Annotated in this window: 62 protein-coding genes and 2 pseudogenes (1 of these 64 cut by a window edge); 61 read left to right on the forward strand and 3 right to left on the reverse strand. The window is 49.8% G+C overall.

Features of this window, described 5'->3' with window-relative positions:
• The 6 genes and pseudogenes from DW817_RS10745 to tnpA form a co-directional block, all read left to right on the forward strand.
• Positions 1 to 1,391, forward strand: partial view of an autotransporter outer membrane beta-barrel domain-containing protein gene (locus DW817_RS10745; protein ID WP_243634029.1) — the 3' portion only. The gene continues 2,086 nt to the left of window position 1, outside the view; the window shows 1,391 of its 3,477 coding nt (coding positions 2,087-3,477); its start codon lies off the left edge, out of view; its stop codon occupies positions 1,389 to 1,391.
• A gap of 165 nt (positions 1,392 to 1,556) precedes the next feature.
• A complete protein-coding gene (locus DW817_RS01140; protein WP_009015528.1) occupies positions 1,557 to 2,069 on the forward strand; it encodes a nitroreductase family protein in 513 nt (170 codons plus the stop codon).
• A 17-nt stretch (positions 2,070 to 2,086) separates the two neighbouring features.
• The gene (locus DW817_RS01145) at positions 2,087 to 2,566 is read left to right on the forward strand and encodes a flavodoxin (protein WP_016459678.1); all 480 of its coding nucleotides are present in this window, start codon (positions 2,087 to 2,089) and stop codon (positions 2,564 to 2,566) included.
• Positions 2,567 to 2,582: 16 nt separating this feature from the next.
• The gene (locus tag DW817_RS01150; protein WP_120110456.1) at positions 2,583 to 3,212 is read left to right on the forward strand and encodes a flavodoxin; all 630 of its coding nucleotides are present in this window, start codon (positions 2,583 to 2,585) and stop codon (positions 3,210 to 3,212) included.
• 133 nt (positions 3,213 to 3,345) lie between these two features.
• Entirely contained in the window at positions 3,346 to 4,032 is a 687-nt protein-coding gene (locus tag DW817_RS01155; RefSeq protein ID WP_021736765.1) for an aspartate/glutamate racemase family protein, read from the forward strand.
• A gap of 311 nt (positions 4,033 to 4,343) precedes the next feature.
• A pseudogene (gene tnpA / locus DW817_RS10750) lies at positions 4,344 to 4,658 on the forward strand (IS200/IS605 family transposase); the annotation flags it as partial.
• A 78-nt stretch (positions 4,659 to 4,736) separates the two neighbouring features.
• Here tnpA and DW817_RS10755 read toward each other — a convergent pair.
• Together DW817_RS10755 and DW817_RS10575 are read right to left on the reverse strand one after the other, a co-directional pair.
• Positions 4,737 to 5,036, reverse strand: a pseudogene (locus DW817_RS10755) (DUF2800 domain-containing protein); the annotation flags it as partial.
• A gap of 90 nt (positions 5,037 to 5,126) precedes the next feature.
• Entirely contained in the window at positions 5,127 to 5,273 is a 147-nt protein-coding gene (locus tag DW817_RS10575) for a hypothetical protein (protein WP_165851861.1), read from the reverse strand.
• Between the two features lie 473 nt (positions 5,274 to 5,746).
• Here DW817_RS10575 and DW817_RS10920 point away from each other — a divergent pair, with 473 nt between their 5' ends.
• From DW817_RS10920 to DW817_RS01285, 24 genes are all read left to right on the forward strand, one after another.
• Complete coding sequence (locus DW817_RS10920) at positions 5,747 to 5,869, forward strand: hypothetical protein (protein WP_256371452.1); 123 nt, start codon at positions 5,747 to 5,749, stop codon at positions 5,867 to 5,869.
• 109 nt (positions 5,870 to 5,978) lie between these two features.
• A complete protein-coding gene (locus DW817_RS01165; RefSeq protein ID WP_243634030.1) occupies positions 5,979 to 6,917 on the forward strand; it encodes a DUF2326 domain-containing protein in 939 nt (312 codons plus the stop codon).
• Positions 6,895 to 7,146, forward strand: coding sequence for a helix-turn-helix transcriptional regulator (locus DW817_RS01170; protein WP_009015521.1), 252 nt, complete (start codon positions 6,895 to 6,897; stop codon positions 7,144 to 7,146). The genes DW817_RS01165 and DW817_RS01170 overlap by 23 nt, the downstream gene beginning before the upstream one ends.
• A gap of 60 nt (positions 7,147 to 7,206) precedes the next feature.
• On the forward strand, positions 7,207 to 10,437 hold the full coding sequence (locus tag DW817_RS01175; RefSeq protein WP_120110460.1) for a helicase-related protein: 3,231 nt from the start codon (positions 7,207 to 7,209) through the stop codon (positions 10,435 to 10,437).
• A gap of 1 nt (position 10,438) precedes the next feature.
• A complete protein-coding gene (locus tag DW817_RS01180; protein WP_120110463.1) occupies positions 10,439 to 11,089 on the forward strand; it encodes a DUF4391 domain-containing protein in 651 nt (216 codons plus the stop codon).
• Positions 11,061 to 12,983 carry a site-specific DNA-methyltransferase gene (locus DW817_RS01185; protein ID WP_243634031.1) on the forward strand — a complete coding sequence of 641 codons (1,923 nt, stop codon included), beginning with the start codon at positions 11,061 to 11,063 and terminating at the stop codon, positions 12,981 to 12,983. Before DW817_RS01180 ends, DW817_RS01185 begins: the two co-directional genes overlap by 29 nt.
• The gene (locus DW817_RS01190; protein WP_120110468.1) at positions 12,983 to 14,068 is read left to right on the forward strand and encodes a YhcG family protein; all 1,086 of its coding nucleotides are present in this window, start codon (positions 12,983 to 12,985) and stop codon (positions 14,066 to 14,068) included. Before DW817_RS01185 ends, DW817_RS01190 begins: the two co-directional genes overlap by 1 nt.
• Complete coding sequence (locus DW817_RS01195; RefSeq protein ID WP_120110472.1) at positions 14,058 to 17,144, forward strand: type III restriction-modification system endonuclease; 3,087 nt, start codon at positions 14,058 to 14,060, stop codon at positions 17,142 to 17,144. Before DW817_RS01190 ends, DW817_RS01195 begins: the two co-directional genes overlap by 11 nt.
• Before the next feature lie 522 nt (positions 17,145 to 17,666).
• Positions 17,667 to 17,840: a helix-turn-helix domain-containing protein gene (locus DW817_RS01200; protein WP_243634040.1), complete on the forward strand. Its 174-nt coding sequence runs from the start codon at positions 17,667 to 17,669 to the stop codon at positions 17,838 to 17,840.
• Positions 17,841 to 18,190: 350 nt separating this feature from the next.
• The gene (locus DW817_RS01205; RefSeq protein WP_120110480.1) at positions 18,191 to 19,033 is read left to right on the forward strand and encodes a helix-turn-helix domain-containing protein; all 843 of its coding nucleotides are present in this window, start codon (positions 18,191 to 18,193) and stop codon (positions 19,031 to 19,033) included.
• Positions 19,034 to 19,126: 93 nt separating this feature from the next.
• Positions 19,127 to 19,315: a hypothetical protein gene (locus tag DW817_RS01210; protein WP_120110483.1), complete on the forward strand. Its 189-nt coding sequence runs from the start codon at positions 19,127 to 19,129 to the stop codon at positions 19,313 to 19,315.
• A 342-nt stretch (positions 19,316 to 19,657) separates the two neighbouring features.
• Entirely contained in the window at positions 19,658 to 20,230 is a 573-nt protein-coding gene (locus tag DW817_RS01215) for an RNA polymerase sigma factor (RefSeq protein ID WP_120110486.1), read from the forward strand.
• A gap of 260 nt (positions 20,231 to 20,490) precedes the next feature.
• On the forward strand, positions 20,491 to 20,811 hold the full coding sequence (locus DW817_RS01225) for an rRNA biogenesis protein rrp5 (RefSeq protein WP_120110493.1): 321 nt from the start codon (positions 20,491 to 20,493) through the stop codon (positions 20,809 to 20,811).
• The gene (locus DW817_RS01230; protein ID WP_120110497.1) at positions 20,801 to 21,928 is read left to right on the forward strand and encodes a DUF2800 domain-containing protein; all 1,128 of its coding nucleotides are present in this window, start codon (positions 20,801 to 20,803) and stop codon (positions 21,926 to 21,928) included. Before DW817_RS01225 ends, DW817_RS01230 begins: the two co-directional genes overlap by 11 nt.
• A gap of 13 nt (positions 21,929 to 21,941) precedes the next feature.
• The gene (locus DW817_RS01235; RefSeq protein WP_120110501.1) at positions 21,942 to 22,508 is read left to right on the forward strand and encodes a DUF2815 family protein; all 567 of its coding nucleotides are present in this window, start codon (positions 21,942 to 21,944) and stop codon (positions 22,506 to 22,508) included.
• A 12-nt stretch (positions 22,509 to 22,520) separates the two neighbouring features.
• Complete coding sequence (locus DW817_RS01240) at positions 22,521 to 22,718, forward strand: hypothetical protein (protein WP_120110505.1); 198 nt, start codon at positions 22,521 to 22,523, stop codon at positions 22,716 to 22,718.
• A 53-nt stretch (positions 22,719 to 22,771) separates the two neighbouring features.
• Positions 22,772 to 24,754 carry a DNA polymerase gene (locus tag DW817_RS01245; protein ID WP_120110508.1) on the forward strand — a complete coding sequence of 661 codons (1,983 nt, stop codon included), beginning with the start codon at positions 22,772 to 22,774 and terminating at the stop codon, positions 24,752 to 24,754.
• 77 nt (positions 24,755 to 24,831) lie between these two features.
• Entirely contained in the window at positions 24,832 to 25,050 is a 219-nt protein-coding gene (locus DW817_RS01250; protein ID WP_120110511.1) for a hypothetical protein, read from the forward strand.
• Complete coding sequence (locus DW817_RS01255) at positions 25,031 to 25,426, forward strand: DUF4406 domain-containing protein (protein ID WP_120110516.1); 396 nt, start codon at positions 25,031 to 25,033, stop codon at positions 25,424 to 25,426. Before DW817_RS01250 ends, DW817_RS01255 begins: the two co-directional genes overlap by 20 nt.
• Positions 25,427 to 27,673, forward strand: coding sequence for a phage/plasmid primase, P4 family (locus DW817_RS01260; protein WP_120110518.1), 2,247 nt, complete (start codon positions 25,427 to 25,429; stop codon positions 27,671 to 27,673).
• A 137-nt stretch (positions 27,674 to 27,810) separates the two neighbouring features.
• On the forward strand, positions 27,811 to 28,125 hold the full coding sequence (locus DW817_RS01265; protein ID WP_120110522.1) for a VRR-NUC domain-containing protein: 315 nt from the start codon (positions 27,811 to 27,813) through the stop codon (positions 28,123 to 28,125).
• A complete protein-coding gene (locus DW817_RS01270; RefSeq protein ID WP_120110674.1) occupies positions 28,115 to 29,464 on the forward strand; it encodes a DEAD/DEAH box helicase in 1,350 nt (449 codons plus the stop codon). Before DW817_RS01265 ends, DW817_RS01270 begins: the two co-directional genes overlap by 11 nt.
• Complete coding sequence (locus DW817_RS01275; protein ID WP_120110525.1) at positions 29,461 to 29,883, forward strand: DUF1492 domain-containing protein; 423 nt, start codon at positions 29,461 to 29,463, stop codon at positions 29,881 to 29,883. The genes DW817_RS01270 and DW817_RS01275 overlap by 4 nt, the downstream gene beginning before the upstream one ends.
• A gap of 325 nt (positions 29,884 to 30,208) precedes the next feature.
• Positions 30,209 to 30,568: an HNH endonuclease gene (locus DW817_RS01285; RefSeq protein WP_120110677.1), complete on the forward strand. Its 360-nt coding sequence runs from the start codon at positions 30,209 to 30,211 to the stop codon at positions 30,566 to 30,568.
• Positions 30,569 to 30,594: 26 nt separating this feature from the next.
• Here the strand turns inward: DW817_RS01285 and DW817_RS01290 are convergent, their stop codons facing one another.
• Positions 30,595 to 30,954 carry a hypothetical protein gene (locus tag DW817_RS01290; RefSeq protein ID WP_120110532.1) on the reverse strand — a complete coding sequence of 120 codons (360 nt, stop codon included), beginning with the start codon at positions 30,952 to 30,954 and terminating at the stop codon, positions 30,595 to 30,597.
• Positions 30,955 to 31,185: 231 nt separating this feature from the next.
• On the opposite strand from DW817_RS01290, the gene DW817_RS10580 reads away from it, so the two are divergent.
• From DW817_RS10580 to DW817_RS01450, 31 genes are all read left to right on the forward strand, one after another.
• On the forward strand, positions 31,186 to 31,374 hold the full coding sequence (locus DW817_RS10580; protein WP_120110536.1) for a hypothetical protein: 189 nt from the start codon (positions 31,186 to 31,188) through the stop codon (positions 31,372 to 31,374).
• Complete coding sequence (locus tag DW817_RS01300; RefSeq protein ID WP_207802092.1) at positions 31,361 to 32,605, forward strand: site-specific DNA-methyltransferase; 1,245 nt, start codon at positions 31,361 to 31,363, stop codon at positions 32,603 to 32,605. Before DW817_RS10580 ends, DW817_RS01300 begins: the two co-directional genes overlap by 14 nt.
• On the forward strand, positions 32,595 to 34,076 hold the full coding sequence (dcm, locus tag DW817_RS01305) for a DNA (cytosine-5-)-methyltransferase (protein ID WP_120110540.1): 1,482 nt from the start codon (positions 32,595 to 32,597) through the stop codon (positions 34,074 to 34,076). Before DW817_RS01300 ends, dcm begins: the two co-directional genes overlap by 11 nt.
• 61 nt (positions 34,077 to 34,137) lie before the next feature.
• Positions 34,138 to 34,887 carry a hypothetical protein gene (locus tag DW817_RS01310; protein WP_120110543.1) on the forward strand — a complete coding sequence of 250 codons (750 nt, stop codon included), beginning with the start codon at positions 34,138 to 34,140 and terminating at the stop codon, positions 34,885 to 34,887.
• A 150-nt stretch (positions 34,888 to 35,037) separates the two neighbouring features.
• Complete coding sequence (locus DW817_RS01315; RefSeq protein ID WP_120110546.1) at positions 35,038 to 35,316, forward strand: hypothetical protein; 279 nt, start codon at positions 35,038 to 35,040, stop codon at positions 35,314 to 35,316.
• A gap of 67 nt (positions 35,317 to 35,383) precedes the next feature.
• On the forward strand, positions 35,384 to 35,854 hold the full coding sequence (locus DW817_RS01320; protein WP_120110550.1) for a phage terminase small subunit P27 family: 471 nt from the start codon (positions 35,384 to 35,386) through the stop codon (positions 35,852 to 35,854).
• A gap of 36 nt (positions 35,855 to 35,890) precedes the next feature.
• The gene (locus DW817_RS01325; protein ID WP_207802095.1) at positions 35,891 to 37,450 is read left to right on the forward strand and encodes a terminase large subunit; all 1,560 of its coding nucleotides are present in this window, start codon (positions 35,891 to 35,893) and stop codon (positions 37,448 to 37,450) included.
• A 96-nt stretch (positions 37,451 to 37,546) separates the two neighbouring features.
• Positions 37,547 to 38,803 (forward strand): phage portal protein, encoded by a 1,257-nt coding sequence (locus DW817_RS01330; RefSeq protein WP_120110558.1) that lies wholly within the window; start codon positions 37,547 to 37,549, stop codon positions 38,801 to 38,803.
• Positions 38,793 to 39,509: a head maturation protease, ClpP-related gene (locus DW817_RS01335; RefSeq protein ID WP_120110562.1), complete on the forward strand. Its 717-nt coding sequence runs from the start codon at positions 38,793 to 38,795 to the stop codon at positions 39,507 to 39,509. The genes DW817_RS01330 and DW817_RS01335 overlap by 11 nt, the downstream gene beginning before the upstream one ends.
• Positions 39,510 to 39,521: 12 nt before the next feature.
• Complete coding sequence (locus DW817_RS01340) at positions 39,522 to 40,712, forward strand: phage major capsid protein (protein WP_120110566.1); 1,191 nt, start codon at positions 39,522 to 39,524, stop codon at positions 40,710 to 40,712.
• 3 nt (positions 40,713 to 40,715) lie between these two features.
• Entirely contained in the window at positions 40,716 to 40,982 is a 267-nt protein-coding gene (locus DW817_RS01345) for a head-tail connector protein (protein ID WP_120110570.1), read from the forward strand.
• Positions 40,982 to 41,302 (forward strand): phage head closure protein, encoded by a 321-nt coding sequence (locus DW817_RS01350; RefSeq protein ID WP_120110574.1) that lies wholly within the window; start codon positions 40,982 to 40,984, stop codon positions 41,300 to 41,302. Before DW817_RS01345 ends, DW817_RS01350 begins: the two co-directional genes overlap by 1 nt.
• 2 nt (positions 41,303 to 41,304) lie before the next feature.
• Entirely contained in the window at positions 41,305 to 41,748 is a 444-nt protein-coding gene (locus DW817_RS01355; protein ID WP_120110578.1) for an HK97 gp10 family phage protein, read from the forward strand.
• Positions 41,749 to 41,750: 2 nt separating this feature from the next.
• A complete protein-coding gene (locus tag DW817_RS01360; protein WP_120110582.1) occupies positions 41,751 to 42,155 on the forward strand; it encodes a DUF3168 domain-containing protein in 405 nt (134 codons plus the stop codon).
• 3 nt (positions 42,156 to 42,158) lie between these two features.
• Positions 42,159 to 42,656, forward strand: coding sequence for a phage tail tube protein (locus DW817_RS01365; protein ID WP_120110586.1), 498 nt, complete (start codon positions 42,159 to 42,161; stop codon positions 42,654 to 42,656).
• A gap of 21 nt (positions 42,657 to 42,677) precedes the next feature.
• Positions 42,678 to 43,040, forward strand: coding sequence for a hypothetical protein (locus DW817_RS01370; protein ID WP_120110590.1), 363 nt, complete (start codon positions 42,678 to 42,680; stop codon positions 43,038 to 43,040).
• Between the two features lie 68 nt (positions 43,041 to 43,108).
• A complete protein-coding gene (locus tag DW817_RS10535; protein ID WP_133300523.1) occupies positions 43,109 to 43,387 on the forward strand; it encodes a hypothetical protein in 279 nt (92 codons plus the stop codon).
• The gene (locus DW817_RS01375; RefSeq protein ID WP_165851862.1) at positions 43,371 to 46,442 is read left to right on the forward strand and encodes a tape measure protein; all 3,072 of its coding nucleotides are present in this window, start codon (positions 43,371 to 43,373) and stop codon (positions 46,440 to 46,442) included. The genes DW817_RS10535 and DW817_RS01375 overlap by 17 nt, the downstream gene beginning before the upstream one ends.
• 1 nt (position 46,443) lies before the next feature.
• On the forward strand, positions 46,444 to 47,232 hold the full coding sequence (locus DW817_RS01380; protein ID WP_243634033.1) for a phage tail domain-containing protein: 789 nt from the start codon (positions 46,444 to 46,446) through the stop codon (positions 47,230 to 47,232).
• A gap of 89 nt (positions 47,233 to 47,321) precedes the next feature.
• Positions 47,322 to 48,569: a hypothetical protein gene (locus tag DW817_RS01385; RefSeq protein WP_120110598.1), complete on the forward strand. Its 1,248-nt coding sequence runs from the start codon at positions 47,322 to 47,324 to the stop codon at positions 48,567 to 48,569.
• Complete coding sequence (locus DW817_RS01390) at positions 48,569 to 49,204, forward strand: hypothetical protein (protein ID WP_243634034.1); 636 nt, start codon at positions 48,569 to 48,571, stop codon at positions 49,202 to 49,204. The genes DW817_RS01385 and DW817_RS01390 overlap by 1 nt, the downstream gene beginning before the upstream one ends.
• Before the next feature lies 1 nt (position 49,205).
• Positions 49,206 to 49,541, forward strand: a complete 336-nt coding sequence (locus DW817_RS01395; protein WP_120110601.1) for a hypothetical protein — start codon at positions 49,206 to 49,208, stop codon at positions 49,539 to 49,541.
• Positions 49,534 to 51,042 carry a hypothetical protein gene (locus DW817_RS01400; RefSeq protein WP_120110604.1) on the forward strand — a complete coding sequence of 503 codons (1,509 nt, stop codon included), beginning with the start codon at positions 49,534 to 49,536 and terminating at the stop codon, positions 51,040 to 51,042. Before DW817_RS01395 ends, DW817_RS01400 begins: the two co-directional genes overlap by 8 nt.
• Entirely contained in the window at positions 51,039 to 52,142 is a 1,104-nt protein-coding gene (locus DW817_RS01405; RefSeq protein ID WP_120110608.1) for a radical SAM/SPASM domain-containing protein, read from the forward strand. The genes DW817_RS01400 and DW817_RS01405 overlap by 4 nt, the downstream gene beginning before the upstream one ends.
• 740 nt (positions 52,143 to 52,882) lie before the next feature.
• The gene (locus DW817_RS01420) at positions 52,883 to 53,287 is read left to right on the forward strand and encodes a hypothetical protein (RefSeq protein ID WP_120110622.1); all 405 of its coding nucleotides are present in this window, start codon (positions 52,883 to 52,885) and stop codon (positions 53,285 to 53,287) included.
• Positions 53,284 to 54,126: a hypothetical protein gene (locus DW817_RS01425; protein WP_243634035.1), complete on the forward strand. Its 843-nt coding sequence runs from the start codon at positions 53,284 to 53,286 to the stop codon at positions 54,124 to 54,126. The genes DW817_RS01420 and DW817_RS01425 overlap by 4 nt, the downstream gene beginning before the upstream one ends.
• Positions 54,119 to 55,180, forward strand: coding sequence for a radical SAM protein (locus DW817_RS01430; protein ID WP_243634036.1), 1,062 nt, complete (start codon positions 54,119 to 54,121; stop codon positions 55,178 to 55,180). Before DW817_RS01425 ends, DW817_RS01430 begins: the two co-directional genes overlap by 8 nt.
• Positions 55,122 to 55,775 (forward strand): hypothetical protein, encoded by a 654-nt coding sequence (locus DW817_RS01435; protein WP_120110634.1) that lies wholly within the window; start codon positions 55,122 to 55,124, stop codon positions 55,773 to 55,775. The genes DW817_RS01430 and DW817_RS01435 overlap by 59 nt, the downstream gene beginning before the upstream one ends.
• A gap of 15 nt (positions 55,776 to 55,790) precedes the next feature.
• On the forward strand, positions 55,791 to 56,087 hold the full coding sequence (locus DW817_RS01440; RefSeq protein WP_120110638.1) for a hypothetical protein: 297 nt from the start codon (positions 55,791 to 55,793) through the stop codon (positions 56,085 to 56,087).
• Positions 56,072 to 56,386: a hypothetical protein gene (locus tag DW817_RS01445; RefSeq protein WP_120110642.1), complete on the forward strand. Its 315-nt coding sequence runs from the start codon at positions 56,072 to 56,074 to the stop codon at positions 56,384 to 56,386. Before DW817_RS01440 ends, DW817_RS01445 begins: the two co-directional genes overlap by 16 nt.
• Positions 56,386 to 56,955, forward strand: coding sequence for an N-acetylmuramoyl-L-alanine amidase (locus DW817_RS01450; RefSeq protein ID WP_120110646.1), 570 nt, complete (start codon positions 56,386 to 56,388; stop codon positions 56,953 to 56,955). Before DW817_RS01445 ends, DW817_RS01450 begins: the two co-directional genes overlap by 1 nt.
• Positions 56,956 to 57,002 lie beyond the last annotated feature (47 nt).

Below are 57,002 nucleotides of genomic sequence, written 5' to 3' on the forward strand. Positions count from 1 at the left end.
AGACGACAGACGATGCTGATACGATGACACTTGCCCTTAGCAGCGGCGCCACGTGGAACCTGACAGATTCTTCTACCGTCAATACCCTGAACGCGGAGGGAGGAGCTATTAGCCTCATGGACGGCACGCTGGGTGAGACGCTGACGGCAGGTTCCTTTGCCGGTGACGGCGCAACGCTCTATCTTGACGCTGATGGGTCGACCAATACGGGCAACGACCATCTCTACGTCACGGGAAGCCATACGGGAACGACGGCCCTGCATCTTAGCAGCACGTCCAATACCTGGTCCGGCGCCCTTGGAACGGTCCTTGCGAGCGTTGGCGAGGAACAGGGATCCTTTGCGAGCGAAGGGGAAACGGAAGCGGCTCTCTACTACTACAACCTTGAACTTGCAAGTACCAGCGACAACGTGACAGACGGCTACAGCACCGATTGGTACCTCAAGGGCTTTACGAAGGCTCCGACAAATGACGAAGGGCACCACACGACGGTGGTCCGGAACCTTGGCGGTATTACGGGAGGCAACTACCTTCTTTGGAGAAGCGACATGGATACGCTCTTCCGCCGCATGGGTGAAGCGGATGGGTCCCTTACGGACAATACGGATAACGGGATCTGGGCTCGGGGCAAGGGCAAGAAATTCAGCCGCGAGAGCGATTTTCTTGTTGACTCCAAGTATAATGAGTACGAAGTGGGCTACGACTGGCTCCATAAGAAGACGGACACGAAGGAGCACGTCATCGGTGTGGGCTTTGCCTACCTTGATGGCGATGCAACCTACGTGTCAGGGAAAGGGGACCTCAAGGGCTATACCCTAGGCCTTTACGATACGCAGGTCTGGAAAAACGGGCAGTACCTTGACCTCAGCCTCAAAGGGTCACGGTATGAAAATGAATTTGGTTATACCGGTCTTGGCCGATTCATTGACGGTCAGTCGAACAGTACGGGCTTTTCCTTCGGGGCCGAATATGGCTACAAGAAAAAGGACGAAAAGGGCTGGTTTGTGGAGCCGCAGGCCCAGGTTGTCCTGGGACACTTCCGGAATGATGCCTTCACCGATTCGAACGGGGTGCACGTGGAAGGCGAAAGCATGAACACCGCCCTGGGACGGATTGGAGCCCGGGCTGGGTATGAAAGCCCGCGCGTTACGGTCTATGCGAAAGCCAACTGGTACCATGACTTTGGCGGCAACCATGTGACGGTCATGTCCGTGGATACGGACCGGCTGCGCGTCCATGAAGATTATGGCGATACCTGGTTCTCCTATGGACTGGGCGGCGCCTATAAAATCAATGACGGTCTGCAGGCCTATTTCGACCTTGAACGGGGCGATGGTTCCAGCTACGATGAGAACTGGAGCTGGGATGTGGGACTGCGCTGGAGCTTTTGATCAAGAAATCACCCTGCCTCTTTGGCAGGGTGATTTTTTTGCGTTTTGAGCATGAAAGACTGAGCTCAAAAGGTATGGCGCGGCATCTTGACCCTGCCTAAAAAGCGTGACATACTGTATTTGCTAACAGTGCGTCAGGATTCATTTCAAAGGAGTGCGATAGCCATGGAATTCTTGAATCTCATAAAAGAGCGATATTCCTGCAAAAAGTTTGATGGCCGTCCCATCGATGAGAGTGTCCTTACAGCCATCCTTGAGGCGGGGCGCTTAGCCCCAACGGCAAAAAATGCCCAGGCTCAGCGCGTTTACGTCCTTACTTCCCCCAAGGCCCTTGCGGCCCTTGACAGCATAACGCCCTGCCGTTATGGGGCTCCTGTTGTCCTTGCCGTAGCCTATGATCGGAACAGTGTCTTCCATTATCCGGGAGATACCCGCGATTCCGGGGCCGAAGATGCCTCGATTGTGGGCGTCCATATGATGCTTGCGGCAAAAAATGTGGGAGTCGACAGCTGCTGGGTCAATTTCTTTGATCCAGAAAAACTCAAAAAGGCCTTGACCCTTCCGGAAAACGAAGACCTTGTGCTCCTTCTTGATTTAGGCTATAGAGGGGAAGGCGGCGGACCTCTTTTGAATCATACATCAAGAAAACCTCTTGTAGAAACTGTTAGGGTTTTGTGAGAAGGAAGGTGCTTTCCATGAAAAAAATCCTCGTTGCCTATTTCAGTGCAACTGGAACGACACGAAAGGCTGCCAAAGCCCTTGCTGAGGCTGCTGACGCGGATCTTTACGAAATCCGCCCCAAAGTGCCCTACACGGCCAAGGACCTTGACTGGATGGATCCTCGTTCACGGTCATCTTTGGAAAAAAAGGCCGGGGCGCCTTTACCGGAACTTTTGGACCACAATGCTGCGCCCGCGTCCTATGATGTCATTTTTTTGGGCTTTCCGATTTGGTGGTATGAAGCTCCCAAAATCATCACGAGTTTCCTCAAGGCGTACGATTTCAGTGATAAGAAAATCATCCTATTTGCCACAAGCGGCGGCAGTGGTTTTGGAAAGACGTTGGAAAAATTGAAGCCTGCCGCAGGGCCTCATGCAGACCTTATGGAAGGACGGATCCTTAATGGCCGTGTCGGTGAGGGCACACTGAAAAAGCTTCTGGCAGCTTCTGTATAAGAAAGGACGGATCATCATGAATCGAATCATGAAACTAGCAGGCATCCTCTTAATGGGCTTTATTCTGGCCTACATGGGCGGCTGTGCTTCAGCCGGCGGCGAAGAAAAGGCGGCCACCAAGAAGGCAGGCGCAGAGCAGGCAGCTTCACCCAAAGGGCGTCCGGACGTTCTTGTTGCCTATTTTTCCCAGACGGGAAATACGCGGACCGTGGCCCAAAAAATTGCGGCCCTAACGGGCGGCACCCTTTACGAAATTACGCCGGAAATTCCCTACAGCAAAGATGACCTTGACTACAATGTCAAGGACAGTCGGGCCAATCGGGAACAAAACGATGCCTCCGCCAGACCTAAACTGCGGGGAACGCCTGAGCATTTCCAAGATGTGAAAGTCATTTTCCTAGGGTATCCAATTTGGTGGGGGATTGAGCCGCGCAGCATTGATACTTTCAGTGAAAGTCTCGACTTTACAGGAAAGACCATCATTCCCTTCTGCACAAGCGGTTCCAGTGGTATCGAAAAAAGTGAGGAAAACCTTGCCTCCCTGATTCCTGGTGCCAAATGGAAGAAAGGCAGACGATTTGAAAAGACGGTAAGTGAAGAAGACCTTAAAAAATGGATCAAGGAACTGGATCTGTCCCTTCATTGAGAAAAAAGGGGTCCTATGATTGCCTTGGACTGGCTATCATCTAAAAAGCAGGCATCCCATGGGCCTTTTTGCTTACTTTTACTCCATGAATGTTTGATGCGTCTAACAAATATCAATGAAAAGGAATCAGAACATGAAAAAATTAGGCCTTATTGGGGGAACAGGCCCTGAATCAACCCTTATCTATTACAAAACGATTACCTCCCAGGTTGAGAAAAAAACGGGGAAATTTCCTTATCTGACGATAGAGAGCCTGAGTGTTTTTGACGTTCTTCAGTATGCTTCTTCAAATGACCGGGAAGGTCTCACTGAATATCTTCTTGAAGGGTTTCAGCATCTTGCTGGGGCAGGCTGTGAGTTTGCAGCCCTTACAGGAATCACGCCCCATGTAGTTCTTGATGAAATCAGGAAACGGGCACCCATCCCCGTCATCAGCATGATTGATACGACGGCCCAAGCGCTGCTTAAACAAAAAATTTCATCTGTCCTTTTACTGGGAACGAAACCGACGATGTCAGGCACGTTCGTAACGGAACCACTGGAACGCCAGGGTATCCATGTCTTAGTCCCGGAGCCAGACATCCAGGAACAAATCAATGATCATATTGAAAATGAATTGGAACTTGGCCTTGTAAAGGATAGTACCCAGCAATTTTTTAAGACCTATTGTGAGGACACGCTGACAAGGCACTCTGCCCAAGCCATTATCCTTGGCTGTACAGAACTGCCCCTGGCCTTTAAGAATCTTCCTCTTCCCGTCCCCACTGTGGATGTGATGGATGTCCATATCCGCACGCTTATCGATATGATTCTTGCCTGATATGGGGCATCTTGAACCATACTGGAAGATTTCCGTTGCAGCATCATTTCATGGGATTCATGCCGGTGGCAACAGACGGTCATTGGAAAAGTGTGAAACGGGTGCGCGGCATATCCTGATGACGTGGCAGCCATATCGTTCCATGGACCTTGATGGGTAATAGTCCCAGCAAGGTCTTTTTGTATCTTTTGAAAACCACGCCATAGTGGCGTGGTTCCGGAAAGCTTATAGCTATAAAAAAACCTCCTAATGAAGTACAATGCAGTCGACCTGTCAGTCAAGCAAAGTAAAAGATTAGGAGGTGCACTGCCATGCCAAGTGGGCAGAGTCATGTCGTTCATAGTTTAACACACACAAAGTGGAATTGTAAGTATCATATTGTGTTTGCACCAAAGTATCGTGGAAAAGTTTTCTATGAGGAAAAACGGTTAGCAATAAGAGACATCTAGCGACAGCTTTGTGAATGGAAGGGCGTAGAAATTTTTGAAGGTGAAATTTGCCCTGATCATGTACATCTGTTGGTAAGTATCCCGCCCAAAATTAGCGTTTCGTCTTTTGTAGGCTATCTGAAAGGCAAAAGTAGTTTGTTGATTTTCCAGAAGTTTGGAAATATGAAATTTGCCTACCGATCTCACCTCGATTCGAGAACACGGGCGGCCGGCGAAGTCGCCCTTGCCGTCCCACGTGAGGTCCGCCGCAGGCTTCAGCAGTGTGTCCGCCCAAGCGAGCAGGTCCGACGCAGGCAGCCGCCACTCGCTCACGTTCTGACGACGCCGCTGGTAGATGGTGAGCCTGACCTCGTCGATGTCGTAGAGATCGCCGAACTGGTCCAGGGCACCTAAGCCGTAGCATTTGAGCTGCGGGTTGTCCTCGGCGGACACCTCGATCTCGGATCCATACTTCAAGTCGATGATGTGCAGCGTCCCGTCCGCGATGATGAGCGCATCGGCCGTGTCGAAGCCCTGCCGCACCCAGCGGGAGAAGTCCACGCGCTGCTCGACCATCACGGCCGGATCAGGGCAGGACTGTTTGGCGGCCTCCACATGTTCGAGCACGTACGGTTCGCGCTCGACGCGGAGAGAATCGCATGGGAACTAGCGGCCATCGTCGAGTCCCTCCACATCCCTGAGCAGCGCCTCATAATGCTTCGGATTGACTGCTGAAAGCCTGTCCGCGCCATACTTCCGGAGCAACTCGCGGATCTGGTCCGTGTGACCGATGCGCGCCTTGTCGGCAAGCACCGCGCGCACGTCCTCGAGCCTCAGCTCCTTTCGGCGCTAAGGCCGAGGCGGAGACCGCTCAAATGACTGCCGGTGAAATTGGTCATAGTCGGTCACCTCAATGCGGATTGCTCCGCCTCATGTCGGTGACCAGCCGTTCGTCTAGCTGGCACGCTGTTAACTTTGCTAGTCCGTCATCCGGTTACGAACGCACCTCGCGGCCGCGAAGAAGGCGAGCCGGATTCGGGAGAACGGTTTCAGGTCATGTTCGGGACTTCGAAAGCTGAGAGAAAATTAAGCGATAAAGCAATTATCAGTTAATATGCGTAGTAATATTCCCGATAATGTGTTAGACTGATACTTGACTATGGATGCACTTGACTGCCCTCGCTTTCTGTATTCAGCTTAAAAAGCGAGAGCTTGAAAGTCTTTGCCTTCGTTTTGCCACTGGTTTGCCAGTGTTTTTCCGGGAGCATCAAAGGAGGAGCGGACCGATGAGCGAACTGAACATCTTGTCCTACATCCGGGCCATGCAGCCAGGATTCAAGGACAACAAGCAGGAAGCGGCCGCGCGGTTCCTGCTCAGCGCCATCAATGATCAGGACTACGTAGCTTAAAACGGGTATCGGACGAATAGCCTGGACTCAAAGAAAATCAGCCGCCTTGTCAACCAGAAAGACCCTGTGCCGGACAACCTCATGCAGGCGTCGATGAGGCAGGAGGTCATTGACGGGACGCTCCGAACTCAGGGAGCAGCTGATCGGCTTCAGACGGCAGAGAGCGGCCGTGCAGACCCAGCTGAACGACGTTCGCAGGGACATGACGGGACAGAAACGCAGCTTCAAAAGGACGTTCAGCGACCTTGAACGATTCTTCCCCAACGAGGAATTCCGCACCCTCGAGAAGATCGAAGGCTTCCACCACAAGCTGTCAAGGATACTGGATTCCGAATTCAAGGAAACGGAAGGCGACCTCGCCACCACCTACATGCTGCTGGGCGACGAGATCGCCCGGATCAAGAACCAGATCACCGAGATCAAGAACGTCCCGAACGTCTCGCAGGCGATCCTGAAAGAGTTCGCCCAACTCTCCACGGAACTCAACAACTTCCGCGAAGCGAACCATAACTACGACGAGCTCGAACGGCTGAAGGCCATGGCGGCGGACTACGCGAAAACGAGGGATACGGTCACCCAAGAGCAGCTGCTCACCATCGAGAGCGCGATCAACCAGAACATGCGGGAGATAAGCCTCGACATACTGAGGGACGCCACGCATCTGCCACCCATCCTGAGGCTCGAGAAGCTGAACAAGTACACCTTCAACACCCCGAACGACGGAGGAACCGGCGCACAGTACCGTGGCCTCATCACCTTCGATCTCGCCAACATGCTGGCCGCCCCGATCCCGTTCGTCGTCCACGACTCCATCCTTCTCAAAAACATAGACAAACCCGTCTTCTCCGAGATCGTCCGCGTCTACGAGAAGCAGAAGGAACACGGCAAGCAGGTGTTCCTGGCTTACGATACGCTCGCATCCTATGATGCCGGAGCGCAGCGGATACTAGAGAAAAACGCCGTATTGAGACTTTCGCCCGCTGGCAACGAGCTGTTCGGCTGGGCATGGAACAAGGAGGAAAAGAATGACGCAGACGAAACAAGCTAAGAAGGAACTACATTCCGAGTTCTCCTACAACCGGCTCTGGAAGCTGCTGATCGATCGCAACATCAAGAAAAAGGACCTACAGGAAATGAGTGACGTCAGCGCCGCATCCATCGCGAAGATGGGACGCTGCGAAAACGTCACGACCGACGTCCTGCTGAGAATCTGCGAGGCACTCGACTGCGGCCCCGAGGACATCATGGAACGAAAGGACAAGACAACGGAGGAATAAGCCCGCTTCAGCGGATGACGAACCTCCGCCACAAAAAGTCTTCTTACGAGGAACGCACGCATGGAAATATTCAACAACACCACAAACGTCGTCAAAGACGACCTGCAAAAGACGATCCGCTCCGGCAGCAAAGTGTCCATCGCCGCCGCATGCTTTTCCATCTACGCCTTTCAGGAGCTCAAGGAGCAGCTGGAGTCCTGCGAGGAGCTGCGCTTCCTCTTCACGTCTCCGACCTTCGTCGCGGAGAAGACGCCGAAGGAACGCCGCGAGTTCTACATTCCCCGGCTCCAGCGCGAGAAGAGCCTGTACGGCACGGAGTTCGAGGTGCGCCTGCGCAACGAGCTCAAACAGAAGGCCGTCGCGAGGGAATGCGCCCAATGGATGCGCCGCAAGGCGAAGTTCAGGTCGAACACCACCCGGGACTCCATGAACAACTTCATGCTCGTCTCCGACGGCGACGAGACCTACGCCTACAGTCCCATGAACAGCTTCACCACGGTCGACCTCGGCTGCGAGCGGGGCAACAACATGACGAACATCGTCGTGCGCGTCGAATCCCCAGAAAGCACCCAGTTCCTGCAGACCTTCGATCAGGTGTGGAACGACAAGGAAAAGCTCAAGGACGTCACCGGTGAGGTCATAGACATGATCTCCACGGTCTATCAGGAGAACCCCCCGGAGATCATCTACTACATGACGCTCTACAACATCTTCAGCGAGTTTCTGGAGGACATCTCCGAGGACGTCCTCCCCAACGAGGCGACCGGCTTTAAGGACAGCGTCATCTGGAACAAGCTCTTCAACTTCCAGAAGGACGCGGCGCTTGGCATCATCAACAAGCTCGAACAATATAACGGCTGCATCCTTGCCGACAGCGTCGGACTCGGCAAGACCTTCACCGCGCTTGCAGTCATCAAATACTACGAGGGCAGGAACAAGAACGTGCTCGTCCTGTGCCCGAAGAAGCTCTCCGAGAACTGGATGACCTACCGGGGCAACCTGATCAACAACCCGCTCGCAAAAGACCGGTTCCGCTACGACGTCCTCTATCACACCGACCTGTCCCGCAACAGCGGCAACACGGCCGTCGGACTGCCCATCGACAGGATCAACTGGGGCAACTATGATCTTGTCGTCATCGACGAGAGCCACAACTTCCGCAACGGAAACGGGACGGACAGCCAAGGCGGCGAGAAGGAAAACCGCTACATGCGGCTGATGAACCGCGTCATCAAACCCGGCGTGAAAACAAAGGTCCTGATGCTGTCGGCTACCCCTGTCAACAACCGTTTCTACGACCTGCGCAACCAGCTGGCGCTCGCCTACGGCGGCGACCCGGAGGAAATCAACGGGAAGCTGAAGACGAAATCGGACATCGACACGATCTTCAGGCAGGCGCAGGCCGTCTACAACACATGGTGCAAGCTGCCCGAGGCGCAGCGCACGACGGATCATCTGCTTGCGAGCCTGGACTACGACTTCTTTGAAGTCCTCGACAGCGTGACCATCGCCCGGTCCCGGAAGCACATCCAAACCTATTACGACGTGACGGACATCGGGTCCTTCCCGAAGCGGCTGAAGCCCGTATCCCTGCGGCCCAAGCTGACCAAGCTCAAGGACGCGATCAACTACAAGGAGGTGATCGAGCTCCTGACCGCGCTGCACCTGACCATCTACACGCCGACCGTCTACATCCAGCCGAGCAAGTTGCACAAGTATCTCGACGAGAAGGAGACGGAGAAGTTCCGCATGGGCCGTGAGATCGGCATCCAGCGCCTCATGAGCATCAACCTCCTCAAGCGCATGGAAAGTTCCGTCCACTCCTTCCTGCTGACGGTAAAGAGGATCTGCGACTACCTGTATGACACCTCGCAGACCATCGAGGCGTTCCGGAATGGCGGCTCGGGCAACCTTGACGAGATGACGGACCTGTCCGGCGAGGCGGCGGACTTTGACGACGACGACCAGAACACGGACTTCTTCGGCGTCGGCAAGAAGGTGCGCATCGACCTTCGGGACATGGACTACCTCTCATGGAAGCGGGACATCGACGAGGACATCGGCACCCTGTCCCTGCTGATCGGCATGGTGGAGGACATCACCCCGCAGTACGACTACAAGCTGAGCGAGCTACTCCGCGTAATCCGCGAGAAGGTCGAAAAGCCGATCAACCCCGGCAACAAGAAGGTCCTGATCTTCACCGCCTTTTCGGACACGGCGGAATACCTGTACGAGCACGTGAGCGGCATGGCGAAAACGCAGCTGGGACTCAACACGGCCCTCATCACGGGGGCGGTCGACGGCAAGACGACGATTCCGGGGTTCAAGGCCGAGATGAACCACGTCCTGACCTGCTTCTCCCCGAAGTCCAAGGACAGGGACGTGCTGTACCCCAAGGACACGGAGGACATCGACATCCTGATCGCGACGGACTGCATCTCCGAGGGGCAGAACCTGCAGGACTGCGACTACTGCATCAACTACGACATCCACTGGAACCCCGTGCGCATCATCCAGCGCTTCGGACGAATCGACCGCATCGGCAGCCGCAACGAGGCGATCCAGCTCGTCAACTTCTGGCCCGACCTCGACTTGGACGAATATATCCAGCTCAAGTCACGCGTCGAGGAAAGGATGCGTATCTCCGTCATGACCTCGACGGGCGACGACAACCCAATCGACCAAGAGGAGAAGGGAGACCTCGAATACCGCCGCAGCCAGCTGAAAAAGCTGCAGGAGGAGGTCGTCGACCTGGAGGATATGACGAACGGCGTGTCCATCATGGACCTGGGACTGAACGAGTTCCGCATGGATCTAATCGCCTACAGGAAGGAGCACGGGAACATCGACCACATGCCGTTCGGCATCCACACGGTCGTGAAGGGCGACAAGCCCGGCGTGATCTTCGTCCTGAAGAACGTCAACAAGCAGGTCAACATCCAGAACCAGAACAGTCTTCACCCCTTCTACATGGTCTACGTCGGCATGGACGGCGAGGTGGTCACCAACCACCTGCAGCCGAAGGACACGCTGGACATGATGCGCCATCTCGCACGGGGAAAATCCGTGCCGGACAAGGCGCTCTGCGGAAGGTTCAACAAGGCGACGGACGACGGCCGGAACATGGGCCGCATATCGAAGCTGCTGGAGGATGCGATCATGTCCGTCATCGACGCCAAGGACGAAGGTGACATCGACAGCTTCTTCGGCTGCGGACAGACCACCTTCCTCTCCAGTGGATTCTCGGGACTCGACGACTTCGAACTGATTTGCTTCATGGTGGTGCTCTGACATGATGAACTTTCCAACCGCGACGACGGTGAGGAAACGCCTGCCCAAGGAGGCGTTCTACCGTCACCTCGCGCTGACAAACGCACTCAAGGAAAAATTCGTATCCGGCGTGGACCGGATCATGGTGGAGAACAGCTTCACCAAACAGACGCTGAACCTGACGGCAAGCGCCGAGACCAAGGAGATCCTCCTGCTGTCCGTCAGGCTGAAGAAGCAGGAGTTCGACGGCAAGGTCACTGAGGCGATTGCCCGGCAGAACAAGCACCGGCTCGTCTTCTTGCTGTGCTTTGAGAGCAGGCGGCAGCTGGCGCTCTATTACGGCAAGCTCTACCGCACGCCATGGATGGAGGCGTCGGATGTCCATCTGAGCCTGCACGGCTTCACCTTGGACGAGATCTGGAACTCCATGGTCGAGCAGATCGCGCTGCTGGAGGAGGACGCCTCAGGGCAGAACGAAAATCTGTCCATCGATGAGCGGCTGGACAGGCAGGACAGGATCGAGAAGCTAAAGATGCTGATCAGCAGGACGGAGGCGGCAACATGGCGACAGCAGCAGCCCAAGAAGCAGTTTGAGACCTACACGCGCCTGCGAGAATATCAGAAGGAACTGGAGGAGTTGACTCATGGAGAAGATGAACATGCACACGCCTGACTTGGCGAAGGAAAACTACGAGAAGCTAGCTGCGCTCTTCCCGAACGCGGTGACGGAAACGAAGGACGAGAACGGCGAGACCGTCCGCGCGATCGACGCGGATGTGCTTAGGTCAGAGATCGCCGCCACTGTCGTTGAAGGCACGCAGGAACGCTACCAGTTCACGTGGCCGGACAAGAGAAAGTCCGTCGTGCTGGCCAACCAGCCGATTGCAAAGACGCTGCGCCTCGACCGGGAGAAATCCGTGGGACGCGACGGCACGCCCGGCAGCATCGACACTGAGAACATCTACATCGAGGGCGACAACCTGGACGCCCTCAAGCTCCTGCAGGAGACCTACCTCGGTAAGGTCAAAATGATATACATCGATCCACCGTACAACACGGGGTCGGATGCGTTTGTGTACGACGACGACAGCTCCATCAGCGGCGAGGAGTTCGCCGAGCGCAGCGGGCAGCGGGATGATGATGGCAACCTGCTGTTCGACATGCGAACCAACAACGAGTCAAACGGCAGGTTCCACACGGACTGGCTCAACATGCTGTATCCGAGGCTTCGGATTGCAAAGGATTTGCTTACGAATGATGGGCTGATATTCATTTCAATTGATGAGGGCGAGTCGCATAATTTAAGAAAAGTATGCGATGAAGTTTTTGGTGAGGAAAATTTCGTAGTTCAGATTATATGGGAGAAACGATTTACGCGGAGTAATAATTCCAAACGATTTACCACCCAAACCGAGCCAATAATTTGCTACGCAAAGAGTATTTCTGAGATTCAATCAATACAGGAAAAAAGAAATGATAAGGCGGATTCTATCTATTCAAATCCGGATAATGATCCAAGAGGTCCTTGGACGAGCGTTTCATATGTTAATCCTGCCCTAAAAGAGCAGCGACCAAACTTGGCCTATCCGATCCAGAACCCGTATACACATGAATGGGTCAACCATCCAACAAATGCATGGAAATATGAAAAAGGAACTTATGAAAAACATGTTGCAGAAAATAGACTCTATTGGGGGAAAAATAAGGAAAACAAATATCCGAGACTGAAAAAATTTCTTTCCGAAATGAATGGAGGAATGGTTCCTGTTGATCTATGGCGAAGAGAAGAATCTGGAACTACCGATTTGGCCAGTAAAGCATTAGAAGAATTGCTGGGACGAAAAATATTTGACTTTCCAAAGCCAGTTGAATTAATTAAAAGAATAATTTCACTCATAATAAACGATGAAAACAATAAGGATGATATTATCCTCGACTTCTTCTCTGGCTCAGCTACCACAGCTAACGCGGTGATGCAGCTGAATGCTGAGGATGGCGGCAATCGCAAATTCATTATGGTGCAGTTGCCAGAAGTTTGCGATGAAAAAAGCGAGGCATACAAGGCTGGCTACCGTACCATCTGCGAAATTGGCGAAGAGCGCATTCGTCGTGCGGGTAAGAAGATTAATGAAGAGTCTCCTCTGACAACGACGAAATTGGACATTGGTTTTCGTGTCTTCAAAGTGGACAGCTCGAACATGGAGGATGTCTACTATCGTCCCGCCGACGTGAAGCAGGCGCAGCTGGACCTATTTGCGGACAACATCAAGCCGGACCGCACGCCGGAGGATCTGCTCTTTCAGGTGATGCTGGATCTTGGTATCACGCTGTCCTCATCGGTTGATGAGGAGATGCTCGACGGCCGGAAGGTGTTCTCGGTCGCCGACGGCTATCTCATCGCTTGCTTCGATAAGGACGTTACGGATGAGACGGTCAAGGCCATCGCCAAGCGCCATCCCTTCTACGCCGTCTTCCGCGACAGCGGCATGGCAAATGACAGTGTAATGGCCAACTTCGAGCAGATTTTCGAGACGTATAGTCCCCAGACGCAAAGGAAGGTGCTGTGATGGCGGAAGAACTCATGCGGATCGCTTATCACAGATCGGACAATCTGGTGGCGGATTCGGAACGAATCATAGAGACGGCTCAAGGGAATGCCTATCAGGCTGTCAATCTGCTTCTTGTGGAGCGGAACTGGCTTCTCGGTAAGCGCATCTCCGAGGAAATCGCTAACGGGGATGGGCGCACGGAATATGGGTCCGAGGTCATGAAGAAGCTGGCGCGTGCGCTGACCGCGAAGTACGGCAGAGGGTTCACGATGACGAATCTGTACTATTATTTTTCGTTCTATCGTGCCTTCCCGGAGATTTTCCACTCACTGCGTGGAAAATCTTCCGCGCCGCTTTTGTCGTGGACGCATTATCGGACGCTTCTCCAGGTGAACGACGAGAAGGCGCGGCAGTGGTACGCGCAGGAGGCGGCAACTGAGAACTGGAGCACCCGTACCCTGCAGCGCAACATCTCGTCGCAGTACTACTACCGGATGCTGAAGACGCAGAGTCAGGATGCCGTCAAACGTGAGATGCAGGAGCTGACGGCGGAGTACCAGAAAAAGCTCGAGTTCATCAAGAGCCCGGTCATCGCCGAGTTTCTTGGCATGCAGGAGGACACGTCGTATCTGGAGTCGGACCTCGAGCAGAGCATTATCAACAACCTGCAGAAGTTCCTCATGGAGCTCGGCAAGGGGTACGCATTCGTCGCCAGACAGCAGCGCATCCACACCGAGAAAGAAGACTACTCCATCGACTTGGTGTTCTACAACTACATCCTGAAGTGCTTCGTCCTGATTGACCTGAAGACGAAAAAGATCACGCATCAGGACGTCGGCCAGATGGACATGTACATCCGCATGTACGACGAGCGGAAAAAGCAGCCGGACGACCATCCGACCATCGGCATCATCCTGTGCGCGGACACGGATTCCGACATCGCTCGCTACTCGATCATGAACGAGAGCGATCAGCTCTTCGCGTCGAAGTACAAGCTGTACCTGCCGACGGAGGAGGAACTGCGCGCGGAGATCGAGACGCAAAAGGAGCTGTTCTATCTGCAGCACGCGGACAAGGAAGGAGGGCCGACGGATGAGATTTAAATTTTCCATACAGCCCTTCCAGACGGATGCCGTGGAGAGCGTGGCGGACGTGTTCGCGGGACAGCCGTACAACGACCGGTTCACCTACCGCAGGGACGTGGAGGTCCACCGCGACCTCACGAACTGGTCGAAGTCCGACGAGGAGCTGACCATGGGCTTCGCCAACGCCAGGGTGCAGATAGGCGAAGCGCAGATCCTCGCGAACGTCCGGCGGATTCAGATGAGGAACAACATTCACGTGTCCGACGCTCTGACACAGACCAATCTTGGCGCGTGCTCGCTTGACGTGGAGATGGAGACGGGCACGGGCAAGACCTACGTCTACATCAAGACGATGTTCGAGCTGAACAAGCGCTACGGCTGGAGCAAGTTCATCGTCGTGGTGCCGTCCATCGCTATCCGCGAGGGTGTGCGCAAGAGCTTTGACACCATGTCGGACCATTTCATGGAGCAGTACGGCAAGAAGGCGCGCGTCTTCATCTACGACTCCAAGCGCCTCTCCGACATCGATTCCTTCAGCCAGAGTGCCGACGTTCAGGTCATGATCATCAACACGCAGGCGTTCAACACGTCCTTCAACAAGGACAAGAACGTGGAGGGGCGTAAGGGCAACGACGCGGCGAGGATCATCTTCTCCCGGCGCGACTCGTTCGGAAGCCGCCGCCCAATAGACGTGATCGCTGCCAACCGTCCCATCGTGATCATGGACGAGCCGCAGAAGATGGGCGGCAAGGCGACCCAGAAGGCGCTTGAGGCGTTCAACCCGCTGTTCTGCCTGAACTATTCGGCCACGCACAAGGAGCATCACGACCTCGTGTACGTGCTGGACGCGCTGGACGCCTACAACAAGCGACTGGTCAAGCGAATCGAGGTCAAGGGCTTTGACATCAAGAACCTGCGCGGCACGGACAGCTACCTGTATCTGGAGAGAATCGTGATCTCGCCGAGAAAGCCGCCGATGGCACGGCTGGAGTTCGAGATCGCCTACCAGAAGTCCATCAACCGGGAGACCCGGCAGGTAGGCGTGGACGACGACCTGTACGCGCTGTCAAAGGGCATGGAGCAGTATCGCGGCTACCACGTCAGCGCGATCGACCCGATCCGGGGCGAGGTGAGCTTCACCAACGGCGTGACGATTCACGCGGGCGAGGTCACCGGCGACGTGTCGGAGGCGGACATGCGACGCGTTGAGATCCGTGAGACAATCCGCTCGCACTTCGAGAAGGAGAAGGCGCTCTTCGACCGGGGCGTCAAGTGCCTGTCCCTGTTCTTCATCGACGAGGTGGCGAAGTACCGCAAGTACGACGAGGACGGCAACGAGACGAACTCCGAGTACGGCGACATCTTTGAGCAGGAGTACACGGACATCCTGAACGAGTACCTGACGCTGTTCGACACGCCCTACGAGCGCTACCTCAGGTCCATTGACGTGCACAGCACGCATGCGGGCTACTTCAGCATCGACAAGAAGGGCCGCAAGGTCGACAGCAAGCTCAAGCGCGGCAGCGACGAGAGCGACGACACGTCCGCCTACGACCTGATATTGAAGGACAAGGAGCGGCTGCTCTCCTTCGACAATCCCGTGCGCTTCATCTTCTCGCACTCGGCCCTGAGGGAAGGATGGGACAACCCGAACGTCTTCCAGATCTGCACGCTCAAGCACGGCGGCAACTCGCCGACGCAGAAGCGGCAGGAGGTCGGACGGGGACTCAGGCTCTGCGTGAACCAGAATGGCGACCGGATGGATACGGCCATGCTGGGAGACGCGGTGCAGCAGGTCAACCAACTGACCGTCATCGCAAGCGACGGCTACAAGGACTTCGTTGCCGACCTTCAGCGCGGCATACGCGAGGACCTCTATGACCGCCCGACCAAGGCGACCGAGGATTACTTCGCTGGAAAGACCATCGTTCTGGACGGTGCCGAGAAAACGGTCAGCGACAGGCAGGCGCACGACATCTACCGCTACCTCATCAAGAACGACTACATCGACGACGATGACCACGTCTCGGACCAGTACCGGACGGACCTTGCGAACAACGCACTCGCCCCGCTTCCCGATAGCTGCAGGGAGATTGCGGACGGCGTGCACGCGCTGATCCAAAGCGTGTTCGATGAGCACGCGCTCGACGGCATGGTAAGCGACGGCCACGAGACCAAGGTCCGTGAGAACGCGCTCAACGACAACTTCTACAAGAAGGAGTTCCAGACCCTCTGGGGTTACATCAACCACAAGTACGCGTACACCGTCTCGTTCGACGGCGAGGAGCTCATCGCCAAGGCAATCCGGCACATCGACGAGAAGATGTTCGTCGCCAAGCTGCAATACACCGTGACCCAAGGCGAGCAGGGACAGGACTGGAGCACCGAGAAGGTCAAAGCCGGGATCGGCTTCGTGGCGGAAACCAGCGTGACCTACAACCTCGACCGAGCGGAGGGCAGCTCCGTTCGCTACGATCTGGTCGGCAAGGTGGCCCAAGGAGCCAAGCTCACGCGCCGGACAACCGCCCGAATCCTCAAGGGCATCAAGCCCCAGACCTTCGCCATGTACCAGAACAACCCGGAGGAGTTCATCGCCAAAGCCATCCGTCTGATCGACGAGGAAAAGGCCACGATGATCGTGGAGCAGATCCAGTACAACCAGACGGAAGGCACCTATGACAGCGCCATCTTCACGGCCGAGAAGAACACGGACTTCGCCCGCGCAATCGAGGCCAAGAAGAACGTGCAAGACTACGTGTTCCCGGACTCGGATGGCGAGAAGGCCTTTGCCGGAGAGCTGGAACTGGACGAGAAGGTCGTGGTCTACGCCAAGCTGCCGCGCGGCTTCCAGATACCGACGCCCGTCGGCAACTATGCGCCTGACTGGGCAATCGCCTTCAGCAAGGGAAGCGTGAAGCACATCTTCTTCATCGCGGAGACCAAGGGCACGATGGAAAGCCTGAACCTGAAGCCCATCGAGCAGGCAAAAATCAGCTGCGCAAAGCAACTGTTCAAGACCCTATCCAACAAGGACGTCGTCTACCACGACGTCGACACGTATCAGCACCTGCTCGACGTGATGGAGGCCATATAAGACAGTCGGCTGAACAGCGTATTAAACCTTTTAGCGGTAGCAGACAGGAGGTGTCACTTTTGACTCGAACAGCAGGAGGACTTTCAAAATGGCTGTAAAAATCCTATTTGTGTGCCATGGCAATATTTATAATATTTCTGGGAACCCGCATGGAATGGGCTTGTATGGAAATTCGATAGAGAAATTACTACTGTTTTACTACTCGACCACAATATATAGTGGTTAAAATGAAGAATTTGCTACTATATATAGTATGAGTGATTTATATGTTTTTGATCGACGGAGGAGAAAGTGAAAAAACATATGAATTTATAATTTGACAGGTGATGAAATGAACGTATTATTTCTTCATCGGTTTTTTTGATGCTGGATTAAGATACTAAAAGGCACCAATTATAAAATTTAAACTTGGCACAAATCAAGTTCAAATACTAAAAATCGCTAATTTCAGTATTTAAGAATACGGAACATACTGGAAATAGCAGGAAAGTGGGGAGAGACAAGATGGGGCAAGAGAATGAAATGTGGTTGTCGACTGAACAAATTGCTAAATATTTGGGGGTAAGTACTATAACTATAAGAAAGTGGATTAGGGAAAAAAGAAGAATTCCGTTTGTGCGGATAGGGCGGCAGTACAGATTTAAAATCTCAGCAGTCGACGAATGGATAGACTCAGGCAAAAGTAGTATCTATTAATGGTGTTTGAAAAATAAACAAACAAAGGAACGGAGCTATTTGCAAGGTCATCGTACCCGGCAGATAGCCCCATTTTTATAGGGATAAGAATACATTGAGAAAAGTCAAGTGGAATTAGACCGAAAAATATCTCTACGAAAATAATGCATTGTGATATAATAAAAAACATAAAGCAAACAAGTGTTCGTCTAAACGTAAACATAGATTGTGTTTGTAAAGCCTAGAAATATATTTCAAAAAGAAAACAAAAATATATTAAAAATATACAAGAAATTCAATGTCGAAATAAACATTGACGTATAGGACAAAAATAATATATAATCTTCCTGATGCTAAAAGGAGGTAAGACTATGAATGTGAACTTCAATCCCAGAACTCTTTTTGAAAATATAGAATTCCTGCTAAAGACTCAGGGGCGTAAAATTGGAGAGGTGGAAAATGCCGTCGGCGTAAGTGCTGGTTATATTTCAAGAAACAGCAAAGAAAATTCCAGTAAACCAGGAATTGAATTTATCATAAATATCGCTAGGGAGCTGAATGTGAGCCTTGACACTCTTCTTACGGTTAACCTTGTGGAATGTACTCCCACAGAACAATATTTAATATCTTTTATTGATAAATTAAAGAATGATACTGAACGTGATGAATTAGCATGGAATAAAGAAGTTGCTCAGGATCTAAATTCTGTTCCTGTTGATGAAAATGGGATTCCCAATCATCCTTTATTCGTCCCTAAGGAAAAACCCGTTGATGACGGTACTTATTTCGATGTGCCTTATGAGTCTTATTTCCCGTCTCATTCGTATGGGAAAGATACCCTCATTAGCGGGGATTGCTTTGACTTGAGTCTAAAAAATTATTCCAAGCTATATCTTATGGCGGTTACTAAGGTCTTAACACAGAAAACAGACGCGGAAATTCCAAGCGATAAGGAAGAACAAAGGGATACTGGCAAAAATAAGATTTTTGATCCTTTAGCCATTGAACTCTGGATGGATCTTTCTCAAGGACCTGCACAGTACTTATGCAGTACCCGTGGAAACCCTAGCTTGCGCGATAAGATTCTAATTCTTTATAGTACGGTTTCCGAAAATTCAAATCATCCTCATGTGAAGAAAGACGTCCGGTATATCATTGATTCCTTTATGAAGAATGACATTGAAAATGATTCATTGGATGCCCCCCCATTCTAAGAAAGTGCGAGCAGTCCTGAGGTTGATAGATGAATTCAGCTTAATTATCTTATGTGAATGGTAAATCATTTTTTCAAAGGAGGAATGTACAGGATGAGCACTTTTAGGAAGCATATTCGAGATCTTCATGACGGCACAAGTGATGGAGCACGAGTTTTCGATGCTGTCATCGAGGATGGTGTGGTGTATTTGGAAATCAAAATCGGCAGAGGTGAGTATAAGCGCATCTTGTGGACGGATGTTACGTATCAAGTGGATGCAGCTGTAGAAACAGCAGGGTAAAGCTTAAATAAAAAATAAAGTAAAACATATAGAAGTCACCAAACAGTCTGATATAAAGTGCGGAACTGTAAAAAGGGGCTATCTATAACAACCGAAAGGTGTTATAGGTAGCCCCTTTTTTTTTGAGTATTTTTCTTTTAAAAATTTACCAACATAAATTTAAATCTGGCCTAAAGTTCACTTCCGGACGCGGAAGTGCCCAGAGCTGAAGGCCGGAATAGTTAATTACCGTCAGCCTACTGGGATGGTTGACCATGGAAGCGGAGATGCATCTTATGGTCAATTGTGACAGGCTGCCTGTGTGGATCTTCGCTTCGCAGTTAGCGAAGGAGAAGATCGCACATGGCCAATCTACAGAAAAGCAAAGACAAAAAGTATTATATTCCTCTCGAAATTACGGAGGGAACCATTATTACAAAGGAGTTTGAAAATGCACCAAGGGTGTGGTCGAAAATCGGAAACAAAATGGTCAGGTCGATCCTTGTGCCGGCAACAGAAGAACAGTATAAGGCCTATATGCGTCCTGAATGGCGAGAGGATAAAAGGCAGCAAAGACTTGCTGAGAGCCGTCGCAAACGTGAAGAATCCCTTCAAAACGGAACTTTGGATAAATCGATTAAGTCCTGGGACACTGCTGTTTCATATGAGCAGCTGAGTGAGATGGATTTTATGTTTGAAGAGACCCAGACGCAGCTCACCTTAGAGGAGCTGGTTGAGAAGAAAGAACTACTTGAAACCTTGAAAGGGGAACTTGCAAAGCTAGAAGAAATCGATCGAATCATCCTCCTGCTCTTTTCCAAGGGAGATAGTGAAGCTGCGATTGGTGCAAAGGTTGGTTTGTCTCAAAAGGGTGTCAATAAAAGAAAGCAGCGCCTCTTTCAAAAGCTCCGGGAACAGCTCAAGGACTTTCGCTGAGACATCCAGCTGCAAATTTTTTAGAACTGGGGGTACTTAATCATCATGGCCTTGTCCTGATACCTTTGAAGGGCAGAAGAAATAAACCCTGGAAAGGCGGGTGAGGAAGATGGAGATAGTATCGCTGAAATCTTATCAAGAGGAAACCCTTGATAAGGAGCTGGTGGCCATTCTGATGGAAATCAGCCGGACAGCTGCGAGTGTGGCAAGAAATGTCGTGAGGTTACGAATTCAGAGTAAATCAAAGGGAGGCAATCAAAATGAACGATGTGTTGCTGAAAGATGCCATTGTGGAAATAAGGACATGCGGAGAATTTTTAGTTAAATACGCCGCAACTCTTGAGGAAGAACTCAAAAAAGCGAATCATCCGGAACCGGTGGCTGAAACAGTAAAAGTCGAGGAACCAGCTCTTACCCTTGAGATGGTACGAAAGGTTGCCGCCGATAAATCTCGCTCTGGTTTTACGAAAGAGGTGCGGAGCCTTATTCAAAAGTATGGTGCCAACAAACTGTCTGACGTAAACGCTGAATCCTACGTTCCCTTTATGAAGGAACTGGAGGAATTTGGAAATGGCAAGTAAACACGCAATTTTATCAGCCTCTTCGAGCCACCGGTGGATTGCCTGTCCGCCATCAGCTTTGGAATGCGCCAAGCTGCCTGATGCATCAAGCAAGTTTGCAAAGCAGGGCACGGATGCTCATAGACTTTCTGAGTATAAGCTGAAAAAGTCGTTAGGGGAGAAGGTTCACAACCCTCAAAAACGGTTAGCCTACTTTGATGAGGAAATGGACGAATCCAGTAATGACTATGCTCAGTTTGTGATGGAAAAACTCGCTGCGGCAAAAGAACGGTGCAAGGATCCTATGGTCATGGTGGAGCAGCATCTGGATTTTTCCAGATGGGTTCCAGAGGGGTTCGGTACCGGAGATTGCCTGATAGTCGCGGATGATACCCTAGTCATCATTGACTATAAATACGGGCTTGGTGTTCTTGTAGAGGCTGAAAAGAATCCGCAGATGATGTGTTATGCTCTTGGCGCCCTGGAACTTTTCGACGGTATTTACGATATTAAGAACGTCGAGATGACCATTTTCCAGCCGCGGAGAGACAATGTCAGCACTTACGTGATTTCCAAGAATGACCTTCTTTCCTGGGCTGAAGAAGTGCTTCGACCTGCAGCAGAACTTGCTGCCAAAGGAGAAGGCGAATACCGAGCCGGTGATCACTGCAGGTTCTGCAAAATCAAGGCAACCTGCAGAAAACGGGCTGAATATAATCTTGAAATGGCAAAGTATGATTTTGCTATGCCTTCAAAGCTCGAAGATGGGGAAGTTGAAGTCATCCTGGAAAAGGTTGATGAAATGGTGGCATGGGCAAACGATGTCAAAGAGTATGCTCTGCAGCAGGCCCTCTCGGGAAAACAATGGGATGGCTGGAAAGTGGTAGAAGGACGAGCCAATCGCCGGTACATCAACGAAGAGGCTGTTGCCGCGAAGGTCGAAGCCGCTGGCTTCAATCCATACGAAAAGAAACTCCTGGGAATCACGGCGATGACCAAACAACTTGGCAAGAACCGTTTCGAGGAATTGCTGAATGAACTGATTGAAAAACCACAAGGAAAGCCGGTTCTTGTACCGGAATCCGATAAACGGCCTGCAATGCATACAGCGGCAGACGATTTCAAAAGTGAGATTTGAGGAGGAAATTATTATGTCTAAAGGTTATGTAAATCCCTGTAAAGTCATCACTGGTACCAGCACTCGTTGGTCTTATGCCAACATATGGGAACCCAAAAGCATCAATGGCAGCACGCCCAAATATTCCGTCAGCCTTATCATTCCAAAGTCTGACGTACAGACCGTCAAGAAAATCCAAGCAGCGATTAAGGCCGCCTACGAGGAAGGGCAGGGAAAGCTGAAAGGAAACAGCCGTTCCGTTCCGTCCCTTGACGCAATCAAAACTCCGCTTCGTGATGGCGATCTGGAACGCCCCGGTGATGATGCATATAAAGACTGCTTCTTCATCAACGCCAATTCCACCACAAAGCCCGGTATTGTCGATGCGGACTGCCAGCAAATCATGGAACGCTCCGAAGTCTACAGCGGGGTATATGGCCGGGCTTCCATCAACTTCTACGCCTTCAACTCGAACGGAAATAAGGGCATTGCCTGCGGCCTCAACAATCTGCAGAAAATCCGTGATGGCGAACCTCTCGGCGGGAGAATGCGCGCTGAGGATGAATTTTCCACCGTGGAAGAGGATGACTTTCTGGCTTAAGGAGGAACAAGGATGCTTGGAGAATTTTTTGTGGCAGTCCTTTGCGTTGTAGGCGCTATTTCGCTGACCACCTTCCTTGCCAAAATTGTGAGCGGCATCATGGAAAAACGGTATACGAGGCAGCGCAAACGGGAAGCTGACATGGAAATCTTGAAAAACAAGGTGGATTATGTGATTTCTCTTTGTGAACGGATCAATAACGGTAAATAATTCCAGGGCGGCAGGAGTTTCCTGCCGCCTATTTGTCTAGGGAGGCGAACGTCGTGAAAACCCTGTCAATTGACATTGAAACATACAGCAGCGTCAATCTGGGGAAAAGTGGTGTCTACAGGTATGCAGAATCGGAGGATTTTGAAATTCTTTTGTTTTCTTACTCGGCAGATCACGGCCCCATCCAGGTTATAGATATGGCCTGCGGGGAAGAGATGCCGGAGAATGTGAGACGAGCTTTGACAGATGACAGCGTGGAAAAATGGGCCTTCAATGCCCAGTTTGAACGCGTCTGTCTGTCTGCCTGGTTCAGACGCAACCACCCGGAAGAAGTGAAGGAGCTAAACAAAAAAGATAAAAGCCTGCGGGGATTTCTGAACCCCAAGGCGTGGAAGTGCTCTCGCATTTGGGCGGCTTATATGGGAATGCCCCTTTCCCTTGAAGATGTGGGTGCGCTGCTTAAGCTCGAAAACCAGAAGATGGCAGAAGGGAAAGAATTGATTCGCTATTTTTGCGGGCCTTGTAAGCCCACGAAAACCAACGAGGGAAGAACCCGAAACCTTCCTACCCACGATATGACGAAGTGGCGACTTTTTAAAAGCTACAACAAACGAGATGTAGAGGTGGAAATGGCTATCCAGGAAAAGCTGCGTAATTTTCCCGTGCCTGATCATCTGTGGGATGAATACCACATGGATCAAGAAATCAATGACCGCGGGATTGCTGTTGATGCGCTTCTTGTTAAAGAGGCGATTTCCATCGATGACAGATCGAGGGTGAAACTCATGGATGAACTGCAGAAGGCAACCGGACTGGAAAACCCGAATTCCGTGCAGCAAATGCTGCGCTGGCTAAATGAACACGGCCTTCCTATGGAGTCGCTTGGAAAAGCGCAGGTCGAGGAAGTCCTGAAGGTGGCAAAGGATCCCTTGCGTGAAGTGCTTCTCTTAAGGCAGAAACTTGCAAAATCATCCGTGAAAAAATATCAGGCCATGGAACTTACTTCTTGCCAGGATCACAGGGCAAGGGGCATGTTTCAGTTCTACGGAGCGAACCGGACGGGACGATTTGCAGGGCGCCATATTCAGCTGCAGAACCTTCCGCAGAACCATCTGGGCGACCTTGAGGAGGCAAGAGCCCTGGTGCGGCAGGGAAACTATGAAGCACTTGAACTTCTCTATGATTCCATCCCGGATGTATTGTCCCAGCTTATCCGCACTGCCTTTATTCCTAGAAAGGGAATGAAATTCATCGTTTCAGACTTCTCTGCCATTGAAGCACGTGTACTTTCCTGGCTCTCTGGAGAGACTTGGCGTTCTGAGGTATTTGCAAAAAACGGGGATATCTATTGCGCTTCTGCAAGCTCAATGTTTGGTGTTCCAGTGGTAAAGCATGGCGTAAATGGGCATCTTCGCCAGAAAGGGAAAATCGCGGAACTGGCTCTTGGCTATGGCGGTTCTGTTGGCGCCCTTAAAGCCATGGGTGCCCTTGAAATGGGGCTTGATAAAAATGAACTGCAGCCCCTTGTTGATTCATGGCGAAGCGCCAATCCGAATATTGTCTCCTTTTGGTGGGATGTGGACCGGGCAATCAAACAGACCGTAAAGAGCCATGTCTCCATGGAAGTGAAGGGAATCCGCTTTGCTTGCAAAAGCGGGATGCTCTTTATCAGGCTTCCCAGCGGACGAAACCTCTCGTATGTGAAACCAAGAATTGGCGAGAACCAGTTTGGTGGGGAGTCTGTTACTTATGAGGGCATTGGACCTACAAAAAAGTGGGAACGACTGGAAAGTTATGGCCCTAAGTTCGTGGAAAATATTGTCCAGGCTATCAGCCGGGATATCCTTTGTTTCTCGATGCTGAACCTTGAAGATCAACTCATTGTTGGACACGTTCATGATGAACTGATTATCGAATGCGACCCGAAAGTAAAGGTGGAATCCATCTGCCAGAAAATGGGCCAAACGCCACTGTGGGCATCCGGACTTTTGCTGCGTGCCGACGGGTATGAGTGCAGCTTTTATAAAAAAGATTGAGCGGGAAGTTCTTATTTTCCTGCGGCTTGTCCTGTTACTTTTAGAAACAAACCCTAAAATTTTGTAGGAGGCGCTATATGTTTTACGCAAAAGAATCTGTTGGAAACCACATGAAGGTCTTGGTTGATATTACAAAAATGAACGTATTTTGCCGCTGCCCGATCTGTGGAACTGAAATCCCCGTCAATCTCGAGGAAATCCTGAACGATGGAAACGCCCTCGAAGATACGCTTATCGTATGTGATGAATGCGCAAAAGAAATCATGGAGGGAAAGCATGGAGAACTTGAAGCGTAATGCGGAACACTATCCGGATCCAACCGCTTACAAGGCCCTCAGGAATTTAATTGGTGTGAAATTTTCTTTTATGCCCCTCGTCTATGTCTGCTCACCTTATGCGGGTGATGTGGATGAAAATCTTGAACGGGCAAAAAGATACAGCCGGTATGTTTTGGATAAGGGGTTTATTCCAATAACCCCTCATCTGTTTTTACCTCAGTTCATGGATGATAAAACGGAACGAAATCTCGCTATTTTTATAGACTTGGTACTCCTTTCAAAGTGTGCAGAGGTCTGGGTATTTGGAGAACAGATTTCTGAAGGAATGGAAATTGAAATATCCTATGCCAATCGCAAAGGAAAAATCGTGCGTTACATAAAGGAGGTGCAATGAATGGAGTTTACCTTGTTTACGGCCCCTTGTGCGGGGAAGGAATCTAACTGCAGGTACCCTACAAAGCAGCTGATTGATTCTTCGGAAGCGCTCGGAAAAGCGGTTCGATTTGACCATGTGTGCGCTTCCTTTCTAAACCAATATCGAAGTAAAGAGAACTTCCAAAAATCTGATGTCATTGTAATGGATTGCGATAATTCCCATACGGAAAATCCAAAGGGATGGATTGCACCGGAGAAGCTGCCTTCCATTTTCCCAGGAGTGTCCATGGCCATTGCCACATCAAGGAACCATATGAAAGTAAAGGACGGGAAAGCGGCCCGCCCTCGTTTCCATGTATATTTTCCTATTGAACCGATTGTTTCGGAGGTAGCCTACACCGCCCTCAAGCATTCCGTGTTCGACCAGTACCCGTTCTTTGATGGGTCTGCGCTTGATGCAGCACGGTTCATATACGGGACGGTAGAATCCACGGTAACGTGGGTCGATGGGACAATCGATATCCTTGATTTATTGGCCGCCCGAAGCGGCCCCAGCCACAGCATTCCCCAAGGGAAAAGAAACAATACAATGAGCCGCTTTGCCGGACGCGTCATCAAACGCTACGGGGCCTCAGAGAAGGCGTTCCAGATTTTCTTTGAAGAATCCAAGAAATGCGATCCGCCTCTTGAAGAAAAGGAACTGATGCGAATCTGGCACAGCGCTGAACGGTTTGGTGAAAAGATTTCCAAGCAGGAAGGGTATGTCGATCCAGAAAAGTATAACAGGGAGTTTGGCACTGGAGAATCCCTGAAACCAGAGGATTACTCAGATATTGGACAAGCAAAAATCCTTGCAAGGGAATACCGAAATGAACTGCGCTATACCGATAACACGGACTTCATCCGGTTTAACGGGATCTACTGGGAAGAATCTAAACAGGCGGCTGTCGGGGCGGCAGAAGAATTCCTCGATTTGCAGCTTGCCGATGCCCTGGATCAATTGGCAGAAGCAAAGAAAGCCCTCGTCGAATCTGGCGTTCCCACTGCTGCCTTCGAGAAGGGCGGAAAGACACTGGAAAAGCTCATCGAGGAGAACCAAAGAAAGGATTTCAGTCGGTACCAGGTCTGCGAGGCATATAAGGCTTTTGTCATGAAACGGCGGGATATGAGATATATCATTTCGGCGCTTCAGGCGCTGAAACCGATGATCCATATGCGGGTCAACGAACTGGACCGGAGTGAGTTTCTGCTCAATACGCCTTCAGCCACCTATGACCTTCGAAAGGGAATCAGCGGAGGAAAGGCCCACGACCCCGAGGACTTTATTACGAAATGCACGACTGTTGATCCAGGTGAACTGGGAAGGGAAATCTGGGACAAGGCCCTTCGTGAATTCTTCTGCCAGGACGAAAGCCTCATCCGGTATGCGCAGCAGATATGTGGCCTGGTGGCTATTGGAAAAGTTTTCGTCGAGGCACTTGTCATTGCCTATGGGGATGGCCGAAACGGGAAATCCACCTACTGGAACGCAATTGCAAGGGTCATGGGAAGCTACTGCGGAGGAATCTCTGCCGATGCGCTTACGGCTGGGTGCAAACGAAACGTTCGCCCAGAGATGGCGGAGCTCAAGGGAAAACGAATGGTTATCGCAGCTGAAATGGAAGAGGGGGTGCGCCTTTCGACATCAATCCTAAAGCAGCTATGCTCCACAGATGAAGTGAGCGGCGAAAAGAAATATAAGGACCCCTTCAAATTCACACCCACGCACACGCTTATTTTATATACGAACCACCTTCCAAGGGTTGGCGCCAGCGATGAAGGCACGTGGCGACGGCTCATCATCATTCCATTCAATGCCCAATTCGAGGAGAAAACGGAAGTCAAGAACTACACGGAGTATCTCGTGGAAAAAGCAGGCCCTGCCATTTTGGCCTGGATCATCGAAGGTGCGCGGCAGGTCATCAAGAACGCGTTCCATCTTGATGCTCCGGAGTGTGTCACTGAGGCCATCCAAAAATATCGCGGACAGAATGACTGGCTGCGGCATTTTCTTGATGACTGCTGCGATGTCGCTCCTTCCTTCAGTGAAAAGTCTGGTGCTCTTTACACGGCCTACCGCTCGTACTGTCAGCAGATGAATGAATACACAAGAAGCACAACAGATTTCTATGCTGCACTGGAAAACGCGGGCTTTCAAAGAAGACGAAATAAAAATGGCCGAATGGTTTACGGACTTATGGTAAAAACCACTGATTTTCTTGAGTAAAAAAGAAAGGGTGTCAGTCGGTGCTAGTCTATTCTATAATTCTCCTTTAGGACAGATTTTTATAAAAAATCACTATAGAGAGAATTATGGAAACGAGTGACATAGACTGACACCTCAGCAAAAAGAGGTGTTTGATTGTGCGAGAAAAAGAGATAGAACATTTTCTGGTGATAGAAACCCGGAAACGTGGCGGTGTGGCTTTGAAGTTTGTTTCCCCTTCGTTTTGTGGAATGCCGGACAGGTTGGTTTTATTGGGGGATGGGAAGTCGGGCTTTGTGGAAGTAAAGGCGCCGGGGGAAAAGCCGAGACTGTTGCAGTTAAAGCGTCATGCCATGCTTCGGGCTTTGGGCTACCAGGTATTCATCCTTGATGGGAAAAACCAGGTGGAGAGTATCCTTGAACAAATCGCCACCGGACCCGAAGGGAAAGGCGCAGATCATGATGAAATTTAAGCCCCATGCCTATCAACAGTACGCCATCGAATATATCAAGGAGCATCCGGTTACGGCGCTGCTTCTTGACATGGGCCTGGGCAAAACGGTAACGACGCTTACGGCCATCAAGGATTTGATGTTCGATTCTTTTGAAGTCGAAAGGGTATTAGTCGTGGCCCCACTTCGAGTAGCAAGGGATACCTGGCCCGATGAGCTTCGAAAGTGGGAGCACCTGAAATGCATGACTTGTTCCGTGATTGTTGGAACCTTGGTAGAAAGGAAAAAGGCCCTGATGAAACAAGCCGATATCTACATCGTGAACCGCGAGAACCTTGCCTGGCTCTTTAAGAACAGCAAAATGAAATTTGACATGGTTGTCCTGGATGAGCTTTCCTCTTTCAAGAACCACCAATCCCAGCGATTCAAGGCAATGAAGGCCATGAGGCCTTACGTGAAGAGAATCGTAGGTCTTACAGGAACGCCCAGCGGGAACGGGCTGATGGATCTTTGGGCCGAGTTTCGTTTACTCGATATGGGAAAGCGGCTGGGAACCTTCATCGGGCAGTACAGGACTCAGTACTTTCGACCTGATAAATTTAACGGCCCTGTGGTTTATTCCTATAAACTTCTGCCTGGCGCAGCGGAAGCAATCTACCAGAAGATTTCTGATATAACGGTGAGCATGAAGGCTACGGACTTTTTGAAGATGCCGGAAAAGATAAGCGTGAAAAAAGAAGTTGTCTTAGCAGATCCTGAACGAAAGCGCTATAATGACTTCAAGAAAAATCTTGTCCTTGACCTTGAAAAAGGAGAGGTGACGGCAGCAAACGCAGCGTCGCTTACCATGAAGCTGCTGCAGATGGCAAACGGAGCCATCTACACGGATGATCAAAATACCGCGGTCATCCATGAAAGAAAACTGGATGCCCTGGAAGACCTGGTAGAAAGCGCAAACGGGCAGCCTGTTTTGGTGGCCTACTGGTTCAAGCACGATAAGGAGCGGATTCATCAAAGGATGCCGGCAAGGGAACTGAAGACGCAAGAGGACTTCCGGGAATGGAACGAGGGACGGATTCCCATCGCCCTTATCCATCCAGCATCCGCAGGCCATGGCCTCAATCTGCAGGCTGGCGGCAGCATCCTTATTTGGTTTGGACTGACCTGGAGCCTGGAACTTTACCAGCAGACGGTGGCAAGGTTATGGCGCCAGGGGCAGAAGAGCCGTACCGTGGTCGTTGAACATATCGTGACCAAAGGCACCATCGATGAACGGATCCTGAAGGTCTTGGAGCATAAGGACGGATCCCAAGCGGCTTTAATTGACGCCGTGAAGGCAGATTTGGGGGTTGGAACATGAATGTAAAAGAATATCTGGAGCAAGGGCTCTATCTAGATAAAGAAATCAACAGCCAGCTTCTTGAAGTCACGAACCTGAGAAGCCTGGCACAAAGCCTCTCTTCAACCGGTTTTGAAGAACACCATAATCCTAACCGACCCACCGAGGCATCCTTCACAAAGATCCTTGAAAAGGTCTGGGAGCGGGAAGAACACATCAATTCCCAGATTGACCACTTGGTTGACCTGAAACAGGAAATCAGCAAGACCATCGATAAGGTTGAGGATTCAAAGGAACGTCTGGTACTGCGTTACCGCTACATCCACTTCCTTAAATGGGATCGGGTCGCAGCGATGGTAGGAATCAGCAGGAGGCAGGTCTTTGTGGTTCACAAGGAGGCCCTCCTGAGCGTTGAAAAAATTCTTGGAACCGTGCACTAAATTGCACCCTTTGGTACTTTAACTTCACCATGGAAAAGTGATATGATGGTCACAGTGAATTAGAAATAAAAAAGCCTTGTGGCACAACGTAGTTGTGTGTCGCAGGGCTTTTCTTTTACCTGAAGGAAAGGCGTGAGAGAATGGGAAGTTATGCATTCATAAAACTATTGGGCAGATACCGTGACGTTCTTTCGCGGCAGCAGCTTAGGACGTTTAAGGGACAGGCTCTGTCTGGAAATGCAGCCGCTGCATTGAAGGGCCTTGAAAGGGTGCTAAAAAGACACGGCACCCGTATCCCTGAAGGATACGCAAAGGGGTGAAGGAAGTGCCGCAAAGACCTAAAACGCCGTGCAAACATCCGGGCTGTCCGAACCTTGCTCCTTATGGCGAAATGTACTGCGCTGAACACGCAAGGCTTCATAGCTCTGACCGCAAGAACGCTTCACGCCGCGGCTATGGATGGCGGTGGCAGAAGGCAAGCCGCCTGTTTCTTAAAGCCCATCCGTTTTGCGTGCGCTGCAAGGAAAAGGGACGGCTTGTAAAAGCGACGGTTGTTGACCACATCATACCTCATCGCGGAGATCCTGATTTGTTTTGGGACGACAAAAATTGGCAGCCCCTTTGCAAGAACTGCCATGACCACAAGACGATGACAGAAGATCGGAATGTCGAATACAGATATTAATCGTTTTTAGAAGAACTATTGTACAACTAGCGAAGCAGGAGAAGGAACCAGTCCGTGTTGTCCGGAATTGACTCGTTCAAGGGCTCAGAGCTCCAGTGCGTCAAGTATCTCCATTTTGAGAACAGGGCAGACCCTAGGGCCTCCCAGTTGTAAATGTTGCTGACAAAATCTGCAAGCGGCTTGCCGGGATGGGCTGTTTCCTCCTGCTTCAGACGTTCTTCAAATTTTTGGCCGCGGTCCATTTCAAAACCAAGCAGCTTACATTCCTCACCAAACCATAATTCAAAATCATGAAGAAAGAAGTTGGAGGCCTGTAACTTGTTGCATTGAAAACGGCTCATCCAGATTTCAGCAAACAAGTGGATGGCTTTTCGACTGGCTAGCATGGAGATCCCCTTCTTTATTTTTTCTTAGTTTATCATGGCAAGCGGTTATGGACAAGAAGGCGGGGGGGGGATGTAAATCTCTGCCACTCCTAAAACCCTGACCGCCGCCCCCTCAAACGTGAAAAAACGCGAAATTCCATAGGGGGGATATTTGAAGGACGAAAATATAATAGCGAAAGCTCCAGGTTCTGGCCCGGAGCTTTTTTTGATGCTCGAAAGGGGTTTGATTACATGAATGAGTGCCAGAGAAAGCAGATTAAAACAATGCGAAAGCAGGGCATTGGATATAAGGTCATTGCCAAGAAACTAAAGCTGTCAAGAGACAGCATTCGAAATTACTGCAAACGGCAGCACCTGAATGGGTACGGGACCGTCCTTGCAGCCATTTTTGGAAAGGAAAACACACATGAAGAAAAGTGAGATGCAGTGGAAAGACCTCCCCATAGATCAGCTGAAACCCGCTACATACAATCCGCGAAAAAAGCTCAAGCCGGGAGATAAGGAATACGAAAAAATCAAGAACTCCATCAAGGAGTTTGGTTACGTGGAACCCATCATTGTGAACTATGACATGACCGTCATTGGCGGGCATCAGCGACTGACCGTTCTCAAGGATCTGGGCTATGAAACGGTTCAATGCGTCCAGGTTCACATCGAGGACGAGCATAAAGTAAAGGCTCTCAATGTAGCCCTCAATAAAATCACTGGAGCTTGGGATGAACAGCTCTTGGCAGACCTTTTGGTTGACCTGAAAAGTGTCGACTTCAACGTAGACCTTACCGGTTTTGAAGCGCCGGAAGTGGAGCAGCTCTTTTCCAAAGTCCACAGCAAGGACGTCAAGGAAGATGACTTTGACGTGGAAGAAGAACTGCAGAAACCCACCTTCTCCAAAACCGGGGATATTTGGCATTTGGGTGAACATCGAGTGATTTGCGGTGACGCGACGCTCCCGGAAACCTACCACAGGCTGATGGACGGGAAGAAAGCAAACCTTGTCCTTACAGATCCTCCCTACAATGTGAACGTGGAGGAGACTGCCGGGAAAATCAAAAATGACAATATGCCGGACGATAAGTTCTACCAGTTCCTTTTCTGTGCTTTCGTGAACATGGAGCAGAACATGGAAAGCGATGCTTCCATTTACGTTTTTCATGCCGATACGCAGGGGTATAACTTCAGAAAGGCTTTCAAGGACGCAGGATTTTATTTATCCGGGTGCTGCATCTGGAAAAAGAACGCGCTGGTCCTCGGACGCAGCCCTTATCAATGGCAGCATGAACCGTGCCTTTTTGGCTGGAAGCTGGGCGGCAGGCATCAGTGGTATTCCGACAGGAAGCAGACCACAATCTGGGAATACGACAGACCAAAATCCAGCAAGGATCATCCCACCATGAAGCCCATTGCGCTCATGGCCTATCCAATCAGAAATTCTTCCATGTCCCATTGTATCGTCCTCGATCCCTTTCTTGGTTCCGGATCCACCCTGATGGCCTGTGTGGAAACAGACCGTATCTGCTATGGGATAGAGCTTGATGAGAAGTTTGTTGATGTCATTGTTCGGAGATACGTAAAGGAAAAAGGCCCTGATGGGGTATTTGTAGAACGGGACGAAAAACGGATGCAGTACAGTGAGGCTGTCAATGAAACGTAATCTTACTTTGGGGAGCCTCTTTTCAGGCAGCGGGGGATTTGAACTAGCTGGAACACTGGCGGGAATAACGCCCGTCTGGAATTCGGAAATAGAGCCTTTCCCAATCCGAGTGACACATAAGCGATTCCCGAACACGCGGCATTACGGGAATGTGAAGAACATCAGCGGAAAAACGCTGGAACCCGTAGACATCATCACCTTCGGAAGCCCCTGCCAGAACCTGTCCATGGCAGGAAATAGACAGGGACTTGAAGGCAAGGAAAGCGGCCTGTTTCGGGAGGCCATCAGAATCATACGAGAAATGAGGGAGAAAACAGATGGAAGTTACCCAAGATTTGCTGTGTGGGAAAACGTCTGCGGAGCCCTATCGTGCAGCGAAGGAAGAGACTTCCAGGCTGTGTTACAGGCGTTCCTTGACGCAGCAGGAATTGAAGTTCATGTGCCTATGCCTGAGAAATGGGAAAAATCAGGAGCCATTATCCTGGACGAAGGAGATTCCTTTTCTCTTGCGTGGAGAACCCTTGACGCCCAATTTTGGGGAGTCGCCCAACGCCGTCGAAGAATCTTCCTTGTCGCGGATTTTGCAGGACAAGGTGCCCTGCAAATATTATCTGAGCCGGAAAGCCTGTCTTGGAATCCTGAGACGAGCCGAGGCACGAGGGAAGGAACTTCCTGGATTGCTGCGGGAGGCCCTGATAAGACAGGCACAATTTGCCTGAATGACCAAGGCGGTAAAAACATGAGCGTGACAGATGACCATACGGCAACGCTGCGTGCCGAGGCTCATCATCCACCCGTTGTTCTCACCCAAGTCTTTGAGAATCATGGTAAGGACGCAAGATATAACGGCCCGCTGAAACAATGTTCGACACTGACTAAATATATGGGAACCGGTGGGAACAATGTCCCGCTTGTTGCCACCTATGATGTGCGGCTTTCCAGTTTAGGAACCAATAAGGCAAGTGCCAGAGGAACAATCAAGGAAGCCCAGACGAGCCGAACGATTGACTGTGCCGGAAACAACCCAAATGGGCAGCAGGGCGGGATTGCAATAGTTTACTGCGCAAGCAAATCGGATTATTTCACCCGGGCCTCAAAAAATATTGCCGGAGCTCTTCCTGCAACGGATTACAAGGTTCCGCCAATCATCAATGAAGGGATTGGATACGTCCGCCGGCTCACACCTCTGGAATGCTGCAGGCTCCAGGGCTTCCCAGACACTTGGTGCGACGGAATTGTTGATTGCAATCCATCGGAAGAGGAGATGGAGTTCTGGCGAGTCGTATTCCGTGATTATGCAAGCGCTATGGGGGGCAAGGTGAAATCAGACCGACAAATTCAGACATGGCTTTCAAAGCCACCAGCTGATAGCGCCATTTATCGGATGTGGGGAAACGGAGTTGCCCTGCCCTGCGTTTATTTTGTTCTCTCTGGAATTGCTGATTATATTAGGCGCAGCTGTAAAAAATGACTTGCTATATTCAGGGCTTAGAGTGATATATGTACTACCAAATTATAGGAGGACAAACATAATGGAAATTCAAACGAGCCTTGATAATCGAAAGCAACTGGTAAAAATCTTGGAGGAATTCAATGGAGAACCCTTGGTCTACACCGGGACCCCATCCTTTACCTATGAGGGTACGGGATTCAGGATTCTGAGGGACGGAACGATTGACTGCTATGATGAGAGCATCCTGCCCGCTCTTGAAAAATTCCTGCAGGAAGAGGAAATCCTTTCACCGGAAGCCAATACAATCAAACTTGAAATCCCCGTCCAAAGTCAGGATGGCAAAGGCCTCATGAATCTCGTATTCATGCTGTATGCCCAGCAGTATCTACTGAATCGGGTGATGGCACCTGATGCGATTATTATTCCGGAAGCTTTCGTTGAAGCACTCAAGGAGAAGGCTATCAATACTGTTGATGATTTCTTGGATGTTTGTAAGACCCATTCTGACGGCATCAAGGGTGTTTCCTTTACGGAAGATAAAGTACTCTTCCGATTTTCCTTTAAAGGACGCAGTGAGAAAGTTCGGGGCATCATTGAAATGCTGGGACTGGCTTTCCAGTCTGCTAAGAAATCAAAATGCATCAGCCTAAGAAAAAAGGAGCCTGAAAACGAGAAATACTATATGCGTATGTGGCTCCTTCGGATTGGCATGGGGGAGAAAAGATACCACGAATCCCGCATGGAACTCTTGAAGGGCCTAAAGGGATACAGTGCATTTCCTAACGAAGAAAAAGCACAACTCCATGCTGAAAAAATAGCCCAAAGATAGCATAAATAATTGTGCAGATTTTCAATAAAAATTAAAAATAAATTCATAAATATTTAGATATTCGCTTGCTATTATGTGCCTTTAGAGTGATATATATACATGCAAAAGGGGAACACCCAAATTAAAGCACACGAAAGCGAGGAAACAAAAATGAAAAAAGCAACTTTGAAGAAACTGGTGGAAGCCTACGGACTCTCGGAAAAAACAACCTCCGAAAAGCTCGATGTGCGTTGGGAGCATGTCATGGAATACGGAGACAAGGTCATTATGGCAGGGTATTTTTACAACGTTGGAAACTGCTGGTTTGCGGCATCTTACAGATACACCACCGAGGATCATACCTGCGAAGGGGAAATCAAGCCGGTTGCAGTCAGCGAAGAAAGATTCGAAGATGCTGGCCATGCCATTGAATGGGCCATGAAACACTAAAACAAGAAAAAACGGAGGAGCCGCCGAGCGGCTCCTTTTTGCTATAAATCAGAGGAGGTGAGTGCTATTGGCGATTCGAGGAAGAAAGCCGAAACCGACAGCACTCAAAGTGTTGGAAGGAAATCCAGGGCATCGGCCCCTGAATAAAAGGGAACCCATGCCAAAAGGGCGCCTGCCCAGATGCCCTGACTGGCTGGAGGAAGATGCAAAGAAAGAATGGAAACGGCTCGGAAAAATCCTTGCTGAAATGGGGATGCTGACGAATCTCGATATGATGGCTTTTGCTGGTTATTGCCAGGCGTATGCCCGCTGGAAGGGTGCTGAAGAATTTATTACAAAGCATGGCGATATGGTTCGAACGCCAAATGGATATCTCCAACAAGTTCCACAGGTATCCATCGCTCAAACAAATCTAAAAATCATGCTGAAGTTCTGTGAGCAGTTTGGCCTGACCCCATCTGCCAGAAGTCGCATGATTGATGATTCGATTGAGAGCGAGGGGGCTGTTGATGAGATGGAACGGATTCTGGGAGGGTAATGAATTTTGGAATTTGTATATAAACCGTCGCCTTTCATGCTGCCGACTTCTCATTACGATAAAGCGAAAGCAGACAGGGCCGTTGCCTTTATCGAGAACCTATGCCATACAAAGGGAAAATGGGCAGGGAACCCCTTCTTCCTGCTTCCCTGGCAGGAACAGATTGTCAGGGACCTATTCGGTATCGTAAAAGCAGATGGAAACAGACAGTTTTTGACGGCCTATATAGAAATCCCAAAAAAGAATGGCAAGAGTGAACTTGCAGCGGCAATCGCCCTGTATCTGCTCTATGCAGATAACGAGCCCAGCGCAGAAGTTTATGGGGCGGCATGTGACCGTAACCAGGCGTCAATCGTATTTGACGTGGCAAAGCAAATGGTGGAAATGAGCCCAGCTCTTTCAAGAAGATCCAAGATTCGAACAGCCGGAAAACGAATCATCAATTATCGAAATGCCGGATTCTACCAGGTTCTTTCTGCTGAAACCGGAACCAAACATGGCCTTAATGTATCGGGCCTTGTGTTCGATGAAATCCATGCTCAGCCAAATCGCCACCTATATGACGTCTTGACAAAAGGCTCCGGGGACGCACGGGAACAGCCGCTCTTTTTTATTATCACGACTGCCGGCACTGACAAGAACAGCATCTGCTATGAGCTTCATACGAAGGCCCTCGACCTTATGGCGGGGAGAAAAAAGGATTCTGCCTTTTATCCCGTTGTGTTCGGGCTTGAGAACCAGGATGACTGGACGAAAGAGGACAACTGGTACAAAGCAAATCCCTCCCTTGGGTACACTATCCAAATCGATCGGGTGCGGGAAGCCTACCGGAATGCCCTTGAAAATCCGGCAGAAGAGAATGTCTTTAAACAGCTGCGCCTCAATATCTGGACGTCAGCTGCTGTTCGGTGGATTTCAGAGCAGGTGTATGACAAGGGGAATGCGGCTATAGATAAGGAACTTTTAAGAGGCAGGCGCTGCTATGGTGGGCTTGATTTATCGAGCACATCGGACATCACCGCCTTATCCCTTGTTTTTCCGCCTCGAACAGAAACAGAAAAGTACATCGTCCTTCCGTATTTCTGGCTTCCTGAAGAGACGCTGGCACTTCGCTGCCGCCGAGATCATGTGCTTTATGACGTCTGGGGACAGCAGGGATTTATAAATACGACGGAGGGCAATGTCATCCATTATGGTTTTATCGAGCAGTTTATTGAAAAGCTCGGCATGGAGTATGACATAGCTGAAATCGCCTATGACAGGTGGAATGCCACACAAATGGTTCAGAACCTTGAAGGGATGGGTTTTACCATGATTCCCTTCGGTCAGGGGTTTAAGGATATGTCGCCTCCGTCAAAGGAGCTGTTTAAACTACTTATGGAGGGAAACTTCATTCACGGCGGGAACCCCGTCCTTAAATGGATGGCGGGGAACGTGGTGATGCGGCAGGATCCGGCGGGAAACATCAAGCCGGACAAGGAAAAATCTGTCGAAAAGATTGACGGGATCGTTGCTACGATCATGGCCCTTGACCGGTCCATACGCCACGGGTCAAGTGGCAGCATCTATGATGAACGAGGCGTTCTTTCATTTTGAATAGAAACGGGAAATCCGGCATCTGCTGGGTTTCCCGTTTTTCGTAGCTGCCTGAAATGGCGACATCATTTGCGATAAAAAATCAGGAGGTAATTTATGAGGATTCCATTTTTATCAAAGCTCTTTCGAACAAGGGACAAGCCGAAAGACTGGTATTCCGGCACAGATTTTAGGTACCTGTTCGGGCCTACGACAAGCGGAAAAGCCGTCAATGAATTCACGGCCATGCAGACAACTGCCGTTTACGCTTGCGTACGGATTTTGTCGGAAACCTTGGCTGCCCTTCCGCTTCAGCTTTATCGCTACACGGATAAGGGAAAGGAACGGGTCTATCGGCACTCGCTTTACCGGCTGCTTCACGACGAACCCAATCCTGAAATGACTTCATTCATTTTCAGGGAGACTTTGATGAGCCATCTGCTCATCTGGGGAAATGCCTATGCCCAAATCATCCGGGATGCCCTGGGACGAATCATTGCGCTGTATCCTCTGCGTCCGGACCGGATGTCAGTCTATCGAGATGAACAGGGAAACATCCGGTATGTCTATACAAAAGTAAATGACGAAAATCCCCATATAAAGCCCTATGGTCAGGTTTCCCTTGACCGGAAAGATGTCCTTCATATTCCGGGCCTTGGTTTTGATGGCCTTGTTGGTTATTCGCCGATTGCAATGGCGAGAAATGCCGTAGGCATGACGCTTGCTTGTGAGGAATACGGAGCTTCGTTTTTCGCAAATGGGGCAAACCCCAGCGGCGTGCTGGAGCATCCGGGCATCCTGAAAGACCCGGCAAGGGTCAGGGATTCCTGGAATGCCGTCTATCAAGGAAGCGGAAATGCACACAAAGTAGCCGTCCTTGAAGAAGGCATGAAATACCAGCAGATTGGAATTCCACCAGAAGAGGCCCAGTTCCTTGAAACGAGAAAATTTCAGCTCAATGAAATCGCAAGGCTCTACCGGATTCCGCCTCACATGATTGGGGACTTGGAAAAAAGCTCCTTCAACAATATCGAGCAGCAATCCATGGAATTTGTGAAATACACGCTTGACCCTTGGGTCATCCGGTGGGAGCAGGCTATGCAAAAGGCGCTCTTTCTGCCCGGGGAAAAGGAGGAATATTTCCTCAAGTTCAATGTAAATGGATTGTTAAGAGGCGATTACGAGAGCCGTATGAAAGGCTACAGCATTGGACGTCAGAATGGCTGGCTGTCAGCAAATGATATCCGGGAAATGGAGGACATGAATCCAGTTCCCGATGAGGAGGGCGGGAATCTTTATCTTGTAAATGGAAGCATGACAAAACTTAAGGACGCTGGCTTGTTTGCTAACAAAGGAGGTACGAATGAACCGTAAATTTTGGAACTGGGTAAAAAACTCGGTTCCTGACGAATTTGGAAACACGAGGACCTTGTACCTTGATGGGCAAATTTCGGAGGAAACGTGGTGGGGCGACGAAGTCACACCAGAAGCCTTCCGGAAAGAGCTCTTTGAGGACAGCGGGGATATCACGCTGTGGATCAACAGTCCTGGGGGCGATTGCTTTGCTGCCGCCCAAATCTACAACATGCTGATGGAATATCCCGGCAAGATCACGGTCAAGATTGATGGGCTTGCTGCATCAGCGGCTTCGGTTATTGCAATGGCGGGGAGCCGTGTTTGTATGTCTCCTGTTGCAATCCTCATGATCCATAATCCAGCAACGGTGGCCATGGGGGATACGGAGGCCATGAAAAAGGCCATTGGTATGCTTAATGAAGTCAAGGAAAGCATCATCAATGCCTATGAACTGAAAAGCGGTATGGACCGGGCGAAGATTTCCAAGATGATGGATTCCGAGACCTGGCTCAATGCCAAAAAAGCGGTGGAGCTTGGCTTTGCCGATGAAGTCCTGTATGGAGAGGCTTCTGTGCCGGAAGGGTCGCGAGCCATGCTCTATACGCCAATTACCGTCACAAATTCTTTTGTCCACAAACTGGAACCGAAGAAAACCTCTGAGGGCCGGGTTAAGAAAACTCTCGCCAGCGATTTGGAACATCGGCTGGCTCTTCTCATTCATTAAGGAGGAATTCGAATGGATACGATTTTAGAATTAAGAGAAAAGCGTAAAAACATCTGGGAATCTGCTAAGGCATTTCTGGATACGGTCCGTGATGAAAATGGGCTGGTTTCTGCCGAGAACACAGAGCGTTATGAAAAAATGGAAAATGATGTTGTACAGCTTGGCAAGGAAATCGAACGGCTTGAACGGCAGCAGGCAATGGATGCCATCCTGTCCAAACCGACTTCCCAACCAATCATCGAGCAGCCCGGCAATGGTACGCAGATTGAAAAACTCAAAGGCCGCGCTTCCCAAGCCTATGCGCAGGCGTTTTGGAACAGCATCCGTCATAAGGGCTTCATCGATGTGCAGAATGCACTGAGCGTCGGTACAGATTCTGATGGTGGGTATCTGGTTCCTGAGGAATATGAAAAGACGCTTGTCGATAAGCTTCAGGAAGAAAACTTCTTCCGTAAATTAGGTACGGTCATCCACACCAGCGGGGACCGAAAGATTCCTGTTGTGACCGGCCATGGGGAAGCCTCCTGGATGGAAGAAAATGGCCTGTACCCTGATAGCCAGGATACGTTTGGTCAGCAGTCCATTGGCGCGTACAAACTTGGCACGGCAATCAGGGTTTCTGAAGAACTTCTGAACGACAGTGCCTTTGACGTTGAAACCTACATTGCAAACGAATTTGCGCGTCGTATCGGAACGAAGGAAGAAGAAGCCTTCCTCATTGGTGATGGCAAGAGCAAGCCTACCGGCGTCTTTGGCTCTGCAGAACTTGGCGTGACGGCAGGAATGACGTCCATTACGTTTGATGACGTCATTGATCTCTATCATTCCCTGCGCACTCCGTACCGCAAAAAGGCCGCTTGGATCCTGAACGATTCTACGGTAAAGACCCTGCGCAAACTCAAGGACAACAACGGGAACTATATCTGGCAGCCTTCTGTTACGGTGGGAACACCTGATACCATCCTGAACCGTCCCTGCTACAGCTCTTCCTTTGCCCCTGAACTTGCAGCGGGCAAACGACCGCTTATCTTCGGTGACTTTAGCTACTACTGGATTGCCGACCGGGAATACCGCTCCTTTAAACGCTTGAATGAGCTTTACGCTGCAAACGGTCAGATTGGGTTCCTTGCAAGTCAGCGTGTGGACGGTCTCCTGATGCTGAAGGAATCTGTCAAGGCACTGGAAGTAAAAGCGAAGGGATAAACCATGTATGTGACACTTGAAGAAGCAAAGGAATATCTGCGTATCGATCATGACGCAGAAGATGAGACTGTATCCTATCTGCTTGCTTCTGCCGAAAGGCTGTGTCTTGATGTACTGCGAAATGAGAATCCTCCAAAGACCGAGACGCTTCGCATGGGGATTCTCTTTTCCGTAGCCTATTTTTATGAGCACAGGGAGGAGGCCAATTATCGGGAATTGGTTCTCATCCTGCGCTCCTTGCTTTTCGGTGAGCGAAAGGAATTGTTCTGATGAAAATAGGAAAGCTGGATAAACGGATAGAGCTTTTCAAACCCGTCAGTTCCGAAGATGGGTATGGTGGCCTGAGCACAGACTATGAAAGCGCAGGATTTATCTGGGCACAGGTTGTACAGACAAATTATGCAGAGCAGCAGGCCCAGGGAACACCAATGAACAGGGAACAGCTCAGACTTAGAATCAGACCGCACAAGGAAATAAAAAGAGGATGGCGTCTTTCCCTTTTGGGGGAAATCTTCGAAGTCGAGACTGTAGATAATACGTTTCGGGATATGACCACACTCATCATTCATCGTTTCGAGCAGGGGGTGTAAGGATGCCCTTTTTTACCGTAAAGGTTACCTCTGGTGAACTTGGAAAGACCCTCCGGGAAATCTCGGCCTGGGATGGGAAGTCGCGGCTTAAGGTCGAAACAGTGCTTCGTAAAGGAACCACTGAAATCGCTCGTGAAGCTCGGCAAAGAGCACCAAAGAGAACGGGCACTCTTCGGAAATCCATCAAACAAAGGTTTTCTGCAATGCGGCTGGAAGGACAAGTGTTTAGTGAGCTTCCATACGCCCATTTGGTGGAATTTGGAAGCAGGGCGCATACTGTTCGCCCAAAGAAAAAAAAAGCTCTGCATTTTTTCAAGGAGCAAGCTGTCTTTGCTAAAAAAGTGAGGATTCCTGCACGGGCAGGAAAGCCTTTTCTAAAACCCTCCTATGATTACGTGGAGCCTTCCATTATTGATCGAGTAAAGAAAGCCATGAAGGAACCATAACCATGAAGAGACTTCCAAACAATGCGCTTACAAAAGCGCTGATTCAATTTCTGCGGGAGCATACAAAGCTGCCCGTGTACGATTTTGTCCCTCAAGAAGCAAAGCTCCCGTTCATTACGCTTGGAGCAACCACGGTGCAGGATAAATCTTCCAAGACGGAAGATATGACTCATCTTTCCGTCCATATTCATATTTACAGTAACTACAAGGGTCGCTTTGAAATCAATAACCTGGCAGAAAGACTGATCAACCTTCTGGGAGCCAACCAGATTGACCTCTCAGCAGACGAGTTTTACGTGAATGCCCAGGGTGTTGATTTTTACGAAACCTATCCTGAAGATGAGACGGGATATAGTGGCGTGATTACTTTTGAACTGCTCATCCAAAATATCCATAAGGAGGAATAGTGTATGGCAACGACAACTTTTCCTAGCCGCAGTGATGTATCCAATACCGCAACGGCAGGTAAGGATTATCTGATCTATCTCAATGCCGGCGAATCTGATGTGAACCCTACTTGGCTGCTCCTTGGCGGCCAGAGAAGCGGGGACCTTACGAGACAGGCCGATGAAATCGATGCAAGCAGCAAAACCACAAGTGGATGGAAATCCACCATTCCAGGGCTGCGAAACTGGTCCATCGACTTGGAATCCGTCTATCTTGCTGGAGATAAAGGCGCTCGCTTCCTAGAGGCATCCTTCTTTGCCGGAAAGCAAGTACACATCAAATTCGAATACCCGGATAAGAGCTATGTGACGGGCTGGGGTTCTGTGACGGAATGCAGTCTTTCCACACCTCATGACGATGTCGCTACTCTTTCTGGCACAATTTCCGGCGACGGCCCATTGAGCGAACTTAAAAAGTCTGATGGGGCGAGTGCTGCCGCAGCAAGTACCAGCGGCAAGTAAAAGCAAGGAGGAATTTGGTAAATGAAGAAGATTGATTTTGAAGTATTCGGCCCCGGTCAGTACCTTTATTTTGACATCGGGCGCCTGATCCAGGTGGAAAGCCTGACCGGTAAGAGTGCCGGAGACATCATCAAGAACCAGGACCTTAATCTGGGCATCCTGACAGCACTTCTTTCTATTGGTCTTCGCCACCACGGAATCAAAAATCCTCAGTGGTATGCCACCAAGATGCAGGAGCTGATTGATGAAGGACATGAGCTTGATGAATTTACGCAGCCTGTAGTAAAGGCTATTGCAGGCTCTGGAATTCTAGGCAAAGAGGTGTATTATGCCGTCTTTCCGGAAGAAGCACCAGCCGGCGAAAAAACAAAAACAAAAAACTGATGGCGGGGCAGCGGGCTGTCCCGTCTTTTCATGAATGGCTGAAATGGGCAGAAGAGGTGGCATATGGAATGCTTGAGCTTCTGCCCACCCAGTTTTATACGCTTTCACCCATGGAACTTGATCGCATGGTTGAGTGTCGTTTTAAGTCAGAGCAGCGGAAGCGGTGGGAAAAAGCCTACTGGATTGCCTGCCTGATGAGCGTTCATACAAAGAAGCCTGTACGAACAGAGAAATTGATGCGTCCATTTATTCCAAAGAAAACAGCTGCCCAGATGACTGCCGAAAGGGATGCCTTCTTCGAGGAATTCAAACAGAAAGGAGCTGAAGAGCATGGCGACAATCGCTGACCTTCTTGTCAAGATCGGGGCAGATACGTCCGATCTAAAAAAAGAACTGAATGCAACCAAGCGTCAGATTAAAAGCGCCTTTGGCCCCGAGGCCTTGGATATCTCGAAGAAGTCCCTTGCTGTGTTAGGAGGAATCGGTGCAGGGCTTATTGCCCTTGGAGCAGCTTCCGTAAAGGCCGGGGCGGGGCTTCAAAGTACCAAAACGGCCTTTGCCAATATGCTGGGAAGCGCGGAAAAGGCACAGCAGTTCTTAGCAGAGATGCAGGCATTTGCCGCGAAAACGCCTTTTGAATTCAATCAGGTATCCCAGGCAGCCCAGAAGTTCATTGCCTTTGGCTTTTCTGTTGAACAGGTCATCCCGACCTTGACTGCAGTTGGGGATGCGGCAGCCGGCGTAGGGCTGGGAGCTGACGGCATCAACCGTATCACGCTTGCTTTGGGACAGATGGCTGCAAAATCCAAGGTGCAGGCCGGCGAAATGATGCAGCTTACGGAAACGGGCATCCCGGCTTGGAAGATGCTGGCTGAGGAGATTGGCGTTTCCGTACCGGAAGCGATGTCAATGGTGTCTAAAGGCGCCATTGATGCCGCAACGGGGATTTCCGCACTTGTGAACGGAATGGAACAAAGCTTCGGCGGCATGATGGATCAGCAAAGCCAGACCATCAGCGGGACCTGGTCCACGCTCATGGATGGAATCGAACAATCCGCGGCTCAGGTGGGGATGCGCATTGCAGAAGCCCTTAATATCACCGGTATCTTCCAGTATTTTGGGGATATGCTGACAAACTTTGCGGCGACGGTACAGGCATCCGGTATTAAAGAAGCGCTTCTTACGGCGATTCCACCGGAATTTCAGCTTGGCATCCTGCTCATTGTGACAACTCTTGTTGGCCTTGCCATTCCTGCTATCGGGCTTTTTGTGACAAAGCTCGCCATGATTGCGGCACCCTTTATTGCCGCTGTTGCAGCGGCTTCTCCGTTTATTGCAGCGGCGCTTGCTGCCGTGACGGCCCTTTATGCACTATGGAAAAGCGGCATCACGGTTCAGGACACGTTGGGGGCCATGGGCATCAAAATGGAAAGTGTAACGAAGACCATTGATTCCCTTCGGGAAATGGTGGGTACGGCGGCTCAATATATTAGTGCAAGCCTCAAGGCTTTGTCTCCTCTTTTTACCCTCGTTGGGGCTGTGATGGCGGCTGCTTTTTATGCGTCGCTTCAGATTATCGGGGTTGTTGTAAATGGCATCCTTAGCTTCATTTCAACGCTCAGCGCTTGCGTGACGTGGATCCTGGACGGCTTCACCTGGCTTGTTTCTGGAATCGAATCTTGCACGGATGAAATTGGAAGTATCCTCTCAGATATGGCAGAGAGCATTCTGCCGTCCTGGGCATCGAGTGCGCTATCCACCATCGCAAACTTCGTAAGTTCTGCAATCAGCTGGCTGACTAATATAATCCAGAAAATCGTCGACACCAATCAGGCGCTTGGTGCAGTCGGAGGAGAGGAAGCAGGTGGGGAAAGCGGGGGAAGCCCAGCTAAAAGAGAATTCAAGCTTCCTGATTTCAGTAACCTTAAAGGCAGTGAAGCACCGGCCATTCCAGCTGGCGGCGGAGGTGCTGCTGGCGGTGGAGGCGGGGGAATGAAAGGCGCCGATCAGCTTGCTAATTCAGCCGCTCAAACCAGTAAAAGTATTGAAGAAGAATGGTTCCGCACCTTTCAGACAAAAAGCGCTCTTGTTGATCGCTGGTACAAAGAAGAAGTCGATGAACTTGAAAAGTCTAAAACGGCAAATGAAAACTATGAGCGAGATAAACAGCGCCTCACTGAACTTTATGCACAGAAGCGGCTCGATGCGTTAAGCCAGGAACAAGCTAAGGAACGGGAGCTTATCAATAAGGCCCGTGACCTTTCCTTTGATTCCATGACTGCCAACTTTACCCTATATGGCAACAAACAGGAACAGGAAATTGCCAAGATGCAGTCTGATATGGAAAAGGCCATGGCATCGATTGAAGATAAGTACGCTAAAATCTCTCAAGACTTCATCAGCCTAACCAATGCTGAAAAAGCGGTATTCCTGAATGCCCTGAAGGAAAAAGGCATCGCTTTTGAGCAACATGGAGTCAATGAAATCTCCTTTGCCCAACAGGTGAACCTTGAAAAGGCCGCCGCCTATAAGAGTGCCCTTGATGAACAAAATGCCTATTATGCCCAGGGTAAGGATATCCAGACGGCCATTGATGAGGCGTACAATCAAAACTCTCTTGCTATGCTTCAGGAAACCCTGACTGCGGAGATGGCGCTTCGACAAAGCAACATCGATGCGGAAAAGGCCCTCATGGATACTTACCAGGAAGCCTATATGAATGCCCACATGGGAACCCTCGAACTTATCGCGGATCTTACCAGTACGGCATTAAGCGGTCTTGAGACAGCCTTTACGGATATCCTCATGGGTGCCAAAAGTGCAAAAGACGCCTTCCAGGATTTGGGAAAGGCCATGCTCAAGGCCATTGCCAACTACTTTTCCCAGATGCTTTCGGGTATGCTGGTTACTGCTCTTTTTGGGGATAAGCTCAATGCAGCAAGTGCAGCAAAAACCGTAGCCCAAGGTACAACGGCGGCAGGAGCCTTGGCTCCAGCAGCCTGGCTGAAACTTGTTATTGATCCTTCAGCCGGCCCTGTTGCAACAAGTTTGCTATCAAGCGGAACGGCGGGCTCTATCGGCATCGGTATGGCGGCTGCGGCAACAAGCAGTGCCGCCAGTGTAGGAAAAGGGGGAGAAGCTCCTCACTACGCAAAGGGCGGCTATTTTACAAGGCCCCTTATCGGTGTTCTTGGTGATGCCGGGGACGAGGTGGCCCTCCCGCTTAACCAGGCTGTGTTTGACAGCATCGCGGAAGGCATCACAAGTTCCAGTGAAACGACGGAAAACAAAGAAATGAACACGACGTTCAATAACTATGGTGATATCAACAATGCCGCCGATCTAAACGATTTGATGGACGGCTTTACAGATGCTGTGCTTTCGGGATTGAGAGGTGCTTAGGATGATGTTTCCAAAAAGGAAAACAGGAGAGACGGGCCTTACCATTACCAAAAACGGGGTGGAATATAAACTGCCCGCTTCCTGGAGCCTAACTGACAGTGGAAGCTATACGTTCCGCAGCAAACTCCAGTCCCGAGCTTTTTCCCACGGCAGTGATGCCGTAGGTGACGGTAAGATAGACGGACGAACGATTCAGGTGGAATTTTCCATGTCCGGTCTAACTGAGCAGGAGCATGACGAAGTCCTGAACGAGGCCTATACCTTTTTCAGCCAAACGGATTACTCCCTCAGGGCAGGACGGGATGACCGAGTTTATCACGTGGCCTGCCTTTCAAAAATAAAACATAAATTTGAGAAGGGCTTTAAACAGCGGTGGAGCATCATCACCATTTCCCTGCTTCTTTCAGATCCCTTTCGCTATGAGGCCCAGGAATCCAAAGTGGTCTTTACCTTTCCGCAGGCGACCGTCCAGGCCGAAATGGTTCTGCATAATCTTGGCAGCGTTGACACACCGCTTACCTTCCGCTTCATCCCTGCGGACCGCATGACGAATGTTACTGTGTGGCATCAAGAAGCGAAGGAAAAGTTCACCTTGGCAGACGCCCTTCTTGTTGCTCCTAAAATCTCGATTGTAAATGGTAAGGAAGGAACAGTCTGGAGAGGCGAGGATAACAGCATCAATGCTTTTACGGGAACTTTCCTCCATGCTAAACCGGGAGGCAATCTCTTTCTTTATACAGGTGGGGCTGGAACCGTTGAAATAACCTATACCAATCGGTGGTTCATTTAAGTGTGTGAAATCGGGCCTCCTGTAGCGGCAGGAGCCTTTTTTATATGATAAACGGCAGACCTCGAGGTCTGCTTTTCTAGGTGGTGAAAATGAGTAATTTCATTTTTAAACGCGGTATGTACGGCAGATGGATCTTTGCCGGGCCTATCGGCGGCAGAGACGGAAAAGGGGACCGGGGAAAGGTTCATGAGTATTACCCAGGACAATTTGTCGTTTACGCCTATAAGAAGGACGGAACGAGAACGGCCATCTTCGGAGGCGGCAGTGAAGCCAATTCCCTGAATGAGTTGAGCTTTGAAATTACAAATACCGGCTGCGGTCAGTGCCAGCTTTCTTTTTACAGACGGCCGGATAATACGCAGCTTGACTATATGCAGCGCATCGATATCCATCTTTATGGGGATCAGAAACCTTGGTACAGCGGCTACATCATCAGCCAACCTATTGAAGGCACGACAGAAACGAAGTTCGTCTACAAAGGGTATGGCTTCTATAATCGCCTGGATAATGTGATGCTCTGGAAAACCTGCGAAAAGATGGATGTGGGCGATATTGTGCGTGATATTGCGCGGCAAGTGGAACGGCAGACCCTTCAGGTTGTCTATAACGATAGCAAGATTCAATCGGTCGGCTACAGTCCCACGAAACTTGTCTTTGACGGAGTAACCGTAAAAGAGGCCCTTAAAACCCTGGCAGACTTTGCCGTGGATTACGTGTACGGCGTAGATGAATTCCGCTGCCTTTATTTCAGAAGACGGGATGCTTCCGTGAACGAAGAGGCACGCCTTACCGTAGGAAAACACCTTGCTTCCTACACGCCTTCCTGGGATGTGTCAAAGCTCGTAAACTGGGCACGGATCAAAGGCGGGAATATAGACGAACAAGGCGAGCAGTGGCTCTGCATAGTAGAAGATAAGGATAGCCAGGGAACCTATGGCGTGCATCAAAAGGTGTGGAATTTGCCTGAAGCCTATAATACGGCTGATGCCCAGCGGTGGGGCATTAACCAAATTCGTCAGTACAAAGCCCCTTTGAAATCCGCCAAGGTAAGCGGCATCAACCTTGAATACCCGTATCCTGATGGCACCTTCAATGTGCGGCATATGTCGACGGAGGGCCTTGCAGAGATTCGGAGGCTCGATGGTAAGACGGATACCTATCCAATCAAAAAGATAAAATACACGGTTTCAGGATCCAGTGGCATCAAAACTGAAATGGAACTTGGGGAACCTCAGTTCTCGGTTGACCGGTATCTTTCTGACATCGAAAGACGGTCAAAAGATATTGAGCAATCCCAGTCTTCTGCAATCAAGCAATGGAAGGGAGGAAAAGGATAATGGCCATTCATGACTATCGATTTGACCCGTTTGAAAACACATTCAACATCAAGAAAATCTTTGATGAGACGCATACAATTCCTAATAACAGCCCCTACACAATCCGTCTTTCTGAGGTGCCTCAGAAAACCTCTCCGACGACCGTTCAGATTAAATTCCAAGACGGTACAATGCTTACCGAGGTTTCGGAGGAACCGACACAGGGACAGTACTGGCCGGATTACCTTACAACAGAACACGGAATCGAAGGGTGGAATACGGGAACCATCAAGTTCTCGGCAGCCGATGCTGGAAAAGTTGTGAAGGTGACCTATAACGGAATGGGAACGCTGACAGATGACCGGCTGGTTGATCAAGTCGAAATTTCTGTCACGTCTAGCACCCAGCCCGACAGGGAAGCTATCGTTATGCGTGTCGCCTCTTGGGATAACACAACATATTCAGGGCCTGTAAAACATGACTTTGAAAAGGAAGTGGGGCATTTAAAGACTCACCGGGGCATACCCGCAGGTACCTATTCCCTGCGTAGGATTTTGCAGGAACTGGTGAATCGTTCCCATACGCAGGAATATACAAGATCCATCATTCGGACCAACTGCAATTGCGACTGCTCGGACGATTCAGGAGGAAATTAAGATGCTTCTCATTGATGAAAATAAAAATATCCAGGTTTCTCAATACGATACTTTTTCCATTCGTTTCCGATTTAGTAACTACAAACTTACGAATGCAGATAAGGTGGTCTTTGCGATTAAGAAAACTACCAATTCTACAGAAGTTGTCTACTCTGACACCTTTTACAATCCGGACAATAATTTCGTCGACGTGGTGGTTCCGAAAGGAGCACTTGATGCCCTGGAACCTGGTTCATACATTTATGACCTTGCCATCATCAACGATCAGACAGAGCAGATTCTGACCTGCTTTTTTACGAAATCTTTCATTATCAAGGGGGTGGCGCACAATGTCTGACAAAGCGAAAACCGCCAATGTGGAAGTGACGCTCGAAGTAAGAAACAACAGTGAAGTCGAGATGGCAGGTATCGTTGACGGCTATGCCGCAGACCAGGCTAGGGCCTATAAGGAAGAAGCCGGGCTTTATGCTGCCGATGCCCTAAACAGCAAGAATATGGCAGAGGCGTGGGCTGCAAGTGATGGGGCGCCAGCTGGCGAAGGATCGCGTTCTTCTAAAACCTGGGCCGATACGGCAAGACAATGGGCCGAAAGTGAAGGAGCGCCGGATGGCATCTCAGAGGCCCGGTCAGCGAAAAGTTGGTGCCAAACGGCGCAAGCCTGGGCCGAAAGTGCTGAGGAGCCAGATGAAATCCGGGGCAGCCACTCAGCAAAAACGTGGGCAGAAGAAGCCAGGGTGAGTGCTGGTAAGGCCTTTGAGTCCGCAAGTGCCTCCCAGATTAGCGCCAAGGCATCAGCTGATAGCGCTGAAGCGGCAGGGAAAGAAAACAGTGCGGCCCAGAATGCAGCTACCCTGGCGAAACAGAGTGCTGATGCGGCCAGCGAAAAACTGGCGCAGATGCAGGCCGATCTTAACTTAAAGGCCAATGTAAATAACGCATTTCTTACTGGGACGCCTTCTGCTCCGACACCAACGGGAACGGCCCAGGAGACACAGATTACCAATGTGGCCTATGTAAAACAGAAAATCGCGGAACTGGTTAACGGCTCGGAGGCTTCTCTCGATACGCTGAAAGAACTGGCAAACGCCCTTGGCAATAATCCACACTTTGCGACAACGGTCATGGAGGCAATCGGGAAAAAGCTGGATGCGACCGCAACAGCGCAGGCTGCCATTAAGGACGAGGCTGGAAACAACATCAAGGAAACCTATGCCACAAAGGCTGAACTTTCTGGTCAGGCTGGTGTTTTGTCCGTAGTTGCCACAACGGGAAGCTACAGTGACCTTCTCGATAAACCTGCCATTCCGTCAGCAACCTCTCAGATTGAAAATGATAGCCGCTTTGTTTCTACCGATTCTGACGGAAATCTCGTCCTTTCAGGGACGATTACGGCAGCGAAAGTTTATAACGCTGTCTATAACGACTACGCAGAATTCTTTCCTCGCGGCGGTGATTCCCAGCGTGGGGATATCATCGCCCTTGATGAATCCGTTTCTTATGAAAGATATGTCAGGGCTACGGAGAATTCCAGGTGTGTTGTTGGCGTTCATACAGAGGAATTTGCCCAGATCATAGGCGGGAAATCCCTTGAACCATCCGATGATATCCTAAAGGAAAATCTTCCAAACTATATCCCGATTGCCCTTGCGGGAAGGGTTCATGTAAGGATGTACGGAAAGGCGGAAAAGGGCGGCTGGGTCATCCCCAGTGAAATGCCTGGTGTCGGTCGCATGGCCATGGATGGGGAGGACATCTCTCAATCAGTAGGGCAGATTGTAAAAGCAGATGCTGCGCAAAACGTAAGGCTTGTAAAAATTTTGGTAAGGAGCGGAAGATGAAATATTTTAGAAGAACCGTGAATACGGTATTTATCATGCTGGGAAATTCGTGCAATATGAATTGCGCTTACTGTCTCCAGCACCCTCTCGTTCATGAACCCTTGGCGGCACAAATAAACCCTGAAATCTACGACTTCCTTGAAGAGCTTTCAGTGGAAAGCCTGCAGCCAATTCACCTGCAATTTTACGGTGGAGAGCCGCTTCTTTACTTTGATGCGATTAAAGAAGTCGTTCTGGAAATGGAAAAACGAAAACTCGAGATGACCTTGGGTGTCATCTCAAATGGAAGAGCACTGACGGACGAAATGGTCCGTTTTTTTAATTCCCACCATTTCTCCGTATGCATCTCGTGGGATGGGTCTCATGTGAAGGAAACCCGGGGCTATGACGTGTTTTCAAATCCTGAAACAAGAGAGCGGATTCTTGCCATCGAGCAGCTTTGTTTATCCGGTGTCATTTCGGCAAAGGCCTATCCTAAAGAAATCCTTGATGCGTTCCAGGAAATCTCAAATGAATACAACGAAATCCATGGCTATCAAGTTGCCATCAATCTCGATGAGATCATGGATACGGGCCTTCCTGACAGAACGCTCCTTGAAATTGACTATAAGAGGGTGGAGCAGGAAATTAGGGAGATGACCCTGTGTTTTCTTGAACATCTGGACAAGACTGTTCTTCCGCAGGAGTATACCAAGTTTGGCTATATCAGCCAACTGTTTGGCGCTTTGAAGCATTTCTATTTGGACTGTGACGGAAAGTGGGAGAGCAGCACTGTGCAGTGTGGAAACGGGCTCAGCACATTGAATCTTGACCTTGCGGGAAACCTGTACCCCTGCCATAACACGTCCTGCAAGGCAGGGACGATTCATGATGGGTACTTTGCCTATCTGCAGAAAATCCTTTCTGGGGATCACACCCGGGAATACCGAAAGGGATGCCTTTCCTGTCCTGCGCTTTTTTTCTGCAAAGGGGGCTGTAAGCTCGTCGGGAAAAAGGCTCGTGAAGAAACGTACTGCAAGCTGAAACAAGCGGTCTTTACTCCGGTTGTTTTGACAGTCCAGGAGTATGGGCAGGCGATATTGGAGAAACATCATGGCTAACAACGGAACAATCGAAAAGACGGTTTTTACCGATGGGGCAGGGCTTTCAGGTGAAGATGAGGTTCTTGTTAAAGCTATCCACGTATCGGAGCTTCAGGAAGCGCTCAGAAAACTGAATGACTACGTCCAAAATGTCGATAATTGTGGGAACTGCGCATTCTGCCAGGTTTGCCAGAGATGTCAGACCTGCCAGAAATGCCAAAGCAGTAAGTGCCAGTCCATATCCTGCCAATCTTGTCAGAGCATCAAACAGTGCAGCCATAGAAACTGCAAATGCCAGACCAGAGGGCAGTGTGACTGCAATTGCAATTGCAGGAGTGACTGCGACTGTTCAGATGATTCCTGAAACAGCTGGGTGGTGATCAGATGGCATATAAAAATGAGATAGTAATGGAAAAGGACGTCGCTGATATCCAAACCGGGCTGGAGGAACTCTCGAAGAAAAGCAAGGTGGAGGTTGAGCTATCATCTTGTGATTTCACAAAGATTCACAAAATCAATGTAGCGACCTTGACTCTTGCAATCCATCATCTTGAGGAAAGTTTCTCAAATAACTGTTGCCAGGCTAACTGCTGCCAAACCTGTCAAACCTGTCAGGGGTGCCAGAAGTGCCAAACCTGTCAAGGTTGCCAGACCTGCCAGAAATGTCAGGGATGCCAGACGTGTCAGAAATGCCAGTATTACATGATGGTAAACTGCAACTGCGATTGTAGTGATGATAACTAAGAAAGGAGTCCATTATGGTTATTGTAAAAGGTCTTGTCCTTACGGCTGAAGGGCCAATCCCAGTGGAAAAACTTGAAGTGGGGATGCTCGTCATTGACCGGGGCCATCGGGCAAGAAAGCTCACAAAGATTGAAAAGGTGCATCTCCATCAGACCCTTCACTTTGAAAGAAATAAAAATCTCGTCGTGGCCGGCAACAGTGTGCTTTTTACTGTCACGGGAATGAGAAGCGCCATCACGTTAAAGAACGTGAAGAAGGCCAAGGAGGGGCGAATTCAGATGCTCCTTGATGCAAATAAGCTTCAGGACGATACCATGAAAATCAAAAAAGAAGAAGCTACCGGCTATCGGCTTTTCATTGAGGGCGGCAGTGATGTCATGGTAAATGGATATAACGTTACCGACAGGGAGGTGGAATGATGCTTAAGATTTTGTATAATGAAGAATCCAACGCAGATCATGTAGTTCATTTGACCATCAGAGGAAACTACTGCAAGGCTGAATGCACAAGCGCTATCGATGGCCTGAAAGGCATAGATGCAATCGAAAGCATGAGACCCTATAGTTCCTATACGCTGACGGAAAGCAATGGCACAATCAAATCTTTTCGTCGTCCCATGCAATCTGACTACAGGTGGCTTGACCTTAACCGCCTTGGAGTTTCTGTAAAACTCGACTTTGGAATCCTGACCCAGCTTTATGGAAACCATACAATCCTCAGCGTAGATACGGGTGTGATTGCAGATGGTGAGCGGGATATCATCGTAAGGCTGTTCAACGGGAAAAAGGAAAATTTGACGGTTGAAGCCGATCAGGAATTTGAGCTTGTTCCTTTTAGCAGCGAAGCCCTGATACTGGGAGACCATCCTCGCATGAAACTTTGGGACAGCTACGCACTCCAGTCAAATGACCGTGAACTTATGGCGAACCGGAAAGGATTCCTGGTGGCAGGGGATTCCGGTGACCCCTTTGTGCCAGAAGAAGGCCATGACTACATTGACTTTACCATTCAAAAGTACAAGGGAGACTTTTCGACCGGAGAAAAGCTGACCCGTGAAATTGATGACGAGGAGGTTCTCGTTGAATCCTCTGCAGGCATTGTGAACAATAGGCGAGTGAAGCTTGACCATGGTGTAGGTCATTTTCATCTTTACCCGCTTGGGTATGCCGGGGCTTTAAAAATTAAGCTTGGTCGAAAGTGGTATGAGGTATGGAATGACTATTTTATCTATATCGGGAGCCAAGACGAAAATGAATAAAATCAGGCGTAAAAATCTGGTTAATCAGCTTAATTTGCAGGAAAAGAGAAAGGTGACAATCTATCTTGGCAGCAAGTGCAATCTTTCATGTGCTTATTGTCATCGGGAACCTTCAGGAGATGAAAGTAGTATCTCTCCAGAGTTTCTGAAGGAACTTCAGGAGAATCCACCGATGGAAGTCAAGTTTATGGGCGGAGAACCCTTGCTCTACGTGAATGAAATCAAGAAAGTGGTAGAGGCGCTTCCTAATGCCAGATTTTCCATCAGCACAAACGGAATGGGTATTGAGAAGCATCTGGATTATTTCAGGAAGCACGATTTTCTAATTTGCATAAGCTATGACGGGGCTGAAAAGGATCTCAGAGGTTTTGACCCTTTCACGGCCCTTTTTGATTACCCCAATCTGGCGGTGTCGACAACGCTTTATCATGGCAACACAGATCTCGATTCCATCCTGAAAAAGTTCAGGGAAAAAGAAAAAATTATTGGACGCAGACTTTCCCTATTCCCGCATCTTATCCATGTGACGAACGAGGAAAACCGGAAGTTTGCTCTGACGGAGGAGGACTACGATTCCATCTTTTCTCAATACAAAACCTGTGTCAGACGATACCTTTCGAGCTACTTGCGTTTTGGAATCGAGGACCTACGCTACCAGGGGATTTTTATGATGCTGGTAAGAAGGCTGGATGCCCATTATTCGTATGGCGAGACCTACTGCAGCAATGCGCTGCTCGAAAAGCGAGATTGGAAGGGCAGGCGCTATCCCTGCCTTTATATCAGGCAGGATGAACTGGGGGAGGACTGGCTTCAAAAACAGCAGGCCCTCATTGATGACATCTGTCCAGGCTGCAGGAATTGCCCTGTTTATGATATGTGCGGTAGTGCCTGCATCGTAAGCAAAAAACATTCTTTGGAGTGCGCCTTTTATAAAAAACTCTACGCTTGGTTCAAACAGGAGCATAAGAACTTTCTTGAGGAAGTGAAGAACAGCTATGAATTCCATCTTCATCTTTACGAACGCAATCCATCAAGCGGACTGGATCCGATTTGACCTGGAAGGCGATTTCTTGACTTTTTGGTGCAACTCCCAGAAGGTGGCCTTTGACCTCCGGGCTTTGCAGACGGGTTCTTCAACGGTCATCTTGAAGAACCCACGAACCGGCAGCGTCTATCCTCTTTTTAATTACAGGGAAATCCTTCAGATGGTGGATATGGAGCCACAGGAGTTTCTGCAATCTCTTCAGATAAACGCTTATGTGCAGATTGATAAATCAGGGGATGATACGTTTATCAAAGTGTTTCTGCCTGTAGAGCAGGACGAGCTTGAAAGCAGGACCCATAATTTTTCAAAGTTCCCTCATGTGACTATGGCTGACCTTCACAAACTGGACCGGCTCTTTAGCTGGAGCATCAGCAAAATTGATTTCAATATTTGCCGGGGAAGAATAGAGGGAACGCTGTATTTCAACTGTTCTTCCTTCTGGAAGGAACCTGTCTTCGTAAATCATGCAGGTCAATCCCAGGAGCTGAAGCAGGGAAAGAATTTCTTTTCCTTTTCATGGAGTCCAACAGAAGATCTCTACTGCGGGGCTATAAAGGGGCGGTATAAAGGTCGAGCGCTCCATGTTGTCCGACACTATCCATAAGGAGGAAATAATCTCATGATGGTAAATGCTTACACATTCATCAATGCTGTCATCAGCGTTCTTGCTGTTTTTGGGTGCTGGCTCATCCTGCGTCCCCAGAAAATTGAGAACATGGCGCTGCATAAAAGCATTGATAACAACACGAAAGCCCTGGAAGATTTGACGGGCCTCATCAACGAAATGCGGGTGGCACAGGCGGGAATCGAAACAAACATCGATAACCTCTGGCACCGTTACAAGGATTTGAAAGATGAAGTTGACAAGCTGAACAATCATATCGGAATGGGGAATCCGCCATGTTTGAAAAAATAAGGAACGGATTCTTTAAAGAGCTCGCCAATGCCAAGACAAGGCTTATGCAGTTCCAGCAGCCCATCAAATACTTGATTCTTGGCTATCTCGCGATTGTGTTCATCTTTGTGGTTTCATACTATGGATTCTGGTTTTACCTGAGTATTACTGAAAAAATTCAACTGCCTGATCTCCTTGCGATGATCAAGGAACTTGTGGGGCCGGCAATGGTGGGGTTCATCTCCTTCATTGCCGGCTGTTTTGTTGACCTGAACGGGAATGGCATTCCCGACACTTTTGAAAAGGGGGAAAAGAAATAATGAAAGTTTTTATTAACCCAGGCCATGACCTGGAGTATGACAGTGGCGCCGTTCATCGTGACGATGCGGGAAACGTTGATCTTCGTGAATGCGATGTGGCCGCCGATATTGGAGAACGGGTAAAGGGCTATCTTGAAGCCGCAGGCTGTGAAGTGAAGATGCTCCAGTCTGACAATCTTTGCCATGATAGTGATTACTATGACCGTCCTGTTGCCGTGTGTGATGAAGCCAATGACTGGTCTGCTGATATTTTCGTCAGCCTCCATTGCAATGCGGCAAACACTCAGGCAAGAGGAACCGAAACCTGGTGCTATTCCGATTTTGGACAAGGTGCTCTGCTTGCCGAGAAGATCCAAGACCAAATTGTAAAAAGTGTACCCACCATCGACAGAGGCGTTAAGGTAAATCCAGGACTTATGGTGCTCAAACATACGGATATGCCATCCGTCCTTGTTGAAACCGCCTTTATTGATAACGATGTGGATGCGCAGCTTCTTGTAGAAAAAAGCGATCAAATTGCGGCGGCAATCGCAAGAGGCGTGACGGATTATTTTTGTGCGCAGAGGTAAATTTGGATGGAAACGCTAAAGTATATCCTGGAATCCCTGAAATTGGA

The organism is Acidaminococcus sp. AM33-14BH (assembly GCF_003603525.1).
Lineage (GTDB): Bacteria > Bacillota > Negativicutes > Acidaminococcales > Acidaminococcaceae > Acidaminococcus > Acidaminococcus intestini.

Bases quoted from the DNA above. Each gene is read 5' to 3' on its own strand.
- DW817_RS01140 (WP_009015528.1), top strand. From the start codon at position 1,557: ATGGAATTCTTGAATCTCATAAAAGAGCGATATTCCTGCAAAAAGTTT.
- DW817_RS01145 (WP_016459678.1), top strand. From the start codon at position 2,087: ATGAAAAAAATCCTCGTTGCCTATTTCAGTGCAACTGGAACGACACGA.
- DW817_RS01150 (WP_120110456.1), top strand. From the start codon at position 2,583: ATGAATCGAATCATGAAACTAGCAGGCATCCTCTTAATGGGCTTTATT.
- DW817_RS01155 (WP_021736765.1), top strand. From the start codon at position 3,346: ATGAAAAAATTAGGCCTTATTGGGGGAACAGGCCCTGAATCAACCCTT.
- DW817_RS10920 (WP_256371452.1), top strand. From the start codon at position 5,747: ATGAGCGAACTGAACATCTTGTCCTACATCCGGGCCATGCAGCCAGGA.
- DW817_RS01170 (WP_009015521.1), top strand. From the start codon at position 6,895: ATGACGCAGACGAAACAAGCTAAGAAGGAACTACATTCCGAGTTCTCC.
- DW817_RS01175 (WP_120110460.1), top strand. From the start codon at position 7,207: ATGGAAATATTCAACAACACCACAAACGTCGTCAAAGACGACCTGCAA.
- DW817_RS01180 (WP_120110463.1), top strand. From the start codon at position 10,439: ATGATGAACTTTCCAACCGCGACGACGGTGAGGAAACGCCTGCCCAAG.
- DW817_RS01185 (WP_243634031.1), top strand. From the start codon at position 11,061: ATGGAGAAGATGAACATGCACACGCCTGACTTGGCGAAGGAAAACTAC.
- DW817_RS01190 (WP_120110468.1), top strand. From the start codon at position 12,983: ATGGCGGAAGAACTCATGCGGATCGCTTATCACAGATCGGACAATCTG.
- DW817_RS01195 (WP_120110472.1), top strand. From the start codon at position 14,058: ATGAGATTTAAATTTTCCATACAGCCCTTCCAGACGGATGCCGTGGAG.
- DW817_RS01200 (WP_243634040.1), top strand. From the start codon at position 17,667: ATGTGGTTGTCGACTGAACAAATTGCTAAATATTTGGGGGTAAGTACT.
- DW817_RS01205 (WP_120110480.1), top strand. From the start codon at position 18,191: ATGAATGTGAACTTCAATCCCAGAACTCTTTTTGAAAATATAGAATTC.
- DW817_RS01210 (WP_120110483.1), top strand. From the start codon at position 19,127: ATGAGCACTTTTAGGAAGCATATTCGAGATCTTCATGACGGCACAAGT.
- DW817_RS01215 (WP_120110486.1), top strand. From the start codon at position 19,658: ATGGCCAATCTACAGAAAAGCAAAGACAAAAAGTATTATATTCCTCTC.
- DW817_RS01225 (WP_120110493.1), top strand. From the start codon at position 20,491: ATGAACGATGTGTTGCTGAAAGATGCCATTGTGGAAATAAGGACATGC.
- DW817_RS01230 (WP_120110497.1), top strand. From the start codon at position 20,801: ATGGCAAGTAAACACGCAATTTTATCAGCCTCTTCGAGCCACCGGTGG.
- DW817_RS01235 (WP_120110501.1), top strand. From the start codon at position 21,942: ATGTCTAAAGGTTATGTAAATCCCTGTAAAGTCATCACTGGTACCAGC.
- DW817_RS01240 (WP_120110505.1), top strand. From the start codon at position 22,521: ATGCTTGGAGAATTTTTTGTGGCAGTCCTTTGCGTTGTAGGCGCTATT.
- DW817_RS01250 (WP_120110511.1), top strand. From the start codon at position 24,832: ATGTTTTACGCAAAAGAATCTGTTGGAAACCACATGAAGGTCTTGGTT.
- DW817_RS01255 (WP_120110516.1), top strand. From the start codon at position 25,031: ATGGAGAACTTGAAGCGTAATGCGGAACACTATCCGGATCCAACCGCT.
- DW817_RS01260 (WP_120110518.1), top strand. From the start codon at position 25,427: ATGGAGTTTACCTTGTTTACGGCCCCTTGTGCGGGGAAGGAATCTAAC.
- DW817_RS01270 (WP_120110674.1), top strand. From the start codon at position 28,115: ATGAAATTTAAGCCCCATGCCTATCAACAGTACGCCATCGAATATATC.
- DW817_RS01275 (WP_120110525.1), top strand. From the start codon at position 29,461: ATGAATGTAAAAGAATATCTGGAGCAAGGGCTCTATCTAGATAAAGAA.
- DW817_RS01290 (WP_120110532.1), bottom strand. From the start codon at position 30,954: ATGCTAGCCAGTCGAAAAGCCATCCACTTGTTTGCTGAAATCTGGATG.
- DW817_RS10580 (WP_120110536.1), top strand. From the start codon at position 31,186: ATGAATGAGTGCCAGAGAAAGCAGATTAAAACAATGCGAAAGCAGGGC.
- DW817_RS01300 (WP_207802092.1), top strand. From the start codon at position 31,361: ATGAAGAAAAGTGAGATGCAGTGGAAAGACCTCCCCATAGATCAGCTG.
- dcm (WP_120110540.1), top strand. From the start codon at position 32,595: ATGAAACGTAATCTTACTTTGGGGAGCCTCTTTTCAGGCAGCGGGGGA.
- DW817_RS01310 (WP_120110543.1), top strand. From the start codon at position 34,138: ATGGAAATTCAAACGAGCCTTGATAATCGAAAGCAACTGGTAAAAATC.
- DW817_RS01315 (WP_120110546.1), top strand. From the start codon at position 35,038: ATGAAAAAAGCAACTTTGAAGAAACTGGTGGAAGCCTACGGACTCTCG.
- DW817_RS01325 (WP_207802095.1), top strand. From the start codon at position 35,891: ATGCTGCCGACTTCTCATTACGATAAAGCGAAAGCAGACAGGGCCGTT.
- DW817_RS01330 (WP_120110558.1), top strand. From the start codon at position 37,547: ATGAGGATTCCATTTTTATCAAAGCTCTTTCGAACAAGGGACAAGCCG.
- DW817_RS01335 (WP_120110562.1), top strand. From the start codon at position 38,793: ATGAACCGTAAATTTTGGAACTGGGTAAAAAACTCGGTTCCTGACGAA.
- DW817_RS01340 (WP_120110566.1), top strand. From the start codon at position 39,522: ATGGATACGATTTTAGAATTAAGAGAAAAGCGTAAAAACATCTGGGAA.
- DW817_RS01345 (WP_120110570.1), top strand. From the start codon at position 40,716: ATGTATGTGACACTTGAAGAAGCAAAGGAATATCTGCGTATCGATCAT.
- DW817_RS01350 (WP_120110574.1), top strand. From the start codon at position 40,982: ATGAAAATAGGAAAGCTGGATAAACGGATAGAGCTTTTCAAACCCGTC.
- DW817_RS01355 (WP_120110578.1), top strand. From the start codon at position 41,305: ATGCCCTTTTTTACCGTAAAGGTTACCTCTGGTGAACTTGGAAAGACC.
- DW817_RS01360 (WP_120110582.1), top strand. From the start codon at position 41,751: ATGAAGAGACTTCCAAACAATGCGCTTACAAAAGCGCTGATTCAATTT.
- DW817_RS01365 (WP_120110586.1), top strand. From the start codon at position 42,159: ATGGCAACGACAACTTTTCCTAGCCGCAGTGATGTATCCAATACCGCA.
- DW817_RS01370 (WP_120110590.1), top strand. From the start codon at position 42,678: ATGAAGAAGATTGATTTTGAAGTATTCGGCCCCGGTCAGTACCTTTAT.
- DW817_RS10535 (WP_133300523.1), top strand. From the start codon at position 43,109: ATGCTTGAGCTTCTGCCCACCCAGTTTTATACGCTTTCACCCATGGAA.
- DW817_RS01375 (WP_165851862.1), top strand. From the start codon at position 43,371: ATGGCGACAATCGCTGACCTTCTTGTCAAGATCGGGGCAGATACGTCC.
- DW817_RS01380 (WP_243634033.1), top strand. From the start codon at position 46,444: ATGATGTTTCCAAAAAGGAAAACAGGAGAGACGGGCCTTACCATTACC.
- DW817_RS01385 (WP_120110598.1), top strand. From the start codon at position 47,322: ATGAGTAATTTCATTTTTAAACGCGGTATGTACGGCAGATGGATCTTT.
- DW817_RS01390 (WP_243634034.1), top strand. From the start codon at position 48,569: ATGGCCATTCATGACTATCGATTTGACCCGTTTGAAAACACATTCAAC.
- DW817_RS01395 (WP_120110601.1), top strand. From the start codon at position 49,206: ATGCTTCTCATTGATGAAAATAAAAATATCCAGGTTTCTCAATACGAT.
- DW817_RS01400 (WP_120110604.1), top strand. From the start codon at position 49,534: ATGTCTGACAAAGCGAAAACCGCCAATGTGGAAGTGACGCTCGAAGTA.
- DW817_RS01405 (WP_120110608.1), top strand. From the start codon at position 51,039: ATGAAATATTTTAGAAGAACCGTGAATACGGTATTTATCATGCTGGGA.
- DW817_RS01420 (WP_120110622.1), top strand. From the start codon at position 52,883: ATGGTTATTGTAAAAGGTCTTGTCCTTACGGCTGAAGGGCCAATCCCA.
- DW817_RS01425 (WP_243634035.1), top strand. From the start codon at position 53,284: ATGATGCTTAAGATTTTGTATAATGAAGAATCCAACGCAGATCATGTA.
- DW817_RS01430 (WP_243634036.1), top strand. From the start codon at position 54,119: ATGAATAAAATCAGGCGTAAAAATCTGGTTAATCAGCTTAATTTGCAG.
- DW817_RS01435 (WP_120110634.1), top strand. From the start codon at position 55,122: ATGAATTCCATCTTCATCTTTACGAACGCAATCCATCAAGCGGACTGG.
- DW817_RS01440 (WP_120110638.1), top strand. From the start codon at position 55,791: ATGATGGTAAATGCTTACACATTCATCAATGCTGTCATCAGCGTTCTT.
- DW817_RS01445 (WP_120110642.1), top strand. From the start codon at position 56,072: ATGTTTGAAAAAATAAGGAACGGATTCTTTAAAGAGCTCGCCAATGCC.
- DW817_RS01450 (WP_120110646.1), top strand. From the start codon at position 56,386: ATGAAAGTTTTTATTAACCCAGGCCATGACCTGGAGTATGACAGTGGC.